Origin of the sequence: Micromonospora sp. NPDC005194, assembly GCF_040608335.1 — a bacterium.
Taxonomy (GTDB): domain Bacteria; phylum Actinomycetota; class Actinomycetes; order Mycobacteriales; family Micromonosporaceae; genus Micromonospora.
Map to the genome: position 1 here is coordinate 56,704 of NZ_JBEXIA010000008.1, position 57,671 is coordinate 114,374.

The following is a 57,671-nucleotide window of genomic DNA, read 5'->3' on the forward strand; positions in this document are numbered from 1 at the left end:
AGCGGAAGGCGAGCAGCGGGGTCAGGTCAGCCATGCCGAGGATCGTCCTTTATGGGTGATTCGCCGATCAACGTGGGCCTGCGGGATGTGGGCAAAAGCACCCGTAACGGGATGAAGATCAGGGCGTTCCCGCGCTCGGGCTGAGTGTCGGATCGGGCGTCGGAGGGGCTGCGATGTCGAGGGGTTCCGCGTCCACCACCACCGGCCCGGCGAGCTGCACGGTGGCGGGCGCCGGGCCGGGCGGGGCCGCCAGCCGCAGCGTGCCGGCGTCGGTCCGGACGCCGGTCGGCGTGCCGTCGGTGTCGTAGCAGTAGATGCCGACGTCCAACGGCGCGTTCAGCGAGGCGGAGGTGGAGTCGACCGAGTAGCAGGTGCCGGTCAGCCCCTTGGGCGTGGCGGCCAGGGCCACCGCGAGCGGCGCGCGCCGGTCGGTCAGCACGTCCAGCCAGTCGGTGAGCGGATGCTGGATCCGGGGGTCCAGCCGGCGCGGGAGGGCGTCGTCACGTTCGCCGAGGCGTACGCAGCGCGCCGGCTCCGGGTGACCGGTCGAGGGCAGCGCGCACTGGAACAGCCCGTCGCCGGTCGCGGCCAGCGAGACGTCCGCGGTGCCACCCAGCGCCCCGCCCGGCACGTCGACGCGCCAACTGCCGTCGTTCGCGCTGGTGAACACGATGCTGCGGTCCGGTTGGCCGGTCCGGGTGAACACGTAGCGCGCCACCAGGTGGCGATCCTGTGCGGCGGCGGCCAGGGCGGCCAGCTCGTCCCGGGTGGCGTCCACCTCGACCGGGCCGGGGTCGGCTGGCGGCGGAGGCGGAGGCCGCTCGCTGGTGCAGGAGACCAGGACTGCCGGCAGGGCGAACACGAGCGGCCCGAGCACGCGGCCGGCCGAGCGAAAGAGGACGGGCACCGGCCCATTCTGGTGGGTGCGGGCCAGGCGCGGGCAGCGGCGGGCAGCCGTCCGCCCCGGCGTGTCGGGCGCGGCCTTTCGGCGTACCGCCCGAACTCGCGGACCTGGCCGCCCGCGTTGCCCGCACGCCCGCGCGGGCCGGATCGTGGGATCACCCGACCCGCCGCCGTGGCCCGCCCGATACCCTCATGGGGTCTGACACGCGCCGCCGGCCCCGGTTCCGGCGGCGTCGGCACGCTCAGGGTCACTGGGAGGGAGTGCACCGTCGTGGCACTCGTGGTGCAGAAGTACGGCGGGTCCTCCGTCGCCAACGCCGAGCGGATCAAGCGGGTGGCCGAGCGCATCGTCGCCGCCCGCAAGGCCGGCGACGACGTGGTGGTGGTGGTCTCCGCGATGGGGGACACCACCGACGAGCTGCTCGACCTGGCCAACCAGGTCAGCCCGCTGCCGCCGGGCCGCGAGCTGGACATGCTGCTCACCGCCGGGGAGCGGATCTCCATGGCCCTGCTGGCCATGGCCATCCACAACCTGGGGTACGAAGCCCGCTCGTTCACCGGCTCGCAGGCCGGTGTGATCACCACCTCGGTGCACGGCCGGGCGCGGATCATCGATGTCACCCCGGGGCGGCTCAAGGGCGCGCTCGACGAGGGCTCGGTGGTCATCGTGGCCGGTTTCCAGGGCGTCTCGCAGGACACCAAGGACGTCACCACGCTGGGCCGCGGCGGCTCGGACACCACGGCCGTCGCGCTCGCCGCCGCGCTGCACGCCGATGTCTGCGAGATCTACACCGACGTGGACGGCATCTTCACCGCCGACCCGCGGATCGTTCCCAACGCCCGGCACATCAAGGACATCACCTACGAGGAGATGCTGGAGCTGGCCGCGTGCGGCGCGAAGGTGCTGCACCTGCGTAGCGTGGAGTACGCCCGCCGGGCGGGGTTGCCGATCCACGTCCGTTCGTCATACTCGACCAACACCGGCACGATGGTCACCGGATCGATGGAGGACCTTTCCGTGGAGCAGGCACTGATCACCGGGGTCGCGCACGACCGCAGCGAGGCCAAGATCACGATCGTCGGGGTGCCCGACGAGCCGGGTGCCGCCGCGCGGATCTTCGACACCGTCGCGGGCGCCGAGATCAACATCGACATGATCGTGCAGAACGTCTCCACCGAGGGCACCGGCCGTACGGACATCTCGTTCACGCTGCCCAAGGCCGACGGCCCGACCGCGATGGCCGCGCTCAGCAAGATCCAGGAGCCGGTCAAGTTCAAGGGCCTGCTCTACGACGACCACGTCGGCAAGGTCTCCCTGATCGGCGCCGGCATGCGCTCGCACCCCGGCGTGGCCGCCGGCTTCTTCGCCGCGCTGGGCGCTGCCGGGGTCAACATCGAGATGATCTCCACCTCCGAGATTCGCGTCTCCGTCGTCTGCCGGGACACCGACCTCGACGCCGCGGTCCGCGCCATCCACGATCAGTTCGAGCTGGGCGGCGACACCGAAGCCGTGGTCTACGCCGGGACGGGTAGGTAGCGCCGATGACGGCGCTGCCCACCCTCGCCGTGGTCGGAGCGACAGGTGCCGTCGGCACCGTGATGTGTGAGCTGCTCAGCGGACGTCGCAACGTCTGGGGTGAGATCCGGCTTCTCGCCTCCGAGCGTTCGGTCGGGAAGCGGGTGCGCTGCCGGGGCGAGGAGCTCGTCGTCCAGGCGCTGACCCCGGAGGCGTTCGACGGGGTCGACGTGGCGATGTTCGACGTGCCCGACGAGGTCTCCGCCGAGTGGGCGCCCATCGCCGTCGCCCGTGGCGCGATCGCGGTGGACAACTCCGGCGCGTTCCGGATGGACCGGGACGTCCCGCTGGTCGTTCCGGAGATCAATCCCGAGCAGGTCCGCAACCGGCCTCGGGGCATCATCGCGAACGCCAACTGCACCACCCTCGCGATGATCGTCGCGGTCGCGCCCCTGCATCGCGAGTACGGTCTGCGGGAGCTGGTGCTCGCCTCCTACCAGGCGGTCTCCGGCGCCGGTCAGGCCGGCGTGGACATCCTGCACGACCAGCTCGCCAAGGTCGCCGGGGATCGCGCGCTCGGCTCGCGTACCGGCGACGTCCGCCAGGCGGTCGGCGACGACCTGGGCCCGTTCCCGGCGCCGCTGGCGCTCAACGTGGTGCCCTGGGCGGGCTCGTCGGCCGACGGCGGCTGGTCGTCGGAGGAGATGAAGATCCGCAACGAGTCGCGGAAGATCCTCGGCCTGCCCGACCTCAAGGTCAGCGCCACCTGCGTGCGCGTGCCGGTGGTGACCGGCCACTCGGTGGCCGTGCACGCGGTCTTCGCCACCGAGGTCGACGCCGAGGGCGCCCGCGAGGCGCTGCGCAACGCCCCCGGCGTGATCCTGGTCGACGACCCCGCCGCCGGTGAGTTCCCGATGCCGATCGACGCGGTCGGCACCGACCCGTCGTGGGTCGGCCGGATCCGCCGCGCCCTGGACGACCCGCGCGCCCTCGACTTCTTCGTCACCGGCGACAACCTCCGCAAAGGCGCGGCCCTCAACACCGCCCAGATCGCCGAACTCCTCGCCAAGGAACTCCGCACCGCCTGACCCCGCGCTGCGGCGATCTCGCGGTTTCTGCGCCGGCACGAGGGATCAGAGCGACAAGACGACGACCGGAAGCGCAGGATCGGCGGGAGGTTTCACGCCGCGGCCAGGTGGACTCCGTCCCGGCCCTGGCGCTTCACCGCGTAGAGGGCCTGGTCGGCTCTTCGCAGGGTGCCATCGGGGGATTCGCCGGGGCGGGGCAGCGCGACGCCGACGCTGATCGTGCGACCGGTCCGTCGAGCCGCCTCGGTCAACCGCTCGGCGATCCGGACCGCCTCCTCCGGACGGCTCACCTCGATCACCGCGACGAACTCGTCGCCGCCGATCCGGTACAGCTCGTCGCCGTGCCGCAACGCCCCCTCCAGCGCCCGGGCGAGCCCGACCAGCACCTGGTCGCCGGCCTGATGGCCGTACGTGTCGTTGACCGTCTTGAAGCCGTCCACGTCGATCGCCAGCAGAGCCGTACGCCCCGGGGTGGCCGCCGCGATCCGCTGCCCGAACGGGCCGGTGTGCCGCAGCCCCGTCAGCGGGTCCGAGCTGGCCTGCTCCCGCAGCCGGGCGAGCGTACGCAGCCGGTCCAGGCTGGTCCACACCTGCCCGGCGAGCAGCTCCATGAGGCTGACCGTGGTCGGGTCCGGCCGCAGCGCCCGCTCGTCGGCGACGAGCAGCGCCCCACCCGCGCCCGGCGGACCCACCGGAACGGCGATCAGCGTGCGTACCCCGGCCCGGGTCAGCGGCCGGTAGTCCTCGGTCGGCGGGTGCCCCGCCTCGCCCAGCGTGTACCCGGCGCCGTACCGGTGCGCCCGCTCGATCATCCGGCCGAGAGCCTCCGGCCCCGCCTCGGCCAACTCCGCCCGGATGCGGGTCTCCAACTCGCACCCGGCCAGCGGCGGCGGCCCGAGCTGGGCGCCCTCCGGACCGCCGGTCAGCAGCACCGCGGTGGAGAGGGTGGACACCTCCCGGGCGGCGGAGGTCGCCGCGCCGATCACGGCCTCCTCGGTCGGCGCGGCGGAGAGCGCGGCGGCGTGCCGGAGCAGCTTCTCGCTCCGGCTCTCTGACGGAGGGCCGCCCACTGCGGCGATGCGGGCGCCGAGTCGGGCCGCCAGCCGCTGCGCGGTCTCCCGCCACGGCTCCAGGTCGACAGGCCCACTCCACTGCAGGTCCAGTACGCCGATCACCCGGCCCGCCGGGTCGCGCACCGGCACGCACAGCTCAGCTGTCACGTCCGGGCGTACCGGAAGGTAGTCCGGGTCGGCGGTGACGTCCGGGACCACCGCCGCGACGTCTGTGGCGTACACCCGGCCGACGATCCCGGTGCGCGCCGGGACGGTCGCGAAGACCTGCCACGCGCCGGTCGCCGCCACGCAGCGCAGCCGGTCGTGGGCCTCGAGCAGCACCGAGATGGTGGCCGGGGTGTGGCGCGACAGCGCGGCGACCGTCCGCCGACAGGCCTCCGGCGCGGTCGACGCCATCGACAGGCGGACGGTGACGTCACGGATGACTCGCTGATGATCCACTCGCACGTCGTTCCAGGTAGGGGAGGGTCTGCGCGATCAAGCGTACCCACGCTGAGGGAACCCTCCGGGCTTCGTACACATGTGCTATCCACAGGCTGTGGACGCAGCCTGTGGGAAGAGGCGGCGGGCGATAGCGTGGAACTCCCGTCGCCGAGGAGGCGAGCACTCATGCTCATCGCCCAGCTCAGTGATCCGCACGTGACCACCGGCCTGCTCGCCGCCGAGCCCGCCGCCGGGCTGCACCGGGCGCTCGGCCGGGTGCTGGCCCTGCGCCCGCGACCCGACTGCGTGGTCATCACCGGCGACCTGGTCGACCACGGCCGACCCGACGAGTACGCCGCGCTGCGCGACCTGATCGGCCGGTTCCCGCTTCCGGTGTACCTGGCCGCCGGCAACCACGACGACCGGGAGTCGCTGCTCGACGCGTTCGGCGGCACGCCCTGGCTCGGCGGCGGGTTCTCCGCCTACTACCACGTCGACCACGAGGCGGCGACAGTCGTCGTGCTCGACTCGCTCACCCCCGGCAGCGGCGGCGGCAACCTGGGCGAGGAGCAGCTCGGCTGGCTCGACGGCGTGCTCTCCGGTCGGCCCGACGTGCCCGCCGCGATCTTCCTGCACCACCCGCCGGTCGCCGTCGGCATCCCGACGGCGGACACCATCCGGCTCGCCGACGGGCCCGCGCTGGCCGAGGTGGTCGGCCGGCACCGGCACGTCGTACGGGTCGCCGCCGGGCACCTGCACCGCACGGTCACCGTGGGGTACGCGGGCACGGTGCTCACCGTGGCGCCCAGCACCTGGAAGCAGAGCACCCTCACGATGGCCACGGACGAGGTGATCGGCTGGGTCGCCGAACCGACCGCCTTCCTGCTGCACCGCATCGAGCCCGACGGCTGCGTGACCCATGTCGTGCAGGTCAGCCACTCGGCCGGCCAGACCTGCGGCTTCTGATCGCAGCGCCCATGCCCGGCACCGTCTGGTACGTCGCGTACGGCTCGAACATGCACGCCGCCCGGCTGGCCTGGTACATCGTCGGCGGCTGCCCGCCCGGCGGCCGGCGGACGTACCCGGGTTGCCGCGACCCTCGCCCACCGAGCCGGTCGGCGCCGGTGTGGCTGCCGGGCGGGATCTACTTCGCCGGCGAGTCCGGCGCGTGGACCGGCGGGATGGCGTTCTATGACCCGCAGCTGCCGGGCGAGGCCGCCGCACGGGCCTACCTGGTCACCATCGAGCAGTTCACCGACATCGCCGCTCAGGAGATGTACCGCCCGACCGGCGACACCGCCGACCTCGTCCCGGCGGCCGGCGCGGCAGTCGACACCGCCGTCGCCGAGGGGCGGGCGACGCTCGGCCCCGGCCGCTACGAGACCCTGATCTGCCCCGGCCTGCGCGCCGGCGTCCCGCTGCTCACCTTCACCGCCCCCGAGCCGGCGTCGGCCGTGCGGTGCCGGCCACCGGCACCGGCCTACCTGCGCATGATCGCCCGAGGGCTGCACGAGTCACACGGCTGGGCCGCCGAGCGGATCGCCGACTACCTGGCACAGCGCCCCGGAGTCGCGGACGGCTGGCCACCCGACGCGGTGACGACTCTGGTCCGCGACGCGCTCACCACCGGCTGACCGGCCAAGCCCGGCTTCCGCCCGGATCGGCGGCGATGATCCACCGGCCGGATCGACCGACGAGATCATCGGACCGGATGGACGGGCCGGTGAGAGTCCGGACGCGTCCGAAGGTCGACCGGTCCGAACTGCCGGGCAGCGTCGCCGCGCACCGACCGGCGCACCACGCTCCACCGCCCGGATCGAGTTGGCGACGCGTCCTCCTCGCTGGCCACGCCCGCCCCGTCCCGCCGCTAGCGTCAGCGCTCCACGTCACACGTGGAACGACTGCGTCGGCGTTCGTCGGCCGGCGCACGGAGTGAGGAGACGGAATGACGAAGAAGATGATCGGTCTCGCGCTCGCGCTCGCCGGGACGCTCGCTGCCACGCTGGCCACCGCCGGACCGGCGCAGGCCGCGACTCCGTCGGTGCAGATCACCAAGGTCTACTACAACTCGCCCGGCAGCGACAACCGCTCGAATTCCAGCCTGAACGCGGAGTACGTCCGCCTCACCAACCGGCGGTCGAGCACCATCAACCTGAAGTCCTGGACGCTGCGGGACAAGGCGCGCCATGTCTACACCTTCAGTGGCGACGTCCGCCTCGCCGCCGGAGCGAGTGTCTACATCCACACTGGAAAGGGCAAGAACACGTCGACCCACCGCTACTGGGGATCCGGCGCGTACATCTGGAACAACACCGGCGACAGCGCGTACCTGCGCGACTCGGCCGGGAAGCAGATCGACTCCTGCTCCTGGGGCAGCAAGGGCAGTTACACCTCCTGCTGAGCAAGCGGACGCCGCCGGTCGACCGCCGGCGGCGTTCGCCGCGGACGTCGATCGACGAGATGTGGTCGGTGACCGATGGTGGACCAATCGGTGTATTCGCAGCTCTGCTGTGCTGCTCGGCTCGACCTGTGAGCGTCCGGATGAGAGGCTGGCCGGGCGGGCGACGCCCCAACCGCCCGCAAGCGTGATCGATCCTTCCGACGGCGTCGACGGCGGCCGCTCGACCCACAGGCCGGCCACCGCACGCGCCGATTCTCACGAGGAGTTCCATGTCCATACCCGGGATGCGTCGGGCCGCTGTCGGCCTGACCGCGCTCGCGGTGGCAGCGCTCGGCGCGGTCGCCACCACCCCCGAGCAGGCCGACGCGCGACCGAAGCCGGTCGACGTCACCCTGCTGGCGCTCAACGACTTCCACGGCAACCTCGAACCCCCGACCGGCTCCAGCGGCACCATCGCCGGGCAGCCCGCCGGAGGCGTCGAATACCTCGCGACCCACCTGGCCGAGCTGCGCGCCGCCGCCAAGAAGAAGAACACCATCACCGTCGCCGCCGGTGACCTGATCGGCGCGTCCCCCCTGCTCTCCGCCGCGTTCCACGACGAACCGACCATCGAGGCGCTGAGCATGGCCGGGCTGGACTACGCCAGCGTCGGCAACCACGAGTTCGACGAGGGCGCCGCCGAGCTGCTGCGGATCCAGAACGGCGGCTGCCACCCGGTCGACGGCTGCGCCGACGGCACCCCGTACCGGGGCGCCGGCTTCCAGTACCTGTCCGCCAACGCCTTCAAGACCGCCACCGGCAAGCCGCTCATGGCGCCGTACGCGATCCACAAGGTGCAGGGCGTCAAGGTCGGCTTCATCGGGATGACCCTGGAGGGCACCCCGCAGATCGTCAGCCAGCAGGGCGTCGCGGGCCTCACCTTCGCCGACGAGGCGGAGACCGCCAACCGGTACGCCCGCGAGCTGCGCCGCAAGGGCGTGGAGACGATCGTCGTGCTGCTGCACGAGGGTGGCGCCCAGGCGGCGACCGGTGGCATCAACGACTGCGTCGGCATGACCGGGCCCATCGTGGACATCGCCAACCGGATGGACCCGTCGATCGACGTGGTCGTCAGCGGCCACACCCACCAGGCGTACAACTGCAACATCAACGGCAAGCTGGTCACCAGCGCCAGCTCGTTCGGCCGCCTGGTCACCGACATCGACCTGAAGATCGACCGCCGCTCCGGGGACGTGCTCTCGGCCTCCGCGAACAACGTCGTGGTAACCCGCGACGTCGCCAAGGATCCGAAGCAGACCGCCCTGATCGACAAGTACAAGACGGTGCTCGGCCCGGTCGCCGGCCGCCAGGTCGGCGAGACCACCACCGCGATCACCAAGACCCAGGAAACCCTCTTCGGTACGACCCTGGGTGAGTCGCCACTGGGCAACCTGATCGCCGACGCGCAGCTCGCCGCCACCGATGACGAGCAGAATGCGGTCGCCGCCTTCATGAACCCGGGTGGGGTCCGGGCCGACCTCAACGCCGGCCCGGTCACCTACGAGGAGGCGTTCACGGTGCAGCCGTTCGCCAACAACCTGGTGACGCTCGACCTGACCGGTGCGCAGCTCTACTGCGTACTGGAACAGCAGTTCGTCACCGGCCGGACGTTGTACCCATCGTCGACCGTCGGCTACGTGGTCGACCCGGCCGGCACCACCGGCACCGTCGCCGACCCGTGCGCCGGCACCCGCGTGGTCCGGGGCAGCCTCACCATCGGCGGCACCGCCGTCGACACCGCCGCCACCTACCGGGTGACGGTGAACAACTTCCTTGCCGGTGGCGGCGACGGCTTCAGCGCCCTCACCGCCGGGACCAACCAGGTCACCGGCCAGATCGACCTGGACGCGTTCGTGGCGTACCTGACCGCGAAGTCGCCGGTCTCCGCCCCGACGCTCGACCGCATCCGCACCACCGCCGAGGTCCCCGCCGCCTGACGGTGTACCCCGCAACGATCGGGCCCCGGAGCACCAGCTCCGGGGCCCGACCCGTCCCCGGGCACCGGCCGCCGCTGCACGGGACGCGGGGCGCGGGACGGGTCGTCAGACGGGGGTGGGTGCCGGGGCGGGCGTGGTGATCGTCGGGCGGCCGTCCTGGTCGACGGTGAGCAGTCGGCGCAGCGAGAGCGCGATGAGCGAGGCGATCAGGCAGCCGCCGACCACCACCGCGACCCAGACCATGCCGTTGGCCGCGCCGATGAGCGGGCCGGCGGTCACCGGGCCGATCACACCGCTGATCCCGAAGATCATCGAACTCATGGCGTTGTACCGGCCGCGCAGCTCGTCGGTGGCGAGCGCGTTGGTCAGCGCCGGCATCACCGGCGACAGCAGCGTCTCGCCGAGGCCGAAGATCGCCGAGCAGGCCACCACGCACAGGGCGGCCACCAGGGCGTTGCCGGTGCTGATCACGCCGGCGATGCCGAGGACCAGCCAGGCGACGGCGAACACCGCCCCGACCACGGCGAGCGCGCCGGTGCGGCTGCGCCCCTCGATCCGGCGGATCACCAGCAGTTGGGCGAGCACGATCATCACCGTGTTGGCCGCGAGCGCCCACGCCACCACCCGGGGGTTCACCTCGGCGACGCGCACGGCGTACGCGGCGAAGCCGACCTCGACCTGGGCGTACCCGCAGGTGGTGAGAACCAGACCGAAGATCACGAGCCGGCGGAACGGACGGTCCCGGAGCACGGTCAGGTAGCCGCCGCTCGACGGCCCGTCGCCAGCTGAGCGGTGGCCGAGTCGGTGGCCGACGCCGGGCAGGGTCAACAGGATCAGGGCCGGCATCAGGTAGCTGACCGCATCCAGCAGGTAGATCGTCTGGAAGGTGCCGGGCCGCGCCGTGTCGACGATCGCGCCGGACGTCATGCCGCCGATGCCGATGCCGAGGTTGAGCAGCGCGAAGTTCAGCCCGAAGACCCGTTGCCGCTCACCGTCGTCGGTGAGCGAGGCGAGGATGGTGTTCTGCCCGGACCAGATCGCCGAGCTGCCGACGGCGATCACGGTCATCACGAGCAGGGCCGAGCCGGTCGAGTGGACCAGCGCCAGCGAACCGGTACCGATCGCCTCGATCACGAAGCACGGCACCACCACCCGGCGCGCGCCGAACCGGTCGATAAGCGTCCCGCCCAGCGGCGACAACGCCAGGGTGACGACGCCGTACCAGCCGATCACCAGACCGGCGCGGGTGTCGGTGAGCCCGCGCACGTCGGTGAGGTAGATGAACAGGAACGGCAGGGTCAGGCCCCGCCCGATCGCCGACAGCAGGGTGCCGAGGAGCATCCGGCGGGCTTCCGGACGACGGGGCAGGGATCGACGCAGCATGTCCGGCATTCTGTTCGGTGGGTGTGACGCCCCGCGAACCGTTTTGCAGCGGCGACGCTGTTCCCGGGCCGCCGGGTGACCAACCCCACGGTGATCGTCGGTGTCCGCCGGGTCTGCGATGCTGGCCCGATGACCGGCACCTGGCGACACCTGCCCGCTACCGCCCGCGCCATCGCGGTGACCGCCACAGCGGCCGTCGCCGCCGCCCAGGCGCGCGACAACCAGGCGTACGACGAGGCGGTCGCCGATCTCGCGGCTGACGACCGGTCCGGTCTGGTGCTCGGTACGGTGGTTCGGCTCCTGCTGGAGGAGGGCCACCCGGAGGGGCTGGCCGGCGACGACATCCGCCAGGTGCTGACCCGCTGCGTGCAGGACGCGATGCGGTGGCGGTCGGACGTCGACCCGCACGTGGTGCTCGTCCTGCTCGCCGGAGCGCTCGGGGTGTACGACCCCGACGGCGACGAGTCGCCGCCGGACGCGTCCGCCCCGGCCCGGCATGCCCCGCTGCTCGTGGCCGACCTGTTGGCGGTGACGGGCGTGCCGTTGGACGACTATCTGGCCGCCGCGTTCACCGAGATCGAGCGCACCGAACGGCAGGACTGATCCGCGGGGGCGGCCACACCGGTGGCCACCCCCGCGGGGTACGTCAGGAGGCGGAGGCCGCCACGTCGAAGTAGTACCAGTTCGGGTAGTCACTGACCGTGCCGTCGGCGCGGACGGCGTAGACGGTCAGGTCCATGAACCCGCTGGCGGTCGGCGTCCAGGTGATCGTGGCCCGGCCGTTCGCGTCGGCCGCCACCTCGATCGCCTCGGCATTGTTGAAGCTGTACCGGTAGGCCGCGGTGTCCGTCCAGCCCGGCGGCGGGGAGAAGGTGAAGGTGCCCTCGACCCCCACCCCGCCGACCGGCGAACCGTCCGGCGAGTAGTAGACGTCGGACTTCACCCCGGGGCCGGGGTCGAAGTACGTGGACCAGTTGCTCTCCGGTGAGACGAACCCGTTGTCGCTGAGGCTGCGGACCGTGATGTTGTGCCCGTCCACCCTGTTGGCGACGAAGCTGAAGTAGCCCGTGCCGTCCTCTTGGGCCGGCCGCTTCTCCGGGTCCCCGCCGTCCAGGGTGATCTCGTACTCACGGACGCCGGTGACACCGGGTGCCGGTACGAACTTCAGCACCACCTCCTGCCCCCACTCGGGCTGACCACTCTCCACCTGGATCTCAGGTGCGGTCCACGGCACGAAGGTGCGGTACTCGACGGTCTGCGAGACGTTGCCGGCGAGGTCGATGGAACGGACGCTCAATGTCTGTGGCCCGAAGCCGATCGGGTTGACCGTCACGGTCGCGGACCCACCGGCGGTGTTCGCCTTGACCGCCCCCGAGCTGCTGAACTGATCGAAGCAGACCAGTTGACCGTATTCACCGCTGGCCGAGCAGGTGTTGACACCCAGGCCGCGCCAGGAGTACCGGAAGCCGGCCACGTCCTTGTTGCCGTTGCCGGAGAAGGTGAAGACGGCCGGCACGCCGGCCGGCGCATGCTCTCCGGTGCCGTCCGCTGGGTAGTTGGACGAGGTGACGGTCGGCACGCCGGGCGCGGTGCGGTCGTAGGTGAAGAAGCACTTCTTCGACCACGCCGAGGTGTCGGCGCCGTCGGTCACCCGGGCCTGCCAAGCGTACGACTCGCCGTCGGTGAGGGTGCCCTCGGGCAGGTTGACCGTGTTGGCCCGACCGGAGATGCCGTGCTCGCCGATGAACGTCTGGCGAGCGTCCGGCGTGGCCTTGGGCCAGATGGCGACCTCGGTCTTGACGGCGCGCTCGTCGTCCCCGTCGGCGTCGGAACCGACGGCCTGTAGCACCGTGGCGAACCCGCTGATGCGCGGATACGGCTTCAGTTGCGTGCAGGCAAGACCACCGTTGTAGAGGTGGGCGCTGTCGATCTGTGGCACGGAGTTGAACTGGGTGGTCAACTTGACGCCGCGGTACGGGTGCAGCCCTCGGCCGTAGGAGGCGTCACTCTCGAACTGCTCCGGCACCCGGATCTCGAAGGTGATGTGACGCTGCCGGTGCGCCACCGCATCCTGCACCGCCGCGCCGACGTCGAAGGTGATGGAGGCCCCAGGGCAGAACTGTACCGGGGTGAGGACCTCGCCGAGCTTGGTGAGCGGTTCGGGTGCCCGGTTCCAGGTCGGCGTCGCGGTGACCGGCTTCGTCCGCCAGATTTCGACGGCCCGTTTGCTGCAGTCGGCGGCGCTGCGCTCGTCGAGGAACACATTCGCGCCGTAGATCTTCTTGCCCTCGTAGGCGGAGAGGTCGTACGTGGCGTACACCCGGGAGGTGTGGCTCTTGCCCGCGTCGTCCTGCCAGGTGCCGAGCGGAATGTTGGTCTCGCTGTCGATGGGGTATGCCTTCTTCGGCGTCGCCGAGTCGGTCCAGCCGACCTGCACGGCCGGCGGGCCGTCGTAGTGCGGTGCCGCGACGGCGGCGCTCGCGGTGGAGATGAGACTGAGCCCGCTGACGCCCATCGCCAGCGCGAGTGTGCCGACGACGGCACGGCGCGGCCTTGATCTGATCACAGTGGAATGTTCCTCCCCGTGTGCCATCCGCTCCGCTGAACGGATGATCAAGCGCATCAAACCCTGGGAGGTTGACGGGCGGCAACCCCCGTTCGGGCGGCCGGGGAGCCGCCCGAACGGATTGATGATCTTTCAATGGCGTACGCCGCGGAATGTGCAGAGGGCACATCCGTCGAGCGGATGTGCCCTCTTACCTCTGGTCGGGGTGGCCGGATTCGAACCGACGACCTCTTCGTCCCGAACGAAGCGCGCTACCAAGCTGCGCCACACCCCGAGGCGTGCCGACAAATAGTAGCCCACCCGCTCCGATGGTCAAACTCGGTACCCCCGCCGCCCGACCCGGCCGAATCGCGCTCGGAGCCGCCAAGATCCGCACAACTTCCCCGATGTTGCTGCCTCCCGGCACGGCGAGGCAGCAACATCCCCGATACTGCGCGGATCTTGGGGCGACGGCGGGGCGGGCGGGGCGACGGCGGGGCGGGTGGTCAGGGGCGGCCGGGGAGGCGGGGCACGACAGGTCAGCGGGGGATGAGGGTCAGGATGCTCGCCTCCGGAGGGCAGGCGAAGCGGATCGGTGCGGTCGGGTGGGTGCCGAGGCCGGCGGAGACGTGCAGCCAGGAGTCCGACCCCGGCCACCGGTGCAGCCCACGTGCCATCGAGCGGGGCAGGCCGCAGTTGGTCACCAGCGCGCCGTACCCCGGGACGCAGACCTGTCCGCCGTGGGTGTGCCCGGCCAGCAGCAGGCCGAAGCCGTCGGCGGCCATCTGGTCGAGGACCCGTGGCTCGGGGGAGTGTGTCAGCGCGATGGACAGGTCGGCCGAGGACGAGACGGCGCCGGCCACCGCCGGGTAGTCGTCCCGGTCGATGTGGGGGTCGTCCACGCCGACCAGGTCGAGCTGCCGGCCACCGGCCTTGAGGGTGGTCCGGGCGTTGTTGAGGTCCGCCCAGCCGGCGCCGGTGAGCACCTGGCGCAACTCCTCGTAGGGCAGGTCGACGCCCTCGGTGTACTCCCGGTCGGGCAGGAAGTAGGTGAACGGGTTCTTCAGCACCGGCCCGGTGTAGTCGTTGGAGCCGAACACGAACGCGCCCGGGTAGTCCAGCAGCGGTTGCAGCGCCCGCAGCACGCCCGGCACCGCGCCCGGGTGCGCCATGTTGTCGCCGGTCACCACGACCAGGTCCGGGTCGAGGGCGGCCAGCGACGCCACCCAGCGCTGCTTGCGCGCCTGGTCGGGCATCATGTGCAGGTCCGACAGGTGCAGCACGCGCAGTGGCTCCGCGTCGGCCGGCAGCATCGGCACGTCGTACCGCCGGAGGGTGAACATGTTGCGCTCGACGAGCGACGCGTACGCGAGTGTGGTCGCGCCGACCGCGGCGGTTCCGGCGGCGAGGCGGAATAGTGTGCGCTTTCGCATGGCGTTCAGGGTAGTTTGACCGTCCATGAGCACGCTGAAGGACCGCCTCACCGCCGACATGCGTTCCGCCCTCAAGGCGCGCGACGAGTTGACCACCTCCACGCTGCGGATGGCCCTGGCCGCCGTCGGCACCGCCGAGGTGGCCGGCAAGGCCAAGCGCGAGCTCACCGACGACGAGGTGCTCGCGGTGTTGACCAAGGAGGCCAAGAAGCGCCGGGAGGCGGCCACCGCCTTCGCCGACGCGGGCCGCGCCGAGCAGGCCGCGAAGGAGACCGCCGAGGGTGAGGTGCTGGACCGCTACCTGCCCAGGCAGCTCTCCGACGCCGAGCTGACGGAGCTGGTCGCGGGGGCGCTCGCCGCGGGCGGCTTCACCGGCAAGGCCCAGATGGGCCCGGCCATGAAGGCGGCCCAGGCCGCGGTGGCCGGCCAGGCCGAGGGCGGTCGGGTCGCCGCCGAGGTACGCCGACAGCTCGGCCTCTGATCTGCCGGTTCGGACCGACGAAAACGGGCGGGCACCCGCAGTGGGTGCCCGCCCGTTCGTGTGTCCTGCTCGTCGGCTCAGCCGTTCGGGCGGCCGCCGGGTCGACCGGGCGTGCCACCGGGAGGTGCCGGCTTGTTGCCGTCCGGCGGGGTGCCGCCACCGCTGCTGATCTGGATGGTGACGGGGCCGCCCTTGATGGTGCGCCCGTCCGGGTTGGTGCCGGCGGCGGTGCCCGCCGGGCAGGGGGACGCGACCTTCGCCTCGGAGACGATCGGCTCGAAGCCCGCGCCCTTGATCCGGGACTTGGCGGTCTCCACCGGCTGGCACTTCACGTCCGGGATGCTGCGCTGGTCACCCTCGGAGATCTTCTGGCCCGGGGGCTCGAAGTTGATCCGCGGCTTGCCCTTCATGGCGTCCCGCAGCGTCTCGTACACCGGCGGGTTGATGCCGTCCTTCTCGGCGTGCTTCATCTTGACGTTGGTCTGCGGCCAGTCCGGGTCGGCCATGATGCCGGCCACCGCGTACTGCTTGGTCATCGCGACCAGCGCGGCGGTCTTCTCGGAGTCGGTGGTGCCGGACTTGCCGGCCACCGGCGCGTCGACGATGCCCTTCACGACCGCGGCGGTGCGGCTGCTGCCGCACTTGCTGGTCTTGGAGTTGTCGCCGACCGGGCAGCGGGCGGCGTCCACGGCGGCGCGGGCCACGTCGGTGCTGAACCGCTTCTCGCAGCGCGGGTTGGCGATGTCGAGCTTCTTGCCCTCCGGGTCGCGGATCTCCTGCACCGGGATCGGCTCGCAGTACTTGCCGTCCGCCGCGAGGGTCGCGTAGGCGTTGGCCAGGTCCAGCGGCGTGGTGGAGGAGACGCCCAGGGTGAAGGCGCCCCACTGGTGGGCCGAGTCCTTGGTGGCGGCGAACTTGGCGTCGTTGCTGGCCCGGAACTGGATGCCGGCCCGCTTGGCGACGTCGACCACGTTCTCGGCGCCGACCTGCTGCTGCAGCGGCACGAAGTAGGTGTTGATCGACTGGGCGAAGGCGCTCCACATGTTCTGCACGCCGCCGGCCTTCTTGCCGGAGTTGGTCGGGCAGTAGAAGTGGGTGCCGGGGCAGGCCGCCGGGCTGCTGCTGTCGATGATGTATTCCGACTTGAACTGCTGCGGCGCGTTGAACGAATAACTGAGCGGGATGCCCTTCTCCAGCGCGGCGACGATGGTGAAGATCTTGAACGTCGAGCCGGCCTGGTAGCCGGCGATGCCGTCGCCGCCGGTGAGCAGCGGGTTGACCGTCGCCGGGTAGTTGCCCTTGATGCCGCGCCTGCTCTTCGCCGGGTCGCTGGAGATCTTGTTCTTCGGGTTCTTCGGATCGTCCAGCTTGAACTGCCGGTTGACCGCGAGCGCCCGCACCCGGCCGGTCCCCGGCTCCACCACGGCGACCATGGCGGCTTCCTTGCTGGTCTCCTTCTTGGCCCGGCGAACCGCCGCGTCCGCGCCCTTCTGTGCCTGGACGTCGATCGAGGTCACGACGGTGTAGCCGCCGCTCTTCAGGCGCCGCTCACGGTCGTACGAGGTCGAACCGAACGTCTCCTGCTGCATCCACCAGCGGTAGAAGTAGTCGCAGAAGAAGCCCCAGCTGTTGACGTTTGTGGCGACGCAGCCGTTCGGGGTGCGCTTGTCCTGCACCTTCAGCTTGACCGCCTTGGCGGCGTCGGCCTCCTGCTGGGTGATGGCCTTGGTGTCGACCATGTTCTGGATGACGTAGTTACGCCGGTCCAGCGCGAGGGGGTAGCCGCTCTTGGTGGTCGGGTCGTTGGTCGTCGGGGCCTTCACCATGCCGGCCAGCAGCGCGGCTTCCTCGATCTTCAGCTTGCTCGGCGGCTTGCCGAAGTAGACCTGGCTGGCGGCGTAGATGCCGTACGCGCCGTTGCCGAACGAGGCGAGGTTGAGGTAGCGGGTCAGGATCTCGTCCTTGGAGAACTCCTTGTCGACCTGCAGGGCCAGCCGCATCTCGCGGAGCTTGCGGGCGCTGGTGTCCTCGGTCGCGGCGACCACGTCGGCCGGATGCGTGGCCGAGTAGGCGATGGCCAGCCGGACGTACTGCATGGTCAGCGTCGAGGCGCCCTGACGCCCGGCGCCGTCGCTCTGGTTGTTGACGAACGCGCGGGCGACACCGTTGATGTCGACGCCGTTGTGCTTGTAGAAGTCGTGGTCCTCGGCCGCGATGATGGCCTTGACCATGTACGGCGAGATGTCGGCGAGCTTCACGTCGCGGCGGTTCTCGTCGTACATCGTCGCCAGCGGCGTCTTGCCGTCCGACGCGAGCAGGTAGCTGATCTGTGGCGCGCGGGCCACCGTCAGCTCCGTCGGCAGGTTGCCGAATGTCTCTGCGCCGGCCTTGGCGGCCAGGCCGGACATCGCCACCGCGGGGAAGGCCGCCGCAGCGACCACCACGCCAGCCAACAGGCCACATATGAGCAGCGATGCGGCGTTGGTCAGCACATTGTGGTCACGTTTCCGCATCCAGGTCACCTCGGCATGGTACGCGAGTAGGGAACGAGGGGCGCTGGGGCGTTCTTTCCCCATTTCCTGCGTGCGCTGCCCTCGTTGTGCTAAACGCATGACCCCCCGTACGAGGTTGCGTGTGACCTGGCGCGAGTCTCCACCGTTCGGCGGAGGCTCCGCAGCGTTTTCGCCGACCTCGGCGGGGTAACCGGCGGTCGAGAGCCCGGGAAGCCGGGAGTGTCCGGAATGATGGATTTCGCCGACAACGTTGCGTAATCAGCCGACTACAGAGCATGATGATGGCGGCGACAGCGCCACATGTCGTCCGCACCGCCTTGGGGAAGGCGGCCGGGCGACCGGGGGGAAATTGCCGGCTGCCGTGCAACGAGGTCGGTAGGTACTGCAAGGGGGGACGTGTACACATGGGCATGATCACTGACTGGCCGTCGCTGGCGGCGTGTCAGAACGGGGACCCGGACGCGTTGTTCGTACAGGGCGCCGAACAGAACGTGGCGAAGCGGATCTGCCGGAGCTGCCCAGTTCGGTACGAGTGCCTGGCCGACGCGCTGGACAACCGGATCGAGTTCGGTGTGTGGGGCGGTATGACCGAACGCGAACGCCGGGCGTTGCTGCGTCGGCACCCACAGGTGACGAGCTGGCGCAAGATGTTCGAGGCAGCGATGAAGAAGAACAGCAAGGACAAGGCTGGCAAGGACAAGATCCTCGTCAGCGCGGCCACCTGACGCCGGTCACGACCGGCCGATCGCCGCGCCGATCGTCCGCAGCCCGTCGACGTCGTGCACGTCGGCGGGCTGCGCCGTCACCGACACCGCCGGCACCGCCGGGAACGCCTCGGTGAACCGCGCGGCCACCTGCTGCTCGCGTACCGCCTGACGGGCCAGCGCGGCGTGCGCCCGCAGCACGTCGGCGGTGGCCTCGTGCCCACCCAGCTCGGCCAGCCGCTCCGCGGCGGCCCCACTCTGCTCGGCGTCCAGCTCCGGGACCACCGGTCGGTGCACCCGGTTGAGCACCAGGCCGGCCAGCGGCATCTTCTCCTCCCGCAGCCGGCCCGCGAAGTAGGCGGCCTCCCGGACCGCGTCCGGCTCCGGCGCCGCGACCAGCACGAAGGCCGTCTCCCGCGCCTGCAGGATGCGGTACGTCTGCTCGGCCCGCTGCCGAAAGCCCCCGAACATCGAGTCGAGCGCGGCCACGAAGCCGGACAGATCGGTGAGCAACTGCGCGCCGAGCACCTTCTGCACCACCTTCGAGAACATCCCGAACGAGGCCGTGACCAGGCTGAACATGCTCCGTCCGCCGCTGCGCGCCGGTGCCAGCAGCAGACGCAGCATCCGGCCGTCGAGGAAGCGGGACAGCCGGGCCGGCGCGTCCAGGAAATCCAGCGCCGAGCGGGACGGCGGAGTGTCCACCACGATCAGGTCCCACTCGCCCCGGGCATGCAGCTGGCCCAGCTTCTCCATCGCCATGTATTCCTGCGTGCCGGCGAACGTCGAGCTCATCGCCTGGTAGAACGGGTTCGCGAAGATCTCCGCGGCCTTCGCCGGGTCGGTGTGCTGGAGCACCACGTCGTCGAAGGTGCGCTTCATGTCCAGCATCATGGCGTGCAGCTCACCGCCGCTGGCCTCGACGTCGATGCCCTTGACCTGACGGGGTGTGTTGTCCAGCTCGGTCAGGCCCAGTGACTGGGCCAGCCGGCGGGCCGGGTCGATGGTGAGCACCACCGTGCGCCGGCCATGGTGCTCGGCGGCCCGCAGCGCCAGCGCCGCGGCCGTGGTCGTCTTACCCACCCCGCCGGCACCGCAGCACACGACGATCCGCACGCCCGGGTCGGCGAGGATCTGGTCGACGTCCAGCTGCGGCGCCGCGTCTTCGGAAGGCACCAATCGAGCGTATCGGGCCGCGTCGGTCCATGCGCCCGTGCCGAGCTCAGGTGTGAGTCAATCGGCGCTGACGAGGGCGCGGGCCAGGGTCGTGAGGGCCGCCCGGTCCACCCCGTCGGGCAGCAACGGCAGCTCGACCATCGGCAGCCCCAACTCCACCAGGTCGGCGCGGAGCGAATCCTCCAGTTCGCGCCGGATGAGCTGGTCTCGCGCCTCGTCGTGCAACCCGGCCACGATGTCCTGATCGGCCGGCAGCCCGGCGGCGACCAGGCCGCGCCGGAGTTCCGCGGCGGTGACCGCCGGGCCGGCCGGCAGCGGAGGTCGGGCGCCGTTGACGATCACCTTCCCGATACCGAAGCCGAGCGAGGTCAGGTCGGCGATGGCGTCCACCGTCTCCTGCACCGGCATCTCCTCCAGCAGCGTGACCACGTGCACGGCGGTCATCGGGGAGCGCAACAGCGCGGACACCCCCTCGCTCTGGGTCTTGATCGGGCCGACCTTGGCGAGCCGCGCCGTCTCGGCCGTGACGTTGAGGAAGCGGCCGATCCGACCGGTGGGCGGCGCGTCCAGCACCACCGCGTCGTACGCGCGCCGCTGCCCCGAGGTCCGGGTGGTGGCCTCCTTCACCTTGCCGGTGAGCAGCACGTCACGCAGACCCGGGGCGATGGTCGTGGCGAAGTCGATGGCGCCGAGCTTGCGCAGGGCCCGGCCCGCCGCGCCCAGCTTGTAGAACATGTCGAGGTACTCGAGCAACGCCTCCTCGGCGTCCACCGCGAGCGCGCGCACCTCACCGCCGTCCGGCGTGTCGGCGAGGTGCCGCTCCTCGTACGGCAGCGGTTCGATGCCGAAGAGCTGGGCGATGCCCTGCCGGCCCTCCACCTCCACCAGCAGGGTGCGCCGGCCACCGGCGGCCAGCGCCAGGGCCAGCGCCGCCGCCACGCTGGTCTTGCCGGTGCCGCCCTTGCCGGTCACCACGTGGAGGCGGGCCGACCATCCGGTACCGGCCGGGTCGGACGGCCGCTCAGCTGCACGCACCCGTCGAGCCTATCCAGGCTTGCCGGTCAGGCGACCTCGCAGACCCACCAACCCGTCTTCTGCACCACAGTGAAGCGCAGGTCCTGGTCGGCCACCTTCTCGTCGGCGGTGGTCATGGTGATGCGCGTGGAGACGGTGGCCCGGTCGCCGGTCTGGTTGTCGACCTTTGGGGTGGTCCACTTGAACCGGGGGTTCTGGTACTCGGACGCGTACTTCTGCACCTCGGCCACCTTCGCCGCGATCTTCTTGTCGTCGCGGGAGGCGGCGCAGACGTGACTGGCGGCCTTGGTCGCGTCCCGGTCCTTGTAGACGGCGGTGAGGAACTCGTCGACGGCGACCGCCGGCTCCTTCGCGCCCTCGCCGGATTCGGCGTTGCGCAGGGTCAGGAACGCCACGACGCCGCCGCCCACGCAGAGCACCATGATCACGACCAGCGCGATGGCGGCGATCAGCAGGCCGCGCTTCTTCTTCGGCTCGACGGTGCCCTGGTACGGCGGGTAGCCGGGCGGGGGTGGTGGGATCGCACCCGGGGCCCCGGGGGACTGCGGCGTGCCGGCCGGGTCGTCGGTCTGCGGGACGCCAGCGGGCGGGCCGGGCTGGGTCGGCACGCCCGGCTGCGCGGGGAGCGCCCCCGGCGCGGGCTGTCCGGGATGAGCGGGCTGCCCGGGAAGGGCGAGCTGGCCTGGCTGGGCGGACGGGCCCGCAGCGGCGAACGGGCCCGCAGGGGCGGCCGGGCCGGGAAGTGCGGGCTGGGCGGCCGGGCCGGGTTGGGTGGCGGTCGGCGAGCCGGGACGCTCCTGGACGGTCGCCCCGTCGGACTCCCTCAAGGGGGCGGTCGGGTCGGGTTGCCCGGAGATCGGCTGGCCGGAAGGCGCCGGATCGGACTGGCCGGAGGCCGTCGGGCCGGGCTGTCCGGGGATGGTCGGCGTCTCGGGCTGACCGGCGGAATCCGGGGGCGCCGACGGAAGAGCGCGCGGGCCGGCCTGGTCGCCGCTGGGCGGTTGGGTCATCTCGTTCCCCCGGGGGTGCGGCGCCCGGCCGCCACCCCTGGCGCCGAGCGAGATCGAGCGGGCGGCCGGGCGCTGTGCGACCGTCCGACCGGAAGGGTAGCGGCCAGCCGCCGGTTCGGTGTCGCCCCTACCGCGCGGTGCTTGGCATCGCGCGCACGTCCAGACCGTGAGATCACTCGCAGTCGGGATTCCTGCCCAACATCTGTCGCATATGTGACTGCCGGTGACTGATCGTGCGCGTCCTGTTGGCGGGACTGTCGCCGTGGACCTACCTTCGTCCGGTGCGGGGGCCGGAACGGATGAATGGTCCGGGCCGGAAGCGTGGTCCGAGAGGTACGACCGGAGGCAGTTCATGCGCGATGCGGACAACATCCCTCGCACCCAGTTCCCGACGAACGAGCGGCAACGCCGGCCCGGGTCCGTGGGAGAGGTGGCCGGCGGGCCGTTCGGCGGCCTGCCCATCAACGAGCGGTCGTACCGTCGGGTTCCGGAGCCCCCGGAGGTGATCCGGGGGTCGAGCCGGCCCGGCGAGCGGCTGCGGGACGAGGACGAGCCCGGGTTCGTCATCCACCTGCCGATCCGGGTGCCCGACCTGGCCTCGGCGACCCTGCTGGCCGGTCGAGTCGCCGAGTCGCTGGGCTTCCTACCGGAGCTGGACGCCGGCGAGACCACCGTGTCCAACGCCGACGACCAGAACAACCGCCACCGGGTCTTCTGCGACCTGCTGCTGCCCGACCGGTCGCGCTGCCCCCAGGGGTACGAGCACCAGGGGCCCTGTGGAGAGCTGCCGGCCACGCCGGAGCAGCGTCCCGCGCCTCGTCCGGCCAGCGGACCGTAGGCTGTGCCCGACGAAGTCCGCACCACGAGGGAGCCCTCCAGCGATGCAGAAGTGGGAATACTCCACGGTCCCTCTGCTGGTCCACGCGACCAAGCAGATCCTCGACAACTGGGGTGAGGACGGGTGGGAACTCGTCGCCGTGGTCCCCGGCCCCAACCCCGACCAGCTGGTGGCGTATCTGAAGCGGCCCAAGGCATGAGCAACGGCCCCCACGCGAAGCTCGCCGAGCTGGGCCTCGAACTGCCCGACGTGGTGCCGCCGGTGGCCAGCTACGTGCCGGCCGTGCAGTCCGGGCAGCACGTCTACGTCTCCGGCCAGCTGCCGATCGCCGAGGGCAAGCTGCTGGCGACCGGCAAGGTCGGTGCCGGCATCTCCGCCGAGCAGGCCAAGGACCTGGCCCAGCGGTGTGCGCTCAACGCGCTGGCGGCCGTCGACTCGCTGGTCGGCCTGGAGAACGTGGTCAAGGTGGTCAAGCTGACCGGGTTCGTGGCTTCGGCCCCCGGCTTCATCGGCCAGCCCGCCGTGATCAACGGCGCCTCCGACCTGTTCGGCACCGTCTTCGGCGAGGCCGGCCGCCACGCCCGCAGCGCCGTCGGGGTCGCCGAGCTGCCCCTGGACGCCCCGGTGGAGATCGAACTGATCGTCGAGGTCGCCTGACCGCACCGCCACCGTCCCGCGATCGTGCGCCGTCGCGCCCGGAGGAAAGCCCTGAACAGGGATGAATCAGGGGCTGGACCTGCATGATCGCGGGCCGTGGCGGGCGGGGTCGTACGATCGCAGCCATGAGCGGGCACGTGACGGGGGCGACTGCGGCGCTGGCCGACAGGCTGCCGAGCTGGGTGACACTGCTGCGCGCGCCGAACCCCGGCCCGATGACCCTCGACGGCACCAACACCTGGCTGCTGCGCGCGGCACCGGGTGAACCGGCGGTGGTCGTCGACCCCGGGCCGGCCGACGAGGGGCACCTGGCGGCGATCGCCGCGCACGGCCCGATCGCGCTGATCCTGATCACGCATGGCCACCCCGACCACACCGAGGGCGCCGCCCGGCTCAGCGAACTGCTCGGCGGGGTGCACGTCCTCGCCGTCGACCCGGCGCACACCATCGGCGGTACGCCCCTGACCGATGCGCACCTGGGCGGCTTCGGCCTGGGCATCCGACTGCTGGACACCCCGGGGCACACCGCCGACTCGGTCTGCTTCGTCGTCGAGCACGGCGACGAGCGGGCGGTGCTCACCGGTGACACCATCCTCGGCCGCGGCACCACCGTGGTGGCCCACCCCGACGGGCACCTCGGCGACTACCTGAGCAGCCTGGAGCTGCTGTCCGCGTACACCGGAATTCCGGCGCTGCCCGGGCACGGCCCGGCGCTGGCCGACTGCGCCGCCGCCGCCACCTTCTACCTTGCCCACCGCCGGGCCCGCCTCGACCAGGTCCGGGCGGCGGTCGCCGCCGGCGCGCGGACACCGGCGGACGTGGTCGCGGCGGTCTACGCCGACGTGGACCGCTCGCTCTGGTGGGCCGCGGAATGGTCGGTCCGTGCCCAGTTGGAGTATCTGGGCGTCGACACCGGGGAATCCACGCCGGGGGTCAGTGGGTTGGAGCACATGTGACCTGCCCGGTGTGCGGAACTGTCGCTGTCCCCGGCGCACGGTTCTGCCACAACTGCGGTGCCGCGCTGCCGGCCGCCGCCACGTTGCCGGCGGCCGAGCGTCGGGTCGTCACAGTGCTCTTCGGTGACCTCTCCGAATTCACCTCCTGGTCGGAGGACCTCGACCCGGAGCGGGTCGGAGCGGTCACCGACCGGGTGCTCGCCTCCCTCGCGGGGGCGGTGAAGACGTTCGGCGGGCACGTCGACAAGCTGACCGGCGACGGGATCATGGCGGTCTTCGGGGCGCCGGTGGCACACGAGGACGACGCCGAACGGGCCGTCCGGGCCGCCCTGTCCATGCAGCGGGCCGTGCGCCGGGTGCTCGACGACGAGCGCGGCGGCGGTGCGCCGCTCGGCCTCCGGGTCGGCCTGAACACCGGCGACGTCATCGCCGGCATCCAGGCGGCCATCGAATACACGGTCATCGGCGACACGGTGAACACCGCCGCCCGGCTGGCCGACGCCGCCGCGGTCGGCGCGGTCTACGCCGGCGGACGGACCGCCGCCGCGACCCGGCACGTCGCCTCCTGGCGGGCGCTGCGCCCGCTGCGGCTCAAGGGCAAGCGCGAGCCGGTCGAGGCGTACGAGCTGCTGGGCCTGCTGGACGCGCCGGGCACCCGGTCGGGTCTCGGCGACGAGGCGCCCTACGTGGGCCGGGAGACCGAGATCGGCCGGGTCGCCGGCCGACTCGCCGAGGTGATCGACCAGGGTGACCCGCGGGTGCTGCTGATGACCGCCGAGGCGGGCATCGGCAAGTCCCGGTTCGCCGCCGAGGTCGAGCGCCTCGCCGCCGGGTACGACGTGGGCGCCGGCCGGTACGCCGCGCACACCGGCGCCCGGGTGCTCTCGGTGCGGTGCGCCGCCTTCGGTGAGCGGCGCAGGCTCGCGCCGTTGGCCGACCTGGTCCGTGCCGCGGTCGGTCTGCCCGGTGACGCGGCAACCGCGCTGACCCGGCCGGCCGTGGAGGAGCGGCTGCGGCGGCTCGGTCAGCGGCTCGCCCGCTCCGCCGGCGAGACGCCCGCGATCGCCACCGACCAACTGCTCACCCTGCTCGGGTATGCCGAACTGCCCGTGCACGGCGGCACCGACAACGGCGAGTGGGGCAGCACGACCGCCTCGCCCGCCGATGCCGAGGCGGTGCCGAACGCCGTCGCCGACCTGCTCAGCGGGCTCGCCTCGGAGGCGCCCCTGGTGATCGTGGTGGACGACCTGCACGACGCCACCCCCGAAACCATCCGCGCTCTCGGGGGGACCCTCTCCCGACTCACCGGCCCGGTGCTCGTGCTGCTGCTCGGCCGCCCCGAGCTGGTCCGCACCGCCGGTGCGCTGACCCGCGTCGCGGACGCCGAGGTGCACTCCCTGCCGCCGCTGCGGGGCGCCGACGCCGCCCGGCTGCTCACCAGCTACCTCGGCGGCGGGAAGCTGCCACCGGCCGACGCGGACCGACTGCTCGCCACCGCCCAGGGCAACCCGTTCTACCTCGCGGAGCTGGTCACCCTGCTGATCGAACGCGGCGCGCTGACCGCCGAGCGGCCCGCGTCCGGTGACCCGAGCACGCCGGCCGGCTGGCGCCTCGTACCCGGTTCCCTGGGCAGCCGGCTGCTCTCCCGGGACCTCGCGGCCGTCCTGGCCGCCCGGATCGACGCGCTGCCACCGGACGCCCGTTCCGTCCTGCGGGACGCGGCGGTGGTCGGTGACACGGTGCCGACCGGCGCGCTGGAGGCGCTGCGCGAGCAGCGAGCCGGCCGCGACGGGAGGCCCTCGGCGGTGGTCGCCGTGGAGTTCGACCGGGCCGTCGAGGAGCTGCTGCAACGCCGCATGCTGCACCGCACCCGCGCCGGCTACGCGTTCGCCACCCCGCTCATGCGAGAGGCCGCGTACGCCGGGGTGAGCAAGGCGGAACTGGCCGAGCGGCACGCCGCGCTGGCCCGCTGGGCGGCGCCCGTCGACGGGGTCACGACCGGCGGGGTGGGCGGGTTCACCGAGGAGGCACGCGACGACTTCGTCGCCATGCACGTCCAGCGGGCCGCCACGCTCGCCGACGCGGTGAAACTGCGACCGGACGCGCCGGCCCGCGCCGTGGTCCCGCTCGGGGTCGCCGCGCTCGGCCGGGCCGCCCGCCGGTCGCTGTCCGCCGGGGAGCCCGCGCTCGCCGTCGAGTACGCCGAACGCGCCAGCGAGCTGGCCCGCGACGGGATACCGGCGACCGACCGGGTGGTGCACGCCCGTGCGCTGCTGCAGATCGGCCGGGTCGCCGACGCGCTCGCCTTCGCCGAGAAGATCGCCGCCAACGCGGGGGACGAAGCCACCCGTGCCAGCGCCCTGCTGCTCGCCGGGCAGGCCCAGCAGACCCTCGGCGACCAGGGTCGGGCGGAGGCCGCCTGGCAGGAGGCGTTGCAGGTGGCCACGGCCGGCGGGCTGCCCGCGCTGCGCGCGTCCGCCATGCGTCGGCTCGGCATGGGCGACTTCGTGGCCGGTCGGCTCAGCCAGGCGAGCAGCCGGTTGGCTGCCGCCTACCAGGTCAGCCTCAGCGCACAGGATCGGCGTGGGCAGGCCTGGTCGCTGCAGAACCTGGCCTGGGTGACCACGACCCGGGGTGACTTCGCCGGCACCGATGCCGTCCTCGGCCGGGCCGCCCGGCTCTTCGCCGAACTGAAGGACCCGTACGGGCGGGCCTGGCTGCGGGGCACCACCGCGTTCGCCCGGCTGCTCGCCGGTCGGCTGCGGGAGGCGTGCCGGATGGCGCAGGTCTTCCTGCCCTTCGGCGAGCGGGTCGGCGAGGCGTGGGCGGTGGGCACGCTGCGCGCGGTCGCGGCGTTCGCCACCGCCGAGTTGGGCGAGCTGGCCGAGGCGGACCGGGAGGCCCGCCGGGCGTACCGCGAGTTCGCCGCCGCGTCCGACGACTGGGGGCGCGGGTTCGCGCTGGTCGTCCGGGCCGTCGTGGCCCGTGGGCTGGGCGAGCCGGAGCACGCGGCCGACCTGCTCACCGACGCCCTGGCGTACGCCGACCAGACCTCACACCCGCTGCTCACCGGAATGGCCGGCACGCTGCGCGGCTTCGTGGCGCTGGACATGGGCGACCACGAGACCGCCGAGCAGGCCGCCCGAGCGGTGCTGACGGCCGTCGAACCGCACAACCCGCAGGCGCCGGCGCAGGTCGCGCCCCGGGTGCTGCTGGCCACCGCCCGACTGGCCGCCGGTGATCCGGCGACCGCGGTCGGGCTGCTCGCCCCGGTGGCGACGGCTGCCGCCAACGCGCCCTCCCTGCTCTTCTCCCGCCGCCAGACCATGGCCCGGTACGCGTCGGCGCTGCTCGCCCACGGTCAGCGGGAGCAGGCGCTGGACTGGGCCCGACGGGCGGTCACCGCGCCCGCCGAGGACGTGCGCAGTCAGGTGATCGCGGCGAGCGTGCTCGCCGAGGCGCTGGCGGCCTGCGGCCACGCGGCGGAGGCGCGGTCCTGCGCCGACGAGGCGGTCCGCCTCGCGTACGCCACCGAACAACGCAGCGAACGAGCAGCAGCCAAAGCCCTCCAAACCCGCCTAACCCTCCCCTAACCCCTCCCCCGCCCCGGGCCCCCGCCCGGGGTCTCCCGCCCGTTGATCACGAAGTTATTGCGCCGACACGCCGATATCGGTGGCAATAACTTCATGATCGCCGCGGTGGGTGGCGGGTGGGGTGGGGGTGGGGTGGGGCGGTTTTGGCGGTTCTGGGGATGTGGTGGTCGGGGTGAGGGGCTAGCGTGTCACCACCGTGCGGTGGTCCACAGTGGCGACCGTCGCCGTGCCTGGGGAGGCCCTCATGAAGCTGCCGCGTTCCGTCGCGGGGTGGACCATCGCGGTCTTCGGCGTACTGGCGCTGGTGATGGGCGCGGTCGGGTTGCTCTGGCCGGAGGCGCAGCTGCGCCTGCTCGGGTTCGAGGTGCCGGCGACGCGTGGCGCCGGCGACTACACCGGCACGTTCCTGCTGGCGTCCTCGATGGCGTCGTTCAACATGGGCGTCTACTACCTGCTCGCGACGGTCACCGAGTGGCGGGCGTTCTACCGGTTCACGGTGGTCTTCCGGCTGGTCACCTTCACCGTGTTCAGCATCGCCGTGCTGGCCGACATCGCCCCGGACCGGTTCTTCGGCGTGGCCGCCTGGGAGGGGTTGGGCGCGGTGGCCACCGCGGTCGGATTGCGGATGGACGCTCGCCGGGGCACGCCGGCCGCCGCCGACACCGCTGCCGACACCGCTGCCGTGTCTCCCGCCCCTGCCGCTCCCGCCGCCTCCACGTCGGCCGATGTCGACGTGCCGGGAGGCGCCGGAGAGGCGCCCGGCGCGGCCGGTGCCGCTCCGGCGGACGCGGCGCGCTGAGCCGCCGGCCGGGTTGGGTATTTTCGAGCGGTGACCGACACCCCGACCGGTGGCTTGCCGGTGCCGATCGTGCCCGGTCTGACTGATTTGCGGGTCTTTGCCCGAGGCGGCTACGCCACCGTCTACCAGGCCACCCAGATCTCGGTCGGCCGAGAGGTCGCCGTCAAGGTCGAGAACCGCACGCTGGACAGCGAGCGCGACCAGGCCCGTTTCCTGCGCGAGGCGCGGGCCGCCGGGCGGATGTCGTCGCACCCGCACGTGGTGGACCTCTTCGACGTCGGCGTCACCGTCGACCAGCACCCATACCTGATCATGGAACTCTGTGACGGGTCGTACGCCGAGCGGATGCGCAGCTCGCCGCTCGGCCCGGTGGAGGCCCGCGATCTCGGCATCAAGATCGCGGATGCGTTGGCGCACTCGCACGGGGCCGGGGTGCTGCACCGGGACGTGAAGCCCGCGAACATCCTCTACTCGCACTTCAACTCGGCGGTGCTGGCCGACTTCGGGCTGGCCGTGCTGGCCGAGGCGCGCGACGCCTCGGTCACCCTGGAGGTGCTCACCCCGGCGTACGCGCCGCCGGAGATGTTCAGCCACAGCCCGCCGTCGCCGGCCGTCGACGTGTACGCGCTCTGCGCCACCCTCTACGCGGTGATGCACGGCCGGCCGCCCCGCTGGCAGTCCGAGCGCAACCCCAGCCTGGTGACCGTGCTGGAGATGTTCAACCAGCCACTTCCCGGCCTCCCGGGCGTACCGGACGAGCTCATCGACGTGCTGCGCCTCGGCATGGCCAACGACCCGGCCGAGCGACCGTCCGCTCTCGAACTGCACGACCTGCTCGCCAACCTGCCGTTCGGCTCGCCGGCCGCCCCGGTGAGCGGCGTCCCGACCAGCGGTGCCCCGGTCAGTGGCTCTCCGGTCAGTGGTGGCCCGAGCCGGTCCGGCCTGTACGGCACCGGTCAGCCAGTGCCGCGCCCCCCGGTCGAGGACTCCCGCCCCAGCATCCCCGGCGGCCGGCGCTGGCGGCGGCGCTGGTTCCTCGGCGGCGCCGGAGTGCTGGCGCTCGCCGCCTCGGCCACCACCGGGGCCTGGCTGGCGAGCAGTGGTTCGCCGCCCGACCCGTCACCGTCGGTGACCCAGGTCGCGGCACCGGCGACCGGGCCGCTGCCCGGCTGCGCGTCCGGCGCCGGGGCACCGACCGCGCTGCCCAGCGGTGCCCGTTGCCTCCCCGAGCTGGAGTGCTTCGGCCCGGTGCGCATCCGCGGCGCCCGCGCCGAGGCGGCCCGGGTCCCCTGCGACGGCCGGCACACCTGGGAGACGTACGCCGAGGGCATCCTGCCGGTGCCGCTCGTCGGCGCGGCCTACGACGAGGTGATCGCCGCCGAGCCGGTACGGCAGGTGTGCAGCGCCACGACGTTCCGACTGACCACGAAGATCGCCGAGCCGGTCGGCTGGCACCTGGAGGTGTTGCCGCCGGTGGACGGCAACGTCGACCGGATCTACCGGTGCCTGGCGGGGCGGGGCGTCGACGCGCTCACCGCGCCCACGCTCACCGGTCGCTGAACCCGCCGCGCGCCCGTCCCCGGTCACGCACCGCACGCAACGCGTCCCGGCTGTCCAGGGCGTCGAGCGTGTCCGCGTCGATCCCGTACGGCATCAACTCCGGCGGCGCGGTGGCGTGCGGTTGGTCCGCCGGCTCTGGTTCGGCGCGCTGGCGGGCGGCGGACACGGCGACCGCGGTGACCATGGCCAGCAGCACGCAGAGCAGTGCGAGAACGACACCGAGAAAGTCCTGCCGGCGCAGAACGACCAGCAGGGCCAGCAGCGCGACGGCACCGGGCGCCGCGACCGCCGCCACCATCCGCGCATCGATCCTGGACAGTCGATTCACCCCTCCAGCATGTCCTGACCGGGCCCGCTGTCAACCGGAGACGCGATCCGCCGCGCCGATCGGCGTTGATCGAACGGACCAGCCGACCCGACCGGTCGGGGTGCACACGCAGTGGACCCAGCTCGCTACTCTCGGTGTTCCGCAGGCTGCTCCGTCAGCGAGGTCGCCCATGAACGTCCACAGTTCCCAGTCCCGGCTCCGCTCGGTCGCGACGACGCTGGCGGTTGCCCTGACCCTCACCCTCTCCGCCGCCGCCGGCTGCGACAGCCGCAAGGAGCCGGACCTGCCGTCGGTGCAGGAGAAGCTGCGCGAGTCGCACATCTACGGGCAGTCGAAGCTGCGCATCGGTGTCGCCACCAACGAGCCGTTGATGGGCGACCTCCGCAACGGCCAGCACGTCGGCTTCGACGTCGAGATCGGTAGGTACATCGCCGCCTCCCTCGGTTACGAGGGCGACCAGCAGTTGGAGTTCGTGTCGGCGGCCACCGAGGACCGGATCCCGTATCTGCAGGGCGGCACCGTCGACCTGGTGGTGTCCAGCTTCTCGATGACCGAGGAGCGCAAGAAGCTGGTCAGCTTCGCCGGCCCGTACTTCGTCACCACCCAGGAGGTGCTGGTGCCGGTCCGGCTGAAGGACAAGATCCGCACCATTGAGGACCTGCGCGACCCGGCCTACAAGGTCTGCACCACCGGCGGTTCCACCACGGAGGGTGAGCTGGAGAAGCGCCAGGTCAAGGCGTTGGTGGTGAAGGACGTCTGGGATTGCGTGACAGGCATCCGCGCCGGCCGGTACGACGTGGTCAGCTCGGACGAGACGATCCTCGCGGGCTTCCTGGCCACGTACCCGAAGGAGTTCGAGATCGTCGACCTGCCCTTCGGCACGAGCGAGCTGTTGGGCATCGGTGTGCCGATCGGCGATCCGGCGCTGCGTGACCTGGTCGCCTTCTTCCTGCAGAAGAGCTACCAGCAGGGCCGCAACGGGCAGGCCAGCCCGTGGCTGACGGCGTACAACCGGACCCTGGGCCCGTGGCTGCGCGTCGAGAAGACTCAGCCGCAACCACTTGAGGTTCCGAAGCTGGTCGACTTCGACGACAAGGCGCCCCGGCGGTGAGCACGGTGCCGACCGCCACCGGTGACGCGAGCGCCGGCGGCGGGGTGCCGCCGCCCCGGCCTTCCGTGCCGACCGACCACGTCGAGGTGGACGCCGTTGGGTGGCCGACCGGGGTGCCGCGGGCCGAACCCGCCGTGCCGGTCGCCGACGTCGAGCAGGTGCCGGTGCGGTGGGAACCGGCGGAGCGGCGGGCGCGGGCCAGCCAGTCGTTCTGGACGGCGGTCGTGGGCGTGCCGGCGATCTTCTCGGTGCTCCGGCTCGGCGTGGAGGCGGGTGGGGAGCTGCAGACCACGCTGCTGCTGGTCGCCAACGTCGGGCCGGTCAACCTGCTCGCTGGCTTCCTGACCACCGCGGCCCGGCTGCTCTCCACCGGGCTGGTCGCCGTCTTCGCGCTCGGCGCGGTGCTGGCCGTGAGCGTGGAACGACTGCCGCCCGGCACCCGTCGCCGCCCGCTCTTCGCGCGCTGGGCGGACCTCACCCCGGCCTGGGTGGTGCTGGCGAGCTTCCTGCTCGCCCTGCTCACCTGGCCGCTGCTCTACCTGCCGCTGCTGCTGCCGGCGTTCGCCGCCGCGTTCCAGCTCCGTCCGGACCGGCTGCACGAGTGGGTCGTACCCCGGTTGTCGGCGATCGTCGCGCTCTTCGCCGGGTACGGCTGGCTGCTGCTGCCGACGTTGCGCGACGCGGGTGGGCAGGGTGAGCTGCTGGTGCTGGCACTTCTCGTGGTGCCGCCGGTGTTGGCGCTCTTCATCGCCGGGCCGCTGCCCGGCGTGGTGATCCGACCGCTGGCGTCGCTGACCGAGGTGGCGGTGCTGGCCATGCTGGTCTGGGCCGCGGTGCCGGTGATCAGCACACCGGTGCTCCCGCTCACCGTCACCACTGTGGGCGCCGAGAACGGCCCGACCGAGGACGTACGGGGGCACGTGGTGACCACCGACGACGTCAACATGGTGATCCTGCAGGAACGGGGTGGAGTCCGGTACGTGCCGGTCGGCCTCGTCCGCGCGCAGGTGCTCTGCCCGAGCGAGGAGGAGCTGCCCCGGCACCGGCTGCGGATCCACGACTTCCACATCGAGGATTCGCTGCTGGAGGGGATGGGCCGCCGCGTCCGCCCGGTGCACCGCATCGACGCCGCCTGCCGCGCCCCCGGCTGACCGCTGCTCAGTAGGACTTCTCCTGACCGAGGACGTGTTGGGCGACGAAGTTCAGGATCATCTCCCGGCTGACCGGGGCGATCCGGCCGGCCCGGACCGCGCCGAGCAGGGTGGCCACCCCGTACTCGGTGGTCATGCCCGCCCCGCCGAGGGCCTGCACGGCGGTGTCCACGGCGAGCGCGGCGGCCTCCCCGGCCGCGTACTTGGCCATGTTGCCGGCCACCCCGGCCTCCAGGTCACGGCCGGCGTCGTACAGGGTGGCGGCCTTCTGGATCATCAGCCGGGCCAGCTCCACCTGCACCGCCGCGTGGGCGAGCGGATGCGACACCCCCTGGTGCGAGCCGATGCTCCGGCCACCCCACACCTTGCGGGTGGCGGTGTACTCGCTGGCCCGCTCGATGGCGTACCGGCCGGTTCCGGCGCCCATCGCGGCGACCGTGATCCGCTCCGGGTTGAGCCCGGCGAAGAGCGCGGGCAGGCCGGCGTCCAGGGATTCGCCGACCAGCGCGTCGGCGGGCACCCGCACGTCGTCGAGGTAGAGCAGGAACTGGTTCTCCGGAGAGACGATCTCCATGTCCAGCTTGGACCGGGTCAGCCCGGCCGCGTCGGTCGGCACCAGGAACAGCGCGGGCTTCAACTTGCCGGTGGAGGAATCCTCGGTCCGGGCCACCACCAGGACGTGCCCGGCCTCGTCGACCCCGGAGATGTAGCACTTGCGGCCGTTGAGCAGCCAGTCGTCGCCGTCGCGGCGGGCCACCGTGCCGAGCCGGTGGAAGTTGGAGCCGGCCTCCGGCTCGGTGATCGCGAAGACGATCTTCTGCGAGCCGTCGGCGAGGCCGGGTAGGTGCCGCTTGCGCTGCTCCTCGGTGCCGTGCCGGTTGATGACGGTGGCCGCGATGGCGGGGGAGACCACGAGCAGCAGCAGCGGGCAGCCGGCCGCCGCCAGCTCCTCGCAGACGATGGCCAGCTCGGTGATGCCGCCGCCCCCGCCGCCGTACTCGGTGGGGATGTTGACTCCCAGATAGCCGAGCCGTCCGGCCTCGGCCCACAACTCGGTGGTGTGCTCACCGGCCTTCGCCTTCTCGACGAAGTAGCCGTGGCCGTACCGGCGGCCCAGCGCCCGCACGGCGTCGCGCAGCTGGTCCTGCTCGGGGGTGAGGTCGAAGGTCATCGGGGGTCCTCCTCGGGGTTCGACGGCTCCAGGTCGCCGCTTGCGGGGGAGCCGTCGATGACGGCCAGGACGGTGCCGGTGCGCACCTGACCGCCGGCCGGCACCGGCAGCTCGGTGACCACGCCGTCGGTCGGGGCCAGCACGGGATGTTCCAGCTTCATCGCTTCCAGCGTGAGCAGTGGATCGCCGGCCGTGACCCGCTGGCCGACCTGGACGTGCACCCGGGTCACCGCGCCGGGCAGCGGCGCGAGCAGCGACCCGGCCGCCACCGCCGCCGTGGGCAGCGGGAGACGCGGCAGCTCGACGAGGCTCGCCGCCCCGTCCGGGCCGTCCACGAAGACCTCCGACCCCACCCGGTGTACGCGGTACGCCTGCCGAACCCCGTCGACGTCGAGCACCACCAGGTCGGGGGTCGCCTCGACCAGCGCCACGGTCGGCGCGTTCGCCGATTCGGAGGCGTCGCTGACCTTCGGCCGCTCGGCGGAGTCATCGGCTGGCAACGTGCTGGACCAGTCGGCGAGCGCGCCGGTCCGGTCCAGGTGGTAGCGGATCTCGATCTTGTCGCCGTTCGACCCGACGAAGCGGGTGGTCTGGGGGACCGCGGGCACGTTGCGCCAGCCCGAGGGAAGTCCGGCGAGGACGGGCGCGTCCGTCCGACGCTGCGCGGCACCGGCCAGCGCCGCCGCGAGCGCGGCGACCGGGAGTCGGTCGGCGGGGAGCAGCGGCGCGAAGACCTCCGGGTGCCGGTCCAGGAATCCGGTGTCGATCTCGCCGGCCGCGAACTCCGGGCTGCGCAGCACCCGAACCAGCAGATCGCGGTTGGTCGCCACCCCGTGCAGCTCGGCCCGCGCCAGCCCGCCCGCCAGCGCGCGGGCCGCCTCCGACCTGGTCGGCGCCACCGCGATCAGCTTGGCGAGCAGCGAGTCGTAGTGCACACCCACCACCGAGCCCGCCACGACGCCGGAGTCGAGCCGCAGGCCCGCCCGCTGGATCCAGCCGAACTCGCGGTCCACGCCGGGCACGTCGAAGCGGTGCAGGGTGCCGGTGGCGGGCCGCCAGCCCTGCGCCGGCTCCTCGGCGCAGAGCCGTACCTCGATCGCGTAGCCGCGCGTGGCGGGGTAGTGGTGGTGCTCGGGCAGCGGGGCGCCCTCGGCCACCAACAACTGCATCCGGACCAGGTCCAGCCCGACCGGGGTGATCAACTCGGTGACCGGGTGCTCCACCTGGAGCCGGGTGTTCATTTCGAGGAAGAAGAATTCGCCGGTCGGTGCCAGCAGGAACTCGACCGTGCCGGCCCCCACGTAGTCGACAGCCCGTCCGGCAGCCACGGCGGTCTCGTGCAGCCGCTCCCGCAGCCCCGGCGGGAGATCCCCGGGCGCCTCCTCGATGATCTTCTGGTGCCGGCGCTGGATCGAGCACTCCCGGACACCGAGGGCGGCCACCGTCCCGTGGGTGTCGCCGAAGATCTGCACTTCCACGTGCCGGCCGCGCTCGACGTACCGCTCGATGAAGACCGTGCCGTCGCCGAACGCGGCAGCCGCCTCGCGGCGCGCGGAGGCCACGGCCTCGGGCAGCTCGGCGGCGGCCCGGACGATCCGCATGCCCCGCCCGCCACCACCCGCGGACGCCTTCACCAGCACCGGGAAGCCCGTGACCTCGTCGGCGTCGGTCCAGCTCGGCAGCATCGGCACACCCGCGTCGGCGAGCAGCGCCTTCGCCGCCAGCTTGTCGCCCATCGCGGCGATCACCTTGGCCGGCGGCCCGACCCAGGTCAGCCCGGCGTCGGTCACCGCCGCCGCGAATTCGGCGTTCTCGGCGAGGAAGCCGTAGCCGGGGTGGACGGCGTCTGCGCCGCTGCGCCGGGCCGCGTCCAGGATCAGGTTCACCCGCAGGTACGTCTCGGCCGGCGTGTTTCCGGGCAGCCGCACCGCCTGGTCGGCCTCGGCGACGAACGGCGCGTCGGCGTCCGCGTCGGAGTGCACGGCGACGGTCTGCACACCCATCGCGCGGCAGGTGGCGAAGACCCGGCGGGCGATCTCGCCCCGGTTGGCCACGAGCAGTCTGTTGATCATGAGTGGCCCCTCTACATCCGGAAGACGCCGAAACCGTCGGCGCCCTTCACCGGTCCGTTGTGGATCGCCGAGAGGCAGAGCCCCAGCACGGTGCGGGTGTCCCGGGGGTCGATCACCCCGTCGTCGTAGAGCCGGCCGGAGAGGAAGAGCGCGCCGGACTGCGACTCGATCTGCTGCTCGACCATCATCCGCATCGCCGCGTCGGACTCCTCGTCGAATGAGCGCCCCCGGGCGGCGGCGGCCTGCCGGGCCACGATGGAGAGCACCCCGGCGAGCTGCGCCGGGCCCATCACCGCCGACTTGGCGTTCGGCCAGGTGAACAGGAACCTCGGCTCGTACGCCCGCCCGCACATGCCGTAGTTGCCGGCCCCGTACGAGGCGCCCAGGTTCACCGTCAGGTGCGGCACCGTCGAGTTCGACACCGCGTTGATCATCAATGCGCCGTGCTTGATGATGCCGCGCTGCTCGTACTCGGTGCCGACCATGTAGCCGGTGGTGTTCTGCAGGAAGATCAGCGGGGTGTCCGAGGCATTCGCGAGCTGGATGAACTGGGCCGCCTTCTGTGCCTCCGCGCTGAACAGCACCCCCCGGGCGTTCGCCAGCACCCCCACCGGATACCCGTGCAGCTCGCCCCAGCCGGTGACCAGCGCGTCCCCGTACGCCGGCTTGAACTCGTCGAAGTCGCTGCCGTCCAGGATCCGGGCCAGCACCTCGCGCGGGTCGAACGGCACCTTCAGATCGGAGCTGACGATGCCGAGCAGCTCCTCCGGGTCGTACTTCGGCGGCTGCGGCACGGCCGTGCGCGGCGACGGGCCCTGCTTGCGCCAGTTGAGCCGGCGGACGCACTGCCGGGCCAGCCGGATGCCGTCGCGCTCGTCGGCGGCCAGGTAGTCGGCGAGCCCGGACGTGCCGGCGTGCATCGCCGCGCCACCCAGCGACTCGTCGTCGGTGACCTCGCCGGTCGCCATCTTCACCAGCGGCGGCCCGGCCAGGTAGACCTGCGACCGGTCCCGAATCATGATCACGTGGTCGGACATCCCCGGCACGTACGCGCCACCGGCCGTGGCGTTGCCGAAGACCACGCTGACCGTGGGGATGCCCGCGGCCGAGAGCCGCGTCAGGTCCCGGAACACCCGGCCACCCGGGATGAAGATCTCCGCCTGGGTGGGCAGGTCCGCCCCGGCCGACTCGACCAGATTGACCATCGGCAGCCGGTTGGCCAGGGCGATCTCACCGGCCCGCCGGGTCTTCGCGAGCGACCACGGGTTGACCGCGCCGCCGCGTACCGTCGGGTCGTTGGCGACGATCAGGCACTCGACGCCCTCGACCACGCCGATACCGGTGACCACGCTGGCCCCGACCGGGAAATCCGTGCCGTACGCGGCGACCGGCGACAGCTCCAGAAACGGGCTGTCGGCGTCCACCAACAGCTCGATCCGCTCCCGGGGGAGCAGCTTGCCGCGCTTGTGGTGCCGGGACACGTACTTCTCGCCGCCGCCCGCCCGGGCCTGGTCCAGCGCGGCGTCCAGCTCGGCCAGTCGCTCCAGCAACGCCGCCCGGTTCGCCACGTGCCCCGGTGCGGCCGGATCGATCGCGCTGTCCAGGATCGTCATAGGCCCATGCCCTTCGCGATGATCTCGTTCATGATCTCGGTGGTGCCGCCGCCGATGCCGAGGATCCGGGCATCGCGGTAGTGCCGCTCCACCTCGGCGTCGCGCAGGTAGCCGAAGCCGCCGTGCAGTTGCAACGCCTGGTCGACGACCTGGTCACAGGCGGCCACCGCGACGTTCTTGGCCATCGCCACCTCGGTCACCACCGGCTCGCCGGCGACTGCTCCAGGTCGCGGCGCGGCGTCAGACGCGCCGAGCTGGAGTGGTCGAGCCACCCGGATGGCCACCTCGTGCACGTACGACCGGGCCGCCTCGGCGCGGGTGTGCATCTCGGCCAGCCGGTGCCGGACCAGCTGCCGGCTGGCCAGCGGACGCCCAAAGGTCTCCCGGTCCCGGCACCAGCGCACCGCCAGCTCGACGCAGCGCTGCGCGGTCGCGTACGCCTGGGTCGCCAGCGACAGTCGCTCGGCGGCGAAGTGCTGCATGATCGCCAGGAAGCCGGTGTTCTCCGCGCCGATCCGGTTGGCCACCGGCACTCGCACGTCGACGAAGGACAGCTCCGCCGTGTCCGAGCAGTGCCAGCCCAGCTTCTCCAGTCGGCGCCCCACCGTGAACCCGGGCGACCCCTTGTCGATGACGAGCAGGGTCAGTTCACCGCTGCCGGGGAAATCGGTGCACACCGCGGTGGTCACGAAGTCGGCCCGGTGCCCGCTGGTGATGTACGTCTTCGACCCGTTCACCACGTAGTGGTCGCCGTCGCGGCGGGCGGTGGTGCGGATGCCGGCCACGTCGGAGCCGCCGTCCGGCTCGGTGATCGCCAGCGCGCCGATCATCGTGCCGGCCAGGGTGGGCCGGACGTACCGCTCGATGAGGCCGTCGTCGGCGGGCGGCGGGGTGCCGCCGAGCCGGCCGCCCAGCGACCCGCCGGTGCGGGCGCCGGCCGCGGCGACCATGTGCGGCAACGCGATGCCGTGCGTGAACAGGGCCGCGACCAGACCGGACGAGCCGCCCGAGCGGATCAGCTCCTCCGTCACGATGATCGAGTCGAGCAGGTCACCGCCGCTGCCGCCCACCGACTCGGGAAAGCCGATGCCGAGCAGGCCGAGCTTCGCGGCGGTCGCGTGCAGGGCCCGGGGGACCTCGCCGGCCCGCTCCCAGTCGTCCAGGTGCGGCAGCACCTCCCGGGTCACGAAGGCCCGGGTCAACTCGCGCAGCTGCCGCCGTTCGGGGGTGTCCACGATGCTCATCGCGCCACCCCCGTCGGCACATCGGCGGGCAGGTCGACGATCCGGGCGCGCAGCAGCTCGCCGAGCGCCTTGGCCTGCGGATCGAACCGGGTCGACGCGGCGACCCCGGCCCCGAGCAGGCCCTCGATCACGAAGTTGACCGCGCGCAGGTTCGGCAGCTCGTAGCGCCGCACCGACAGCGACGCCGTCTCCGGCAACAGCTCGGCCAGCCGCTCGACGGTCAACCAGGCGCGCAGCCACGCGTACCCGGCGTCGCTTCGGGCCCAGACACCGAGGTTGGCGTCGCCGCCCTTGTCGCCCGAGCGCGCGCCGACCAGCTCGCCGAGCGCCCCGCGCCGGGTCGGGCCGTCAACCGCCGCGTCGCCGCCCGGTACGGTCTCGTCGTCCGCGGTGGGGACGGTGCGGAACGGCGGGGCGATCGGCACCCGCTCACCGCCGGGCAGGACCGCGACGTGCGCGACCTCGTCCTGCGGCACGGTGTCGGCGGTGAAGACGCCGTACGGTGTCGCGTCGCCCGGGAGGGTGGTCAGCGTGCAGCCCGGGTAGGAGGCCAGCGCCAGCTCCACCGCGGCGGCCGAGAAGGCCCGCCCGGCCCGCGCCTTGTCACTGTCGCGCAGGTGTACGTGCAGCAGGGCGCTGGCCACCTCGGTGTCGGCGGCGTCCGGGTGGTCGGTGCGGGCCAGCGTGACTTCCAGCCCGTCCTTGCCCACCGCCTCCTCGATCTGCCCCCGTACCAGGGCCGCCTTCGCCTCGATGTCCAGCCCACAGAGGACGAACGTCATCGAGTTCCGGAAGCCGCCGAGGTTGTTGACGCCCACCTTGAGCGTTGCCGGGGGCGGGGTGCCCCGGACGCCGGAGACCCGGACCCGGTCCGGCCCGTCGGGGCGCAGCGTCACGGAGTCCAGTCGGGTGACCACGTCCGGCCCCAGGTAGGCCGGCCCGCCGATCTCGTAGAGCAGCTGGGCGGTGACGGTCTCCACGGTGACCGCGCCGCCGGTGCCCGGGTGCTTGGTGACCACGGATGAGCCGTCGGAGTGCACCTCGGCGATCGGGAAGCCGGGGCGGTGCCCGCCGTCGGGCAGTTCGGTGAAGAAGCTGAAGTTGCCGCCGGTGACCTGCGCCCCGCACTCCAGGAGGTGCCCGGCGACGGTCGCCCCGGCCAGCTCGTCGAGGTCGTCGCGGCCCCACCCGTACCGGGCGATGGCCGGGCCGACCACCAATGACGCGTCGGTGACCCGGCCGGTGACCACCACGTTGGCACCGGCGTCGAGGCAGGCGGCGATCCCGAACGCGCCCAGGTAGGCGTTCGCGGTGAGCGCGTCGGGCCGCTGGAGCGCGTCGCCCTCGACGTACCCCACCTGGGCCGACAGGCCCAGACGGCCGGCGAGCGCCTCGATGGCGGCGGCCAGGCCGGCCGGATTCAACCCGCCGGCGTTGGTCACGATCCGCACCCCCCGGTCGAGGGCTGTGCCCAGGCACGTCTCCAGCTGGCGCAGGAACGTCTTCGCGTAGCCGAGGTCGGGGTCGCGCAGCCGGTCCCGACCGAGGATCAGCATGGTCAGCTCGGCCAGGTAGTCACCGGTCAGCACGTCCAGTTCGCCGCCGTCGAGCATCTCCCGCCAGGCGGTGAACCGGTCGCCGTAGAAGCCGGAGGCGTTGCCGATGCGGATCACGCCCGTACTCCGTTTTCGCTGGCCGGTGCCCGGCCGGCCCCCGGCGGCCCGGCGAAGGCCTGCGCCACGTCGAGCCACTCGTCGGCGATCGGGCCGGTGGCCACCAGGGCGAGGTCCGCGCGGTGGCGGCGTTGGGTGACCAGGAGGCAGAAGTCCCGGGCCGGGCCGCTCAGCCGGTCGGCGGCGTCCGCCGGACCCCAGGTCCACATGTCACCGCCGGGCCCGACCAGCTCGACCCGGACCGGCGCCGCCGGTGCCGGCCGGCCGTGGGCGGCGAAACCGTGCCCGAGAGTACGCACGCCCAGGTGCGCCACGTGCCGGAGCCGGTCGCTGTCGGGGCGGACGACACCGACGGCGTCGGCCACGTCCTCGCCGTGTGCCCAGGTCTCCATCATCCGGGCGGTCGCCATCGAGGTGGCCGACATCCGGGTGCCGTACCAGGGCAGCTTCTCGCCGGCCGGGACGGCGGCCAGGGCGTCGGCGAGTGCCGCCCGCCCGGCGCGCCAGCGGGCGAGCAAGTCGACGGGCGGGGCGAGGAATCCATCGGCACCCGCGTCCACCAGCCGCGTCACGTCCGGAGCGCCGGTCACCGTCGCGTAGAACGCCTCGGTATCGGTGGCGGCCAGCAGCGCCACGTGGTCGGTCCAGGCGAGGTGGGCGATCTGGTGCCCGATGCTCCAGCCGGCCGCCGGGGTCGGGCGGGCCCAGTCGGCTGCCGGCAGCGGCGCCACCAGCGCGTCCAGGTCAGCGGACTCGTCGGCCAGATCCGCGAGCAGGTCACTGAGGTCGACCATGGTGCCTCCGGTCGGTGCGGGGCCGGTGTGGCCGGGGTCAGGGCGTGAGGAGGGTGGCGAGCTGGCGTTTCCAGGTGACGAGCAGGGCGGCACGGCGGGCCGAGTCGTCGCTGAGCAGGTTGGCCACCCCGAGCCCGCGCAGCAGGTCGAGGGTGGCCTGCACGGCTTCGCGGACGCCGGGACGACGCTCGTCGACCCCGAGCAGGGCGACGGTGAGCCGGTGCATCTCCCGGCCGACCGTCGCCTCCAACGGGACCAGGGCGTCGCGGAGCTCCGGGTCGGTGCGGGCGGCCACCCACAGTTCGAGCGCGGCGACGAAAAGCGGCCCGGTGAAGGCCACCCCGAGCAGGTCGATCACCCGGTCCAGCCGCTGCGGGCCGGCCGGCAACGCCTCGGCCTCGGTGCGCAGCTCGTTGGCCCGGCGCTCGGCCAGATGGGCGACGGCGGCCGTGACCAGCGCGGCCTTCGTTGGGTAGTGGTGCAGCTGCGCGCCCCGCGAGACACCTGCTCGCGCCGCCACGACGGTGGTCGTGGTGCCGGACCAGCCATGATCGATGAGGCAGTCGACGGTCGCCTCCAGCAGGCGGGCCTGGGTGGCGCGACTGCGCTCCTGCTGGGGAACACGCGTCGCGCCGGCGGACGTCGCGCCGGCGGACGCCGCGGCAGCGGACGTCGCGGCGGCAGACGTCGATGCGGCGGACACGGCAACAGCCTGCGGCCTCCGAAACAAACAGTCAAGACTGACTTTTTTACGGCTGGATCGGCGATGTGCTCAGGTCGAGCTGCCCTCGACTGCCCTCCCTGGCCCTGTAGAGCTGCCCCACGAATGGGGCGGCGATGACGCGCCATCTGCCCCTCCTGCTCCGGGGCCCTCCGGAGAGCTGCCCTGGCTCGGGATTGGGCGGCGACGATGCGCCATCTGCCCCTCCACCTCCAGGGCCTTCGTAGAGCTGCCCCGGGGCTGGGGCGGCGACGATGCGCCACCTGCCACTCCCTGGCCCTGTAGAGCTGCCCCAGGAGTGGGGCAGCGGCGACGCCTGGTCTGCCCCAGATCTGGGGCAGCTCTACAGGCAGCAGAGGAGGTCCTCCGACCTCAGCTGATTGGCCTGCGCCGGCTGTCGGCGGCCAGCCGAGGCCGTCTGCAATCTCGAGGCCGTCCGCAACGTCGAGGCCGTCCGCAACGTCGAGGCCCTGTGCAGCGCCGGGGGCATGTGCAGCGCCGGGGGCATGTGCGGGGTCGGAGCGGTGTGGGTCAGCGGCCGTCGCGCGGGCCGAAGACGGCGAGGGCGTCGGCGTCGCTGTGCTGGGAGCGCAGGTACTCGTCGGCCCAGGCGGCGGCGTCGGGGTAGGTCGACTCCGTCGCCACCCGGGCGCAGGCCGCGTCCACGTCGAAGGCGGTGCGGCGCAGCTGTACGCCCGGACCGAGCAGCGCCCACCACGCGCCCGCACCCCCGTACGGCATGCCGATGCTGCCCGGGTTGACCACCAGGCGCCGGTCGACCAGCCGGGTGAACGGCATGTGGGTGTGGCCGCAGACCACCGTCGCGATCTCGGCCGGGAGGCCGGCGAACACCTCCGACCAGCGGGACATTCGGGAGTCGACGAGCACGACTTCCTCGTCGTCACGAGGGGTCGCGTGACAGAACAGTGTCGGCCCGAGGCCGTCGATCTCGAACGTCGCCGTCGCCGGCAGGGCCGCGAGTCGGGCCACCTGGTCCTCGCGGAGCTGCCCGCCGGCCCAGTGGGACACCTCGAAAGCGGCGGGCCGGCCGGCCCGTGCGTCGACCAGCTCACGTTCGCAGTTGCCGCCCACCCAGCAGACCCGGTCACCCAGGTCGGCGAGCACGTCCAGCACCTCGACCGGCTGCGGGCCGGACGCGATGTCGCCGGTCAGCACGATGAGGTCGGCGGCGGCGACGTCCGGCTCGGCCAGCACGGCCTCCAGCGCGGGGAGTACGCCGTGGATGTCGGAGAGCACCGCAACTCTGTTCACCATGGGCCCACCCTCACCGCTGCTGCCGCACCGAGCCAGCATTTCTGCGCCGGGCAGACGAAAACGTCCCCGCCTGCCGTCGGTGACGGCAGGCGGGGACGGGACGTACCGCTCAGACGCGGGCGCGGCGGGCGAGGCGCTCCGGGTCCAGGATGATGATGCTCTTGCCGTCCAGCCGCAGCCAGCCGCGCGAGGCGAAGTCGGCAAGCGCCTTGTTGACCGTCTCCCGGGAGGCGCCGACGAGCTGGGCGATCTCCTCCTGGGTGAGGTCGTGCGTCACGCGCAGCACGCCGCCATCGCGCGTGCCGAACCGGCCGGCCATCTGGAGCAGGTTCTTCGCGACCCGACCCGGCACGTCCGTGAAGATCAGGTCGGCGAGCGAGTCGTTGGTCCGACGCAGCCGCCGGGCGAGCACGCGGAGCAACTGCTCGGCGATCTCCGGGCGGTTGTTGAGCCACGGCCGCAGCGCCTGCTTGCGCAGCCGCACCAGCCGGGTGTCGGTCACCGCGGTGGCAGTCGCCGTACGCGGACCCGGGTCGAAGAGCGACAGCTCACCGACCATGTCCGACGGCCCCATCACCGCGATCAGGTTCTGCCGGCCGTCCGCCGCCCGGCGGCCGACCTTGATCTTCCCGGACAGCAGGATATAGAGACTGTCGCCGGGCTCGCCCTCATTGAAGACGATCTCGCCCTTGCGGACCTCGATCGTCTCCATCTCCTTGGCGAGCGCCTCGGCAGCTTCCGGGTCGACACCCTGGAAGATCCCGCTGCGGGCCAGTACCTCATCCATCGCGCACCTCCGGTTGCGCGTGCCGTCTTCTCGGCCGGGGCCGCCGTCCGCTGATCCCCTCGCGCGCCGTCAAGTCTAGGCGCACGTGAGCATGAATCAGAGGTCGCCCCTGGAATCTTGATCGGTGGGCGTAACCTGCCCGACGTGCTGAGCGACCCGACTCTGACCAGCCGCGCCGAGTACGGGCGGCAGATTCCGCTGCTCGTCTGGCGGGCCGACGGCCCCTTACGAGCGGTCAGCAGCGGCCCGCTCGGCGGTGGAATCGGCGTCCGGCACTGGGTGCTGAACGCGACCGTACCCATGTCGTACGACCGGGACGACCCCGCCGCCCACCTGACCGCGCTCGCCGCGGACCTGGCCCTCGACGGGCCCGGAGTGGGCCTGCTGACCGGCGTCGACGTGACCGAGGTGGTCGCCCGGACCGACACCGGGGTGCGGGCCTGGGCGACGGTCGGGCTCGGCACCCCGGTGCCCGCCGCCGCGCCGGAACCGGCCGCGCTCGCCCAGCGGGTGGGCACGGTCAACATCGTGGTGTACGTGCCGGCCCGGCTCGCCGACTCGGCGCTCGTCAACGCCGTCGCCACCGCCACCGAGGCGAAGACCCAGGCGATCGTCGAGCTGGGGTTGCCCGGGACCGGCACCCCCACCGACGCGGTCACCGTGCTCTGTCCGGTGGACGGGCCGGAGGTCGCGTACGGCGGCCCGCGCTCCACCTGGGGCGCCCCGCTGGCCCGAGCCGTGCACGCCGCAGTGCGCGCGGGCGGTGACCGGCCGGTCGTTCCCTGGTCAGACCGGCTGACCGGCTGAACTTCCGACCGATCGGCCCTCGTCGGCGCGTTACGGGGCCGGTAGGGTCGCGGGCGATGTACGCTTCCGCCCCCCTCGCGCCCCGCCCGTTCCGTCGCGTCGCCCTCGGCCTCGCGGCGCTGCTGGCCGCCCTGCTCGTCGCCGGCTGTGCCGACAGCGGGGAGGCCCCGGTGTGGCAGCCCGGCGCCGGTGGTGGTGGCACCGGAGCGCCGGTGACCACGTCCGGCCCGAAGGCGAGCGGCGGCGCCGCAACCTCCGGCGGGGGTGGCGCCATCTCGCTCTCCGCCACCGGCGACATCATCATGGGCAACGCGCCGAGCCGGCTCCCCGCCGCCGGCGGCAAGGGCTTCTTCGACTCGGTCAAGCAGGCGCTCAAGGCCGACCTGGTGATGGGCAACCTGGAGGAGCCGCTGACGGTGGACACCGGCGCCGGCAAGTGCGGGGCCAACTCCACCCGCTGCTACCAGTTCCGGGCCCCACCGGAGTACGCCGCGCACCTGCGCGACGCCGGCTTCAAGGTGCTCAACCAGGCCAACAACCACGGCTACGACTACGGGCCGAAGGGCTACGAGAACACGCAGAAGGCGCTGGAGAAGTACGACCTGGAGCACACCGGCGCCCCGGACGAGATCACCGTGGTCGACGTCAAGGGCGTCAAGGTTGCCGTGGTGGGTTTCTCGTCGTATGTCTGGTCCAACAGCCTGGTCGACATCGCCAAGGCCAAGACGGTGGTGGCCAAGGCGGCCACCATGGCCGACCTGGTCGTGGTGCAGGTGCACATGGGCGGCGAGGGCGCGGACCAGACCCGGGTGAAACCCGGCACCGAGATATTCCTGGGTGAGAACCGGGGGGACCCGGTGAAGTTCTCGCACGCCATGATCGACGCGGGCGCGGATCTGATCGTCGGGCACGGGCCGCACGTGCTGCGCGGCATGGAGTTCTATCAGGGGCGCCTGATCGCGTACAGCCTGGGCAACTTCGCCGGCGGTAGCAACACGTTGATCAATACCGGCCGGCTCGGCTGGGGCGGGGTGCTGAAGGTGTCGCTCAAGCCGGACGGCAGTTGGGCCGGCGGCACGTTCACCTCGACGTACATGAACTCCACCGGCAAGCCGACGATGGACCCGGACGACCGCGGCCTGGGCCTGGTCACCGAGCTGAGCCGCGCCGACTTCCCGAAGGGTGGGGCCCGGTTCGACGGGCAGGGCAGGATCACCGCGCCGACGGCCGGTTGACCCGAGCAGGAACGTCCGGGGCGCGACGTAGGCTGACCGTCGTGACCAGTAGCCCTCCCGGTGCCAGCGAGACCGATCTCGGGCGCAAACGTCGTGCCCGCAAGATCGGCCGGGTGCTGGCCGAGACGCACCCCGACGCGCACTGTGAGCTGGACCACTCCAACGCCCTGGAGCTGGCCGTCGCCACCATCCTCTCGGCGCAGTGCACCGACAAGAAGGTCAACGAGGTCACCCCGAAGCTCTTCGCCCGCTACCCGAGCGCCGCCGCGTACGCCGGGGCCGACCGGGGCGAGATGGAGGAGCTGATCCGGCCCACCGGCTTCTACCGCAACAAGACCGATTCGCTGCTCAAGCTCGGGCAGGCCCTCCTCGACCGGTACGACGGTCAGGTCCCCGGCCGGCTCGTCGACCTGGTGACGCTTCCCGGGATCGGCCGCAAGACCGCCAACGTCATTCTCGGCAACGCCTTCGACGTCCCCGGGATCACGGTCGACACGCACTTCCAGCGGCTGGTGCACCGGTGGCGGCTGACCACCGAAACCGACCCGGTCAAGATCGAGCACGCGATCGGCGCGCTGTACGACAAGCGCGACTGGACCATGCTGTCGCACCGGATCATCTTCCACGGGCGACGGGTCTGCCATGCCCGCAAGCCCGCCTGCGGGGCGTGCACGCTCGCGAAGCTCTGCCCCTCGTACGGCACCGGCCCGACCGAGCCGGCTGCCGCAGCCAAGCTGCTCAAGGGCCCTCGGGCGCGTGACCTCGCGGTGGCCGCCGGGGTCGATCCGGAGCTGGTGCCCGCGCAGGCGGTCGCCGCGGAGGTGCCGTGAACCGGCGCCTCGCTCTGCTCGTCCTGCCGCTGCTACTGGTCGTTGCCGGTTGCACCGGCAGCCCGGCCGACGACCCCGCACCACGGCCGGCCGCCGCCGAACGGCCGTCGCCCTTCCGTGACTGCGCCGGGCTGGGCACGCCCCCCACGGCCGCGTCGCCCGGCGCCGGCACGACGGCCCCCGCCACGCCCGGCACGTCGACGGCGCCCGGCGGGCAGGAGTTGCCGGAGCTGACCCTCGCCTGCTTCACCGGCGGCGCCCCCGTCGCTCTGCGCGACGTGGCCGGGCCAGCCGTGATCAATGTGTGGGCCTCCTGGTGCGGGCCGTGCCGCAAGGAACTGCCCGCCTTCCAGCGGCTCAGCGAGCGCGCCGCCGGGCGACTCCAGGTGGTCGGGGTCAACACCCGGGACAGCCGGGGCGGCGCCCAGTCCATCGGCGAGGACTTCGGCGTACGGTTCCCGATCCTGGTGGACCAGGGCGACGCGCTGCAACGGGAACTGAAGCGCAACGCCTTTCCGCTGACCCTCTTCGTCGACGCGCAGGGCCGCATCCGGCACATCGACGCCACCGGGGCTCTCGATGACGCGCAGATCGCCAAGCTGGTCCGCCAGCATCTCGGCCTGACGGTGCCAGCATGATCCGCCGACCGCCCGAGTGGATCGAGCCGTTGCTGACCCGGCTGGGCACCGCCCGTGCCGAGGACTTCACCCGGCTGACCACCCCCGCCGAGGGCGGCCGGGAGAGCGCCGTGCTGGTGCTGCTCGGTGAGCAGCCCGGCACCGGCCCCGACGTGCTGGTCCTGCAACGGGCCGCCACCCTGCGCAACCACGCCGGTCAGCCGGCCTTCCCGGGCGGGGCGGCCGACCCGGAGGACGCCGACGTCCGGGCCACCGCGCTCCGCGAGGCGAACGAGGAGGTCGACCTCGACCCGGCCAGCGTCACAGTGCTGGCCGAACTGCCGAAGTTGTGGATCCCGGTCAGCGACTTCGTGGTCACCCCCGTGCTGGCCTGGTGGCACGACCCGCACCCGGTGCACCCGCGGGAGCCCGCCGAGGTGGCGCACGTGGCGCGACTGCCGGTCCGCGAGCTGGTCGACCCGGCCAACCGGCTGCGGGTCCGCCATCCCAGCGGCTGGGAGGGGCCGGCGTTCTCGGCGCGCGGCATGCTCGTCTGGGGCTTCACCGCCGGGGTGCTGGCGGCCCTGCTGGAGATGGGTGGCTGGGCCCGCCCGTGGTCGCCCGGCCGGCTGGTCGAGCTGCCGCCCACGGGGGCCACTCCTGCGCCGTCGGCCGGCACCGAAGAGGTCGACGAGACCGCCCTACGCTGACCACGCGGTCACCTTCCGCAAGCGGTGGTCATCCGGTAGGCGCGCTGCCCGTACGCTGGACCCCGTGTCCGTCGTGGATCTCGTCCTGCTGCTGCTCATGCTCGTGTTCGCGATCAGCGGATACCGCCAGGGTTTCGTCATCGGCATCACGTCGCTGTCCGGTTTCTTCCTGGGACTGCTGCTCGGCCTGCAACTCGGGCCGCTGTTCGCCAGGCAGTTCGTCGACGCCGGCACCCGGGTGCTGATCTCACTGGTGGCGATCTTCGGGTTGGCCGTGATCGGGCAGGCGCTCGCCGGCTGGCTCGGCTCGCACCTGCGCAAGACGATCACCAGCGACGTGGGTCGGCGGGTCGACGACATCGGCGGGGCGTTCGTCTCACTGTTCGCGGTGCTCCTGCTGGCCTGGCTCGTCGCCGTACCGCTCGGGTCGTCGTCGGTGCCCTGGCTCGCCGCTGCGGTGCGCAACAGCGCGCTGATCACCGTGGTGAACGGGGTGCTGCCGGAGGAGGCGCACCGGCTCTCCACCGCTCTGGAGGACACCGTCGACACCGACGGGTTCCCGGACGTCTTCGGTGGTCTCGCGCCCACCCGGGCCCGGCAGGTCGACCCGCCCGACCCGGCGCTGGCCGGCTCCCAGCTGGTGGTCAACGGTCAGCGCTCGGTGGTCAAGGTGCTCGGCTCCGCGCCCAGCTGTTCGCGCCGCATCGAGGGCTCCGGCTTCGTGTACGCCGACGACCGGGTCATGACCAACGCCCACGTGGTCGCCGGCACCCGATCGGTGGCGGTGGAGCTGGGCGGGGAGCGGTACGACGGTCAGGTGGTGGTCTACGACCCGAACCGGGACCTGGCGGTGCTGCTGGTGCCGGGGCTGCCCGGCCCATCGCTGCGGTTCGCCGCCGGCAACGCGGGCAGCGGCTCGGACGCCATCGTGCTCGGCTTCCCGCTCGATGGCCCGTACAACGCGCAGTCGGCGCGGGTTCGGGACGTCGACCGGATCAAGGGGCCGGACATCTACTCCTCCGGCGACGTCACCCGGGAGATCTACACCATCCGGGCTCTGGTGCGTAGCGGCAACTCCGGTGGGCCGCTGCTCTCCGCCAACGGCCTGGTGCTCGGCGTGATCTTCGCGGCGGCGGCGGACGACCCCAACACCGGGTTCGCGGTGACCGCCGCCGAGGCCCGGCCGGTGGCGCTGGCCGGCGCCGAGCGCAACCGGGCCGTCGCCACCGGCGAGTGCACCTGAGCGTCGCGCCGGATCAGGTCCGGGCCGGTGCGGCGAGCGGCAGCTTGGTCCGCCCCCAGCGCAGTCCCCGGTCCAGCACCGCCCGGGCCATGATCGCGACGCAGGCGCCGCCGTTGAGGAAGGACGCCACCACGTCGCTCGGGTGGTGCATCCCCCGGTACATGCGGGTCAGCGCCACACCCACCGGCACCATCAGCAGCAGCGTCCACCAGGCGACCTTCGCTCCGGTGCTGCGCGCCCGCAGGGCCATCAGCACCGCGATACCGACGTAGAGCGCCACGGCCGCCGAGGTGTGCCCGGACGGGAAGCTCGACGTGGGCGGCGAGACATCCATGTGCTCCACCGCCGGCCGCTGCCGGTCGATCACCATCGTGGTGAGCAGGAACACCAGCGCCTGGGCGGTCACCGCCGCGCACAGGAACAGGGGCTCCCGCCAGCGCTTCAGCCAGAGCCGCAGCGCCAGCGCCACCAGCACGGTGACCACGACGATCATCTGGGTGCTGGCCAGCGTGCTGAACACCAGCGAGACGTCGTTCCAGCCGCCGGTGCGGTCACCCGCGAACTCCCGATTCACCGCGTCCTCGACGGTGAACGGCCAGGTCCGGGCGAACACGCGGGTGACCAGCACCCCGAGCAGCACCATGAAACCGAACAGGAGGGACACCGGCAGCAGCACCCGCCGGACGATCTGGACCACGGTGTCGGACATGAGCGGGCCAGTACCCGGTCGGCGTCGTCGTCACGCCTCAGGTCTTGTCCGGCTGCCGCTCGACCTCGGGCGCGACGCCGTCGCGGACCGGCCGGACCGGTCGGAGGCCGGTGTGCGCCCGCCAACTGGTGAACGCCGCGGTGGTCGCCGTGACCACCGCCACGCCGAGCAGCCAACCGCCGAGCACGTCGCTGGTGAAGTGCACACCGAGCGCGACCCTGCTCACCCCGGTCACCACGGTGAGCAGCAGCGCGGCGACCCAGAGCGCGACCCGCGAGGCCCAGCGTCGGACGTACGGCAGGAACACCAGCAGCAGCACCCCGGCGGCCAGGGTGGCGTTCAGCGCGTGCCCGGAGGGGAACGAGTAGCCGGCGGCCCGCGCCACCGGATCGAGCAGCTCCGGCCGGTCCCGGCCGACGAGCAACTTGAGCAGCGGACCCATCAACCCGCCGACCACCATCGTCGTGGTCACCCAGAGGGCCAGCCGCCGAGCCTGCCGGCGCAGCAGCCAGATCACCACGAGCAGGGCCACGACCCGCAGCGGCATGGGCGCGAACACCGCACTCCAGACCTCCATCAGCGCGACCCAGGTCGGGTGGTCCACCGCGTGCTCGTGCAGCGCGTCGGTGATCGTCGTGTCCAGCCGGTGCAGCGGCGCCCACGCACCGAGCACCAGCAGCGCGAGCAGGGCGAACGGCACCAGCACCAGGAACGCCGCCGTCGCCGCCAGGGTCAGCCGCAGACCCAACGAGTGGTCCGGGTCGAGGCGGCGGCGCCGCCAGGACGGGCGCCGGGTGGTGTCGAGGCTACGGGGGGCGGGCGTGCTCATGCGGACGGTTCTACCCCACCCGCCGGGCAATCAGACCTGCCGTCAGCGGCGCTCAGCGAGCGCGCTGACGGAACCGGCGCACCATCAGCGCCGCGCCGGTCACCAGGGCGGCGAAGAGCACAACCCCGGTCCACAGTTGCTCCGGCGCGGATTCGTCCGGCACGCCCGCCGGCCGGGCCGTCCACCCCGTCTGCTGCCGTGGAGCGGTGAAACCGAGCGGGTCGCTGCCGGCGCCGCTGACCGGGCCGTTGTCGCCCGAACCGGGGGCCGGACCGAAGCCGACCACGCCCGGCGAGGTCAGATCGTCCAGCGGATTGGCGGTGACCGGGGGAACGTCCGCGGTCAGCGCCGCCACCGGGTCGACCACCCCGTACCCGAAGCGGTCGTCCCGGCCGGTCGGGCCGAGGTCACGGGCGGTGGCCAGCAACCGGTTGACCACCTCGCCGGCGGGCATGTCCGGAAAGCGGGACCGGACCAGCGCGGCGGTGGCGGCCACCAACGGCGCGGCGAAGCTGGTGCCCTGCACCCGCCAGTACCCGTCGGCCGGGCGGGCGCCGACCAGGTTGGTGGCGGGGGCGGTGAGCACGGTCGCCCGGCCGGTGATCGACCCGGACCACAGGTTGTCGCTGCTGCGCTCCAGCCCGGCGACCGCGATCACGCCCGGCTCGCGAGCCGGGTACCAGACCTTGGAGTCGGTCGACGTGGCCAGGTTGCCGGTGCAGGCGACCACCACCACGTCCCGGGCGAACGCGTAGTCCAGAGCCGCGGCCAGGGCGGGGCTGTCCCCGCTGCCGCCCAGCGACAGGTTGATCACCCGGGCGCCGTTGTCGACCGCCCAGCGGACGCCCTTCGCGACGATCAGGGCGTCGTCGTACTTGTTGCGCTCGTCCAGCACGCGGACCGGAAGGATCCGGGAGTCCGGCGCCAGGCCGACCACGCCCCGCTTGTCGTCGTTACGCCCGGCGATCAGGCCCGCGACAGTGGTGCCGTGACCGACCGGATCCGGCCCGGCGCCGCCGGCGGGCCCGACCAGGTCGAGGCCGGGCAGCACCTGGCCGGCCAGGTCGGGATGGTTGGCGTCCACACCGGAGTCGACCACCGCCACGGTCACCCCCCGGCCGGTCGAGGTGCGCCAGGCCGTGTCGGCCCGCAACTCGTCGAGCTGCCACTGCTCGTCACGGACCTGGTCGGTGCGGGCGACGCTGTCACCGGGGGCGAGCGCCACCGACGCGCCGGCGAGTTGCCCGCCGCTGCTGGGCGCGGCGACGGGTGCGGCGGTCGGGACCGCGACAGCGAGCATCGCCGCCACACCGAGCAGCGCCCGGCCGGCCCGCCGGGCCACTGCCGGACCGCTGTGCCGAACCCCTGTCACATCCCCAGCCATTCAATCCGACGACGGAACCACGACGATCGGAGATTACCGGTTTCCCCACCCGTCACGGGAGGAACTACCGAGACAGGTCATGGTGGCGGCAGATGTGCGAGCTGAACGAGGCGTACGCCCTCCCGCCGGGTGACGAGCCGACCACGGCCCGCCGGCAGCGGCCCGGGCCGCACCGGGCCGACGAGCGCACCCTCCTCGGGGCTGCCCGCCATCACCAGCCCGGCGGTGGAGAGCTCCCGCAGCCGCTGCACGATCGGCTCGTACTGGGACCGTCCCGCACCTCCGGAGCGGCGGGCCAGCACCAGGTGCAGCCCGACGTCGCGGGCGTGCGGCAGATGCTCCTCCAGGGCCCGCAACGGGTTCGCCGGCCCCGCCGCCACCAGGTCGTAGTCGTCGACCAGCACGAACAGTTCCGGCCCCGACCACCAGGAGCGGTCCCGCAACTGCTGCGGGGTGACCTCCGGCCCGGGAGCCCGCCGCTCCAGGTATCCGGCGGCCGACTCGACCAGGTCGGCGGTGTGCGCGGCGGCGGTGCCGTACCCGATGAGGTGCGGCGTCTCGATGGCGCCGAGCAGGCTGCGCCGGTAGTCGACCAGGATCACCCGGGCCTCCTCCGGCGTGAACCGGGTGGTGATCGAGGCGGCCAGCGCCCGCAGGAACGTCGACTTGCCGCACTCCGCGTCCCCGAAGACCACGAAGTGCGGCTCGCTCGCGAAGTCGAGCAGCACCGGCCGCAGGTCCGCCTCGGCGATCCCGATCGGCAGCCGCAGCCCGGTCGTCGCGGCGAGATCCAGGTCGGCGTACGGCAGCACCGGCGGGAGGAGCCGGACCCGGGGGGCCACCGGACCGGCCCAGCTGTCGGCGATCCGTTTGACGAGGTCGGCGGTGCCCGCGCCCGGGGCGGCGAGCTGCGGGAGCGCGGTGAGGAAGTGCAGGCTCTCCGCCGTCACCCCCCGGCCGGGGCGCTCCGGCACGTTCGCCGCCGCCCGGCGGGCCACCAGGGAGTCGGCCGGGTCGCCGAGGCGCAGCTCCAACCGGGAGCCGAACAGGTCCCGGATCGCCGGGCGGAAATCCAGCCAGCGCAGCGCCGTGGCGACCACGTGCACCCCGTACGACAGACCCCGGGTGGCCAGGTCGGTGACCAGCGGTTCCAGGTCGTCGTACTCGCCGCGGACGGTGCTCCAGCCGTCGATCACCAGAAACACGTCGCCGAACGGGTCGGCGCCCGGCTGGCTGGTCGTTCCCGCCGCGGCACGACGCTGCCGGTACACGGCCATCGACTCCACGCCCAGCTCGGCGAATCGGCGCTCCCGCTCGGCCAGCAGGGTCGTCATCTCGCCGACCGTGCGCCGCACGGCGGTCGGATCGGCGCGGCCGGCCACGCCGCCCACGTGCGGCAGATCGCGCAGCGCCGCGAGGCCACCGCCGCCGAAGTCGAGACAGTAGACCTGCGCCTCGGCCGGGGTGTGGGTGAGCGCCAACGCGCAGATCAGCGTGCGCAGCGCGGTGGACTTGCCGCTCTGCGGCGCACCGACCACCGCGACGTGCCCGGCCGCGCCGTCCAGGGTCAGCCAGAGCAGGTCCCGGCGCTGCTCCAACGGCCGGTCCACCACCGCCACCGGCACGCCCAGCGCGCCGTGCAGCTCGGGGTTGCCCACGGTGAGCCCGCGCGCCGGGTCCACCTCGACGGGGCCCAACAGCTCGTCCAGGGCCGGTGGCTCACCGAGCGGCGGAAGCCACACCTGGTGGGCGGGCGGGCCCTGCCCGACGAGCCGATCGACCAGCAGGTCGAGCAGGGTCTCCCGGTCGCTCTCGTCCTCGGCCGCCATGGTCAGGGCCGGGGTGGCCGGCTCGGGCAGCGGCACGGCGTGGGTGGTGAACGTGAGCAGGCGGGCGCCGCCGCCGGCCGTGGCGCCCGCCGTCGCGGCCCGGCGGCGCACCGTTCCGGAGACGTACGCGGCCTTGAAACGGGCCAGCGGATCGGTGCCGGCCCGCAGGTAGCCGTGGCCCGGTGAGCGGGGCAGCTCGTGCGCGTCCGGCACGCCGAGCACCGTCCGCGACTCCAGCGCGGAGAAGGTGCGCAACCCGATCCGGTACGACAGGTGGGTGTCGAGCCCGCGCAGCCGGCCCTCCTCCAGGCGCTGGCTGGCGAGCAGCAGGTGCACGCCCAGCGACCGGCCCAGTCGGCCGATCTGCACGAACAGGTCGATGAAGTCGGGCTTGGCGGAGAGCAGTTCGGAGAACTCGTCGCAGATCAGCAGCAGCGACGGGAGCGGGGCGAGCGGGCTGCCGGCGGCGCGGGCCCGCTCGTAGTCGCGCACGCTGGCGAAGTTGCCGGCGCGGCGCAGCAGCTCCTGCCGGCGGACCAGCTCCCCGTTGATCGCGTCGACCATCCGGTCGACCAGGGGCAGCGCGTCGGCCAGGTTGGTGATCACGGCGGCGGTGTGCGGCAGCCGGTCGAACGGCGCGAAGGTGGCGCCGCCCTTGAAGTCGACCAGGACGAAGTTGAGCTGCTCGCTGCTGTGCGTCGCCGCCAACCCCAGCACCAGCGTGCGGAGCAGCTCGGACTTGCCGGACCCGGTGGCTCCGATGAGCAGGCCGTGAGGGCCCATCCCGTCCTGGGCGGACTCCTTGAGGTCCAGCTCGATGGCGCCGCCGTCGACACCCACCCCGATCGGCACCCGCAGCCGGTCCCGGGCCGAGCGCGGCGCCCAGCCCTGCTCGGCGGTGAAGCTCTCCGGATCGCCGAGGCCGAGCAGCTCCGGCAGGCCCAGCTCGACCTGGAGCGGGGCGTCCGGGCCGCGGGCCGTGCCGGCCAGCCGCAGCGGCGCCAACCGCCGGGCGACCGCCTCGGCGTCGGCGAGGTCGAGGTGGTCGGCGGTGCCCACCTCCGCGTGCCCCTGGACCGACCACGAGTGCAGCCGCCGGCCGCGCAGCTCCAACAGCAGCGCGTACCGGTCGAGCAGGCGGGGCGGCGGAGTGTCCAGGTCCAGCACGGTGACCGCGTCGATGCCGCCGTCGCCGGTCAGGTCGGTGGCGCCGGTCAGGTCACCGCCGTCGAGGACCACCACCACGTGCGGGCCGTCGGTGGCCGGTCCGGCCGGGCTGAACCGGGACCGGCTGGCCAGCACGTCACCGAGCAGCCGCTCCAGCTGCGCGGCCGACGAGGTCACCAGCCGCACCGGCCCGAGTGCGTCCGTGCGAGAGGGATGGTGCGCGTGCGGGAGCCACTTCACCCACTCCCAGTCCGCCCGGCGTTCCGGGCCGGCGCAGACCGCGATCAGCAGCTCGTCGGGGGCGTGGAACACGGCCAACTGGGTCAGCACCGCCCGGGCCAGGGCCTGGGCGGCCGGGTCGCCGGTGGGCGGCCCACCGCTGGCCGGGCCACCGGCGGCGGTCCGCACGTGCACCCGGGCGAAGCTGCGCAGCGACAGGGCCACCGGCAGCTCCGGCACCACGGAGTACGCGTCCAGAAAGCGGCGCAGCGCGCCGGCGGTCATCGGCTCCAGCTCCTCGAGCGGTCGGGTGACCGGTCCGACGAGCGGGGTGGCCAGGGTCTGCGGCCCGACGGCGACGCGTACCACAGCGAAGTCCGGGTCGGCGGGGCGGCGTTCCCAGACCCGGCGGCTGTCCACCGTCGACCACAGCCGACCCGGGTCGGGGTGTCGGTAGTAGAGCCCGGCCCGCTGCTGCCCGGCGGTCTGCCGGACCCGGCGGCGCAGCGTGGCCAGGTGGCGCAGGTACTCCCGGCGGGCCGCCATCATCTCCGACTTCTTCGGGGTGCCCGAGGCGCTGCCCCACGAGGTGACCAGCATCGCCAGCGACGAGAGCCCGAACATCCCGCCCACCACGTACGAGTAGGCGCCGCCGCCCCGGCCGAACATCATCGCCATCGCCACCGTGCCGCCGAGCATGGGCAGCACCATCAGCATCTGCTGCCACCGTCCGCCGGCCACCGCGGGGATCTCCGGCGGCGCCTCGACGGGCAGCTCGCCAACGGGGATCTCCGGCGCCGGCCGACGCGGCGGGCGCTTGATGACGACTGTGGACACTCGGCCTCCTGACAGCGCTGGGTAACCCGAGCCTGGCTCATCGTAGGTAAAGTCCTGTCGTCCGCGCAGCCTCCGATCCCCTTCGATATGGAGATCACTCGATGACAACCGGGCTGGCCCGCGTCACCATCAGCGCGCCGCAACGGCGGGTCGACGTCGCACTGCCGGAGCAGGTGCCCCTGGCCGAGTTGCTGCCTGACGTGCTCCGACACGCCGGGGAGGGCCTGGCCGACGACGGCGAGCGGCACGGCGGCTGGGTGCTGCGTCGTACCGACGGGGCGCTGCTGGCGACGGCGCAGGCGCTGCTGCCGCAGGGGGTCCGCGACGGTGAGGTGCTGCACCTGGTGCCGGCCCGCGCCCACTGGCCCGAGTTGGAGTACGACGACGTGGTGGAGGCGATCGCCGACGGAGCCCGCCGACGGGGTGGGGCCTGGTCACCGGACGCCACCCGGGTCGCCGGCCTGGCCGGTGCCGCCGTGCCGCTCGCCGTCGGGCTGTTCGCCCTGCTCGCCGGTGGTCCGACGCTGCCCAGCGGCTGGTTCGCGGCGGCGGTGGTGGCGCTGCTGCTCACCGTGGCCGGCGCGGTCGCCTCCCGCGCCAACGGCGACGGCGTCGCCGGGGCGACGCTCGGCGGCTACGCCCTGCCATATGCCTTCGTGGCCGGAGCCCTGGCGATCGGCTCCGGTGATCCGGTCGGCCCGCTCGGGCCGATGCGCTGGGTCGGCGCACCCGAGCTGCTGACCGGCTCGGTGGCGTTGCTCCTGGTGGCGCTGGTCGGTCTGCTCGGGGTGGCCAGCCGACTGCGGGTCTTCGTGGCCGGCGTCACGGTCGGTCTGCTCGGTGCCGGCGCGGCGCTCGGCGCGCTGCTGCTGACCCCGGCGGGCACGGCGGCGGTGCTGCTCAGCGCGCTGGTCTTCGCCCTCGGGGCGATCCCGCTGCTCGCCATCCGGTTGGGCAAGCTGCCGTTGCCGCCGATCACCCTGCCGGCCGCCGCGTCGGGTGCCGAGCCGGAGCGCCCCCGGGACCTGCCGGACCGGGGTCGGGTGCACGCGGCAGTCACCCGCACCGAGGAGGTGCTGACCGGGATGCTGCTCGGGCACGCCGTGCTGGCGGTGGGCGCGGCGGTCGTCCTCGGCGTGGCCGGTGGGACGGCCGGCCCGGTGCTGGTGGCGGTGGTCTCGGCCGTGCTGCTGCTGCGGTCGCGGCTGTTCGTGGCACTGCGGCACCGGGTGCCGACGGTGCTCGCCGGACT

The 57,671-nt window shown here is 72.8% G+C and carries 48 protein-coding genes, 1 tRNA gene and 1 pseudogene (2 of these 50 only partly in view); 25 read left to right on the plus strand and 25 right to left on the minus strand.

What is annotated here, in order from left to right; genetic code table 11:
- Both ABZU53_RS09175 and ABZU53_RS09180 read right to left on the minus strand, forming a co-directional pair.
- On the minus strand, positions 1–34 hold the 5' portion of the coding sequence (locus ABZU53_RS09175) for a nitroreductase family protein (RefSeq protein ID WP_355064868.1). It extends 497 nt beyond the left edge of the window; the window shows 34 of its 531 coding nt (coding positions 1–34); it begins with the start codon at positions 32–34; its stop codon lies off the left edge, out of view.
- Between the two features lie 84 nt (positions 35–118).
- Complete coding sequence (locus ABZU53_RS09180; RefSeq protein WP_355064869.1) at positions 119–907, minus strand: hypothetical protein; 789 nt, start codon at positions 905–907, stop codon at positions 119–121.
- A 267-nt stretch (positions 908–1,174) separates the two neighbouring features.
- Between ABZU53_RS09180 and ABZU53_RS09185 the strand changes: the two genes are divergently transcribed.
- The gene (locus tag ABZU53_RS09185; protein ID WP_354856481.1) at positions 1,175–2,440 is read left to right on the plus strand and encodes an aspartate kinase; all 1,266 of its coding nucleotides are present in this window, start codon (positions 1,175–1,177) and stop codon (positions 2,438–2,440) included.
- A 5-nt stretch (positions 2,441–2,445) separates the two neighbouring features.
- On the plus strand, positions 2,446–3,507 hold the full coding sequence (locus tag ABZU53_RS09190) for an aspartate-semialdehyde dehydrogenase (RefSeq protein WP_354856484.1): 1,062 nt from the start codon (positions 2,446–2,448) through the stop codon (positions 3,505–3,507).
- 92 nt (positions 3,508–3,599) lie between these two features.
- Here ABZU53_RS09190 and ABZU53_RS09195 read toward each other — a convergent pair whose 3' ends face one another.
- Positions 3,600–5,021, minus strand: coding sequence for a sensor domain-containing diguanylate cyclase (locus ABZU53_RS09195; RefSeq protein ID WP_355064871.1), 1,422 nt, complete (start codon positions 5,019–5,021; stop codon positions 3,600–3,602).
- A gap of 168 nt (positions 5,022–5,189) precedes the next feature.
- Between ABZU53_RS09195 and ABZU53_RS09200 the strand changes: the two genes are divergently transcribed.
- The 4 genes from ABZU53_RS09200 to ABZU53_RS09215 all read left to right on the plus strand — a co-directional run bounded on the left by ABZU53_RS09200 (position 5,190) and on the right by ABZU53_RS09215 (position 9,380).
- Entirely contained in the window at positions 5,190–5,969 is a 780-nt protein-coding gene (locus ABZU53_RS09200) for a phosphodiesterase (protein WP_355064872.1), read from the plus strand.
- Between the two features lie 11 nt (positions 5,970–5,980).
- A complete protein-coding gene (locus ABZU53_RS09205; protein WP_355064874.1) occupies positions 5,981–6,637 on the plus strand; it encodes a histone deacetylase in 657 nt (218 codons plus the stop codon).
- A gap of 311 nt (positions 6,638–6,948) precedes the next feature.
- Positions 6,949–7,404 carry a lamin tail domain-containing protein gene (locus ABZU53_RS09210; protein ID WP_354856495.1) on the plus strand — a complete coding sequence of 152 codons (456 nt, stop codon included), beginning with the start codon at positions 6,949–6,951 and terminating at the stop codon, positions 7,402–7,404.
- A 269-nt stretch (positions 7,405–7,673) separates the two neighbouring features.
- Entirely contained in the window at positions 7,674–9,380 is a 1,707-nt protein-coding gene (locus ABZU53_RS09215) for a bifunctional metallophosphatase/5'-nucleotidase (protein WP_355064876.1), read from the plus strand.
- Between the two features lie 105 nt (positions 9,381–9,485).
- On the opposite strand, the gene ABZU53_RS09220 is transcribed toward ABZU53_RS09215, so the two are convergent.
- On the minus strand, positions 9,486–10,763 hold the full coding sequence (locus tag ABZU53_RS09220; RefSeq protein WP_355064878.1) for an MFS transporter: 1,278 nt from the start codon (positions 10,761–10,763) through the stop codon (positions 9,486–9,488).
- A gap of 129 nt (positions 10,764–10,892) precedes the next feature.
- Between ABZU53_RS09220 and ABZU53_RS09225 the strand changes: the two genes are divergently transcribed.
- Positions 10,893–11,366 carry a hypothetical protein gene (locus tag ABZU53_RS09225; protein WP_355064880.1) on the plus strand — a complete coding sequence of 158 codons (474 nt, stop codon included), beginning with the start codon at positions 10,893–10,895 and terminating at the stop codon, positions 11,364–11,366.
- 43 nt (positions 11,367–11,409) lie between these two features.
- On the opposite strand, the gene ABZU53_RS09230 is transcribed toward ABZU53_RS09225, so the two are convergent.
- From ABZU53_RS09230 to ABZU53_RS09240, 3 genes are all read right to left on the minus strand, one after another.
- Positions 11,410–13,329, minus strand: a complete 1,920-nt coding sequence (locus ABZU53_RS09230; RefSeq protein ID WP_355064882.1) for a hypothetical protein — start codon at positions 13,327–13,329, stop codon at positions 11,410–11,412.
- A 197-nt stretch (positions 13,330–13,526) separates the two neighbouring features.
- Positions 13,527–13,603 (minus strand) — tRNA-Pro (locus ABZU53_RS09235).
- Between the two features lie 244 nt (positions 13,604–13,847).
- Positions 13,848–14,741 carry a metallophosphoesterase gene (locus ABZU53_RS09240; RefSeq protein WP_355064884.1) on the minus strand — a complete coding sequence of 298 codons (894 nt, stop codon included), beginning with the start codon at positions 14,739–14,741 and terminating at the stop codon, positions 13,848–13,850.
- 25 nt (positions 14,742–14,766) lie between these two features.
- Between ABZU53_RS09240 and ABZU53_RS09245 the strand changes: the two genes are divergently transcribed.
- Positions 14,767–15,222, plus strand: coding sequence for a GatB/YqeY domain-containing protein (locus tag ABZU53_RS09245; protein ID WP_007466213.1), 456 nt, complete (start codon positions 14,767–14,769; stop codon positions 15,220–15,222).
- A gap of 77 nt (positions 15,223–15,299) precedes the next feature.
- Here ABZU53_RS09245 and ABZU53_RS09250 read toward each other — a convergent pair whose 3' ends face one another.
- Positions 15,300–17,735, minus strand: a complete 2,436-nt coding sequence (locus ABZU53_RS09250; protein WP_354856514.1) for a transglycosylase domain-containing protein — start codon at positions 17,733–17,735, stop codon at positions 15,300–15,302.
- A 404-nt stretch (positions 17,736–18,139) separates the two neighbouring features.
- On the opposite strand from ABZU53_RS09250, the gene ABZU53_RS09255 reads away from it, so the two are divergent.
- Positions 18,140–18,460, plus strand: a complete 321-nt coding sequence (locus ABZU53_RS09255; RefSeq protein WP_007466209.1) for a WhiB family transcriptional regulator — start codon at positions 18,140–18,142, stop codon at positions 18,458–18,460.
- A gap of 6 nt (positions 18,461–18,466) precedes the next feature.
- On the opposite strand, the gene ABZU53_RS09260 is transcribed toward ABZU53_RS09255, so the two are convergent.
- Genes ABZU53_RS09260 through ABZU53_RS09270 form a run of 3 tightly spaced genes read right to left on the minus strand, consistent with a single transcriptional unit; the run spans position 18,467 to position 21,258 of the window.
- A complete protein-coding gene (locus ABZU53_RS09260) occupies positions 18,467–19,618 on the minus strand; it encodes an ArsA-related P-loop ATPase (RefSeq protein ID WP_354856516.1) in 1,152 nt (383 codons plus the stop codon).
- A 54-nt stretch (positions 19,619–19,672) separates the two neighbouring features.
- A complete protein-coding gene (locus ABZU53_RS09265) occupies positions 19,673–20,650 on the minus strand; it encodes an ArsA-related P-loop ATPase (RefSeq protein WP_355064886.1) in 978 nt (325 codons plus the stop codon).
- 26 nt (positions 20,651–20,676) lie between these two features.
- Positions 20,677–21,258, minus strand: coding sequence for a hypothetical protein (locus ABZU53_RS09270; protein ID WP_354856551.1), 582 nt, complete (start codon positions 21,256–21,258; stop codon positions 20,677–20,679).
- A 754-nt stretch (positions 21,259–22,012) separates the two neighbouring features.
- On the opposite strand from ABZU53_RS09270, the gene ABZU53_RS09275 reads away from it, so the two are divergent.
- From ABZU53_RS09275 to ABZU53_RS09305, 7 genes and pseudogenes are all read left to right on the plus strand, one after another.
- Positions 22,013–22,498, plus strand: a complete 486-nt coding sequence (locus ABZU53_RS09275; protein WP_355064888.1) for a hypothetical protein — start codon at positions 22,013–22,015, stop codon at positions 22,496–22,498.
- 43 nt (positions 22,499–22,541) lie between these two features.
- Complete coding sequence (locus tag ABZU53_RS09280; protein ID WP_007466198.1) at positions 22,542–22,697, plus strand: DUF4177 domain-containing protein; 156 nt, start codon at positions 22,542–22,544, stop codon at positions 22,695–22,697.
- A complete protein-coding gene (locus tag ABZU53_RS09285) occupies positions 22,694–23,155 on the plus strand; it encodes a RidA family protein (RefSeq protein ID WP_007466196.1) in 462 nt (153 codons plus the stop codon). Before ABZU53_RS09280 ends, ABZU53_RS09285 begins: the two co-directional genes overlap by 4 nt.
- Before the next feature lie 125 nt (positions 23,156–23,280).
- Positions 23,281–24,111 (plus strand): MBL fold metallo-hydrolase, encoded by an 831-nt coding sequence (locus ABZU53_RS09290; RefSeq protein WP_354856524.1) that lies wholly within the window; start codon positions 23,281–23,283, stop codon positions 24,109–24,111.
- Positions 24,108–27,704, plus strand: a complete 3,597-nt coding sequence (locus ABZU53_RS09295) for an adenylate/guanylate cyclase domain-containing protein (protein WP_355064890.1) — start codon at positions 24,108–24,110, stop codon at positions 27,702–27,704. Before ABZU53_RS09290 ends, ABZU53_RS09295 begins: the two co-directional genes overlap by 4 nt.
- Positions 27,705–27,948: 244 nt before the next feature.
- Positions 27,949–28,326, plus strand: a pseudogene (locus ABZU53_RS09300) (hypothetical protein); the annotation flags it as partial.
- A gap of 207 nt (positions 28,327–28,533) precedes the next feature.
- The gene (locus ABZU53_RS09305) at positions 28,534–30,063 is read left to right on the plus strand and encodes a serine/threonine-protein kinase (RefSeq protein WP_355064892.1); all 1,530 of its coding nucleotides are present in this window, start codon (positions 28,534–28,536) and stop codon (positions 30,061–30,063) included.
- On the opposite strand, the gene ABZU53_RS09310 is transcribed toward ABZU53_RS09305, so the two are convergent.
- On the minus strand, positions 30,050–30,391 hold the full coding sequence (locus ABZU53_RS09310; RefSeq protein WP_355064894.1) for a hypothetical protein: 342 nt from the start codon (positions 30,389–30,391) through the stop codon (positions 30,050–30,052). The two genes, ABZU53_RS09305 and ABZU53_RS09310, sit on opposite strands and share 14 nt — an antisense overlap.
- A 169-nt stretch (positions 30,392–30,560) precedes the next feature.
- Here ABZU53_RS09310 and ABZU53_RS09315 point away from each other — a divergent pair, with 169 nt between their 5' ends.
- Positions 30,561–31,502, plus strand: coding sequence for a transporter substrate-binding domain-containing protein (locus tag ABZU53_RS09315; protein WP_354856532.1), 942 nt, complete (start codon positions 30,561–30,563; stop codon positions 31,500–31,502).
- The gene (locus tag ABZU53_RS09320; RefSeq protein ID WP_355064896.1) at positions 31,499–32,653 is read left to right on the plus strand and encodes a hypothetical protein; all 1,155 of its coding nucleotides are present in this window, start codon (positions 31,499–31,501) and stop codon (positions 32,651–32,653) included. Before ABZU53_RS09315 ends, ABZU53_RS09320 begins: the two co-directional genes overlap by 4 nt.
- Before the next feature lie 7 nt (positions 32,654–32,660).
- Here ABZU53_RS09320 and ABZU53_RS09325 read toward each other — a convergent pair whose 3' ends face one another.
- From ABZU53_RS09325 to ABZU53_RS09365, 9 genes are all read right to left on the minus strand, one after another.
- Positions 32,661–33,824, minus strand: a complete 1,164-nt coding sequence (locus ABZU53_RS09325; RefSeq protein ID WP_355064898.1) for an acyl-CoA dehydrogenase — start codon at positions 33,822–33,824, stop codon at positions 32,661–32,663.
- Positions 33,821–35,896: a biotin carboxylase N-terminal domain-containing protein gene (locus ABZU53_RS09330; RefSeq protein WP_355064900.1), complete on the minus strand. Its 2,076-nt coding sequence runs from the start codon at positions 35,894–35,896 to the stop codon at positions 33,821–33,823. Before ABZU53_RS09330 ends, ABZU53_RS09325 begins: the two co-directional genes overlap by 4 nt.
- Before the next feature lie 11 nt (positions 35,897–35,907).
- Positions 35,908–37,509 carry a carboxyl transferase domain-containing protein gene (locus ABZU53_RS09335; protein WP_354856542.1) on the minus strand — a complete coding sequence of 534 codons (1,602 nt, stop codon included), beginning with the start codon at positions 37,507–37,509 and terminating at the stop codon, positions 35,908–35,910.
- On the minus strand, positions 37,506–38,753 hold the full coding sequence (locus ABZU53_RS09340) for an acyl-CoA dehydrogenase family protein (protein ID WP_355064902.1): 1,248 nt from the start codon (positions 38,751–38,753) through the stop codon (positions 37,506–37,508). The genes ABZU53_RS09335 and ABZU53_RS09340 overlap by 4 nt, the downstream gene beginning before the upstream one ends.
- Entirely contained in the window at positions 38,750–40,426 is a 1,677-nt protein-coding gene (locus ABZU53_RS09345; protein ID WP_355064904.1) for an acyclic terpene utilization AtuA family protein, read from the minus strand. The genes ABZU53_RS09340 and ABZU53_RS09345 overlap by 4 nt, the downstream gene beginning before the upstream one ends.
- Positions 40,423–41,220 carry a TIGR03084 family metal-binding protein gene (locus ABZU53_RS09350; protein ID WP_355064906.1) on the minus strand — a complete coding sequence of 266 codons (798 nt, stop codon included), beginning with the start codon at positions 41,218–41,220 and terminating at the stop codon, positions 40,423–40,425. Before ABZU53_RS09350 ends, ABZU53_RS09345 begins: the two co-directional genes overlap by 4 nt.
- Before the next feature lie 37 nt (positions 41,221–41,257).
- Complete coding sequence (locus tag ABZU53_RS09355; protein ID WP_355065029.1) at positions 41,258–41,803, minus strand: TetR/AcrR family transcriptional regulator; 546 nt, start codon at positions 41,801–41,803, stop codon at positions 41,258–41,260.
- Between the two features lie 669 nt (positions 41,804–42,472).
- A complete protein-coding gene (locus ABZU53_RS09360; protein WP_355064908.1) occupies positions 42,473–43,216 on the minus strand; it encodes a metallophosphoesterase family protein in 744 nt (247 codons plus the stop codon).
- Between the two features lie 109 nt (positions 43,217–43,325).
- Positions 43,326–44,003 carry a Crp/Fnr family transcriptional regulator gene (locus ABZU53_RS09365; RefSeq protein WP_007466162.1) on the minus strand — a complete coding sequence of 226 codons (678 nt, stop codon included), beginning with the start codon at positions 44,001–44,003 and terminating at the stop codon, positions 43,326–43,328.
- A gap of 144 nt (positions 44,004–44,147) precedes the next feature.
- Between ABZU53_RS09365 and ABZU53_RS09370 the strand changes: the two genes are divergently transcribed.
- From ABZU53_RS09370 to ABZU53_RS09395, 6 genes are all read left to right on the plus strand, one after another.
- Positions 44,148–44,810, plus strand: coding sequence for an adenosylcobinamide amidohydrolase (locus tag ABZU53_RS09370; protein WP_355064910.1), 663 nt, complete (start codon positions 44,148–44,150; stop codon positions 44,808–44,810).
- 56 nt (positions 44,811–44,866) lie between these two features.
- Positions 44,867–46,045 (plus strand): CapA family protein, encoded by a 1,179-nt coding sequence (locus ABZU53_RS09375; protein WP_355064911.1) that lies wholly within the window; start codon positions 44,867–44,869, stop codon positions 46,043–46,045.
- A gap of 41 nt (positions 46,046–46,086) precedes the next feature.
- On the plus strand, positions 46,087–46,875 hold the full coding sequence (gene nth / locus ABZU53_RS09380; protein ID WP_354860824.1) for an endonuclease III: 789 nt from the start codon (positions 46,087–46,089) through the stop codon (positions 46,873–46,875).
- The gene (locus ABZU53_RS09385; RefSeq protein ID WP_355064913.1) at positions 46,872–47,513 is read left to right on the plus strand and encodes a redoxin domain-containing protein; all 642 of its coding nucleotides are present in this window, start codon (positions 46,872–46,874) and stop codon (positions 47,511–47,513) included. Before nth ends, ABZU53_RS09385 begins: the two co-directional genes overlap by 4 nt.
- Positions 47,510–48,202 carry a CoA pyrophosphatase gene (locus ABZU53_RS09390; RefSeq protein ID WP_354860821.1) on the plus strand — a complete coding sequence of 231 codons (693 nt, stop codon included), beginning with the start codon at positions 47,510–47,512 and terminating at the stop codon, positions 48,200–48,202. The genes ABZU53_RS09385 and ABZU53_RS09390 overlap by 4 nt, the downstream gene beginning before the upstream one ends.
- 64 nt (positions 48,203–48,266) lie before the next feature.
- Positions 48,267–49,445 (plus strand): MarP family serine protease, encoded by a 1,179-nt coding sequence (locus tag ABZU53_RS09395; RefSeq protein ID WP_354860820.1) that lies wholly within the window; start codon positions 48,267–48,269, stop codon positions 49,443–49,445.
- A 13-nt stretch (positions 49,446–49,458) separates the two neighbouring features.
- On the opposite strand, the gene ABZU53_RS09400 is transcribed toward ABZU53_RS09395, so the two are convergent.
- The 4 genes from ABZU53_RS09400 to eccCa all read right to left on the minus strand — a co-directional run bounded on the left by ABZU53_RS09400 (position 49,459) and on the right by eccCa (position 56,419).
- Positions 49,459–50,154: a phosphatase PAP2 family protein gene (locus tag ABZU53_RS09400; protein WP_354860819.1), complete on the minus strand. Its 696-nt coding sequence runs from the start codon at positions 50,152–50,154 to the stop codon at positions 49,459–49,461.
- Between the two features lie 37 nt (positions 50,155–50,191).
- A complete protein-coding gene (locus ABZU53_RS09405) occupies positions 50,192–50,983 on the minus strand; it encodes a phosphatase PAP2 family protein (RefSeq protein ID WP_355064915.1) in 792 nt (263 codons plus the stop codon).
- A 52-nt stretch (positions 50,984–51,035) separates the two neighbouring features.
- Entirely contained in the window at positions 51,036–52,367 is a 1,332-nt protein-coding gene (gene mycP / locus ABZU53_RS09410; protein ID WP_355064917.1) for a type VII secretion-associated serine protease mycosin, read from the minus strand.
- 77 nt (positions 52,368–52,444) lie between these two features.
- The gene (gene eccCa / locus ABZU53_RS09415; protein WP_355064919.1) at positions 52,445–56,419 is read right to left on the minus strand and encodes a type VII secretion protein EccCa; all 3,975 of its coding nucleotides are present in this window, start codon (positions 56,417–56,419) and stop codon (positions 52,445–52,447) included.
- A 101-nt stretch (positions 56,420–56,520) separates the two neighbouring features.
- On the opposite strand from eccCa, the gene eccD reads away from it, so the two are divergent.
- On the plus strand, positions 56,521–57,671 hold the 5' portion of the coding sequence (gene eccD, locus ABZU53_RS09420) for a type VII secretion integral membrane protein EccD (protein WP_355064921.1). The gene runs 253 nt beyond the window's last position; only the first 1,151 of its 1,404 coding nucleotides appear in the window; it begins with the start codon at positions 56,521–56,523; its stop codon lies off the right edge, out of view.

Bases quoted from the DNA above. Each gene is read 5' to 3' on its own strand.
- ABZU53_RS09250 (WP_354856514.1), bottom strand. From the start codon at position 17,735: ATGCGGAAACGTGACCACAATGTGCTGACCAACGCCGCATCGCTGCTC.
- ABZU53_RS09365 (WP_007466162.1), bottom strand. From the start codon at position 44,003: ATGGATGAGGTACTGGCCCGCAGCGGGATCTTCCAGGGTGTCGACCCG.
- ABZU53_RS09290 (WP_354856524.1), top strand. From the start codon at position 23,281: ATGAGCGGGCACGTGACGGGGGCGACTGCGGCGCTGGCCGACAGGCTG.
- ABZU53_RS09400 (WP_354860819.1), bottom strand. From the start codon at position 50,154: ATGTCCGACACCGTGGTCCAGATCGTCCGGCGGGTGCTGCTGCCGGTG.
- ABZU53_RS09335 (WP_354856542.1), bottom strand. From the start codon at position 37,509: ATGACGATCCTGGACAGCGCGATCGATCCGGCCGCACCGGGGCACGTG.
- ABZU53_RS09240 (WP_355064884.1), bottom strand. From the start codon at position 14,741: ATGCGAAAGCGCACACTATTCCGCCTCGCCGCCGGAACCGCCGCGGTC.
- ABZU53_RS09210 (WP_354856495.1), top strand. From the start codon at position 6,949: ATGACGAAGAAGATGATCGGTCTCGCGCTCGCGCTCGCCGGGACGCTC.
- ABZU53_RS09360 (WP_355064908.1), bottom strand. From the start codon at position 43,216: ATGGTGAACAGAGTTGCGGTGCTCTCCGACATCCACGGCGTACTCCCC.
- mycP (WP_355064917.1), bottom strand. From the start codon at position 52,367: ATGGCTGGGGATGTGACAGGGGTTCGGCACAGCGGTCCGGCAGTGGCC.
- ABZU53_RS09255 (WP_007466209.1), top strand. From the start codon at position 18,140: ATGGGCATGATCACTGACTGGCCGTCGCTGGCGGCGTGTCAGAACGGG.
- ABZU53_RS09275 (WP_355064888.1), top strand. From the start codon at position 22,013: ATGCGCGATGCGGACAACATCCCTCGCACCCAGTTCCCGACGAACGAG.
- ABZU53_RS09205 (WP_355064874.1), top strand. From the start codon at position 5,981: ATGCCCGGCACCGTCTGGTACGTCGCGTACGGCTCGAACATGCACGCC.
- ABZU53_RS09225 (WP_355064880.1), top strand. From the start codon at position 10,893: ATGACCGGCACCTGGCGACACCTGCCCGCTACCGCCCGCGCCATCGCG.
- ABZU53_RS09315 (WP_354856532.1), top strand. From the start codon at position 30,561: ATGAACGTCCACAGTTCCCAGTCCCGGCTCCGCTCGGTCGCGACGACG.
- ABZU53_RS09280 (WP_007466198.1), top strand. From the start codon at position 22,542: ATGCAGAAGTGGGAATACTCCACGGTCCCTCTGCTGGTCCACGCGACC.
- ABZU53_RS09285 (WP_007466196.1), top strand. From the start codon at position 22,694: ATGAGCAACGGCCCCCACGCGAAGCTCGCCGAGCTGGGCCTCGAACTG.
- ABZU53_RS09220 (WP_355064878.1), bottom strand. From the start codon at position 10,763: ATGCTGCGTCGATCCCTGCCCCGTCGTCCGGAAGCCCGCCGGATGCTC.
- ABZU53_RS09405 (WP_355064915.1), bottom strand. From the start codon at position 50,983: ATGAGCACGCCCGCCCCCCGTAGCCTCGACACCACCCGGCGCCCGTCC.
- ABZU53_RS09245 (WP_007466213.1), top strand. From the start codon at position 14,767: ATGAGCACGCTGAAGGACCGCCTCACCGCCGACATGCGTTCCGCCCTC.
- ABZU53_RS09190 (WP_354856484.1), top strand. From the start codon at position 2,446: ATGACGGCGCTGCCCACCCTCGCCGTGGTCGGAGCGACAGGTGCCGTC.
- ABZU53_RS09390 (WP_354860821.1), top strand. From the start codon at position 47,510: ATGATCCGCCGACCGCCCGAGTGGATCGAGCCGTTGCTGACCCGGCTG.
- ABZU53_RS09340 (WP_355064902.1), bottom strand. From the start codon at position 38,753: ATGAGCATCGTGGACACCCCCGAACGGCGGCAGCTGCGCGAGTTGACC.
- ABZU53_RS09330 (WP_355064900.1), bottom strand. From the start codon at position 35,896: ATGATCAACAGACTGCTCGTGGCCAACCGGGGCGAGATCGCCCGCCGG.
- ABZU53_RS09200 (WP_355064872.1), top strand. From the start codon at position 5,190: ATGCTCATCGCCCAGCTCAGTGATCCGCACGTGACCACCGGCCTGCTC.
- ABZU53_RS09325 (WP_355064898.1), bottom strand. From the start codon at position 33,824: ATGACCTTCGACCTCACCCCCGAGCAGGACCAGCTGCGCGACGCCGTG.
- ABZU53_RS09375 (WP_355064911.1), top strand. From the start codon at position 44,867: ATGTACGCTTCCGCCCCCCTCGCGCCCCGCCCGTTCCGTCGCGTCGCC.
- ABZU53_RS09215 (WP_355064876.1), top strand. From the start codon at position 7,674: ATGTCCATACCCGGGATGCGTCGGGCCGCTGTCGGCCTGACCGCGCTC.
- ABZU53_RS09350 (WP_355064906.1), bottom strand. From the start codon at position 41,220: ATGGTCGACCTCAGTGACCTGCTCGCGGATCTGGCCGACGAGTCCGCT.